A 56,579-nucleotide genomic window follows, 5' to 3' on the forward strand; every position below is an offset into this window, starting at 1 on the left:
GGCAGCGCTGTGGTCACTGGTACTGCGAACCCCCCGGCCAGCTCAGAGCCGATAGCCGGCGGGTGGCCGGTAGCGTTGCCGCGATGAGCGTCGTCGTGATTCCCTCGGCCGAGCGCATCCGGTGGCGCGACGGGTGGCTGGATTCGCGTCAGTCGTTTCCCGTTGCCGGCAACTACGATCTGGCCGCCAACGCGTTCGGCCTCCTCCTCGTCCACAACGACGACACCGTCGACGCCGGAGAAGGGTTCGACAGTCACCAGCACGCGGACGTCGAGATCGTCACGTGGGTTCTCGAGGGAGCGCTCGTCCACCGCGATTCGATGGGCAACGAGGGCGTGATCACCGAAGGTCTGGCGCAACGTATGAGTGCAGGGACGGGAGTCGTGCACTCCGAGCGCAACGCGGCCGGGTACAGCTCGAGGGCTCGCCTGCGGGTGGTCCAGATGTGGTTACCGCCGGATCGCCTCGGATTGGAACCGAGCTACGAGGAGTACGCGGCCGGCGAGGATCTGGCGTCGGGACGGCTGATCACCGTCGCATCCGGGATGGAACGCGACCGCGGTGGCACCGCCGTCGGACTGGGCAACGGCGCTGCGGCGCTGCATGTCTCACGACTCGTGGCGGGAACGCCGGTGCTGCTCCCCCGAGCCCCGTTCGTGCACGTGTTCGTCTCCCGTGGCACCGTCACCGTCGACGGTGTCGGCACGCTGGACGAGGGCGACGCCCTTCGTGTCACCGACTCCGGTGGACACCGCGTCACCGGTGACGGCGCAGAGATCCTGGTGTGGGAGATGCACTCTCACGCGTGATCGGTGTGCTCGCCGACGCTGTCCAACACCTCGGTTGTGTGCTGCCCCAAGGCGGGCCCCGGAGGGCGGACACGGCCCGTCCGCTCCCCCAGCACCGGGACGACCCCGGTGAAGAGGACATCGATCGTCTCGTCGTCACCGGTATCGACCGACACCGTCTCGATCATTCTGCGCGCCACGAACTGCGGATCCACCGAGACGTCGGCCGCGGTGTTGATGGCCCCACACGGCACGTCAGCGGCGCCGAGCAGTCGGAGCGCGTCGTCGCGTGTCCTGGTAGCGGTCCATTCCCCGATGGCGTCGTCGATCTCGTCTCGACGCGCCCAGCGCCCCGGTCCCGTTGCGAGCTCCTCGTCGGACGCCAGATCCGGTCGGTCGATGGCGAGCATGTAGCGCGTGAAGATCGCATCACCGTTGCCGGCCACGACGATCGAGAGGCCGTCGGAACACACGTAGGCGTTGGACGGCGCGATCCCCTCCATCCGGCCTCCGAGCCTGGTCCTCTCGACGCCGTAGGCGGAATAGTCCGGGACGAGCGACTCGAGCATCGACAGCATGGACTCGCCGAGCGCGACGTCGACGGTCCGAGATCCCGTCTGCGGACCGCTGCTGAGCCCTCGCCGGTACAACTCCATGACCGCACCGAACGCGGCGTACAGGCCGGCGATGGTGTCGCCGATGGACACGCCCACTCGCACGGGCGGCCTGTCCGGATCGCCGACCAGTTCCCGGAATCCGCTGTGCGCCTCCGATACTGCGGCAAATCCCGGGCGGGCGGACAACGGTCCGCTCTGTCCGTACGCGGAGACTCGGACGAGGATGATCCCCGGCCTCGTCGCCTCGAGGACGTCCGGACCGATGCCCCACTTCTCGAGCGTTCCGGGGCGGAAGTTCTCGACGACGATGTCGCACGACGCCGCGATACGGAGAACGTCCCGGCGCCCCTCCTCGGTGCGCAGATCCAGCACCACCGATTTCTTGCCGCGGTTGAGGGTGTGGAACAACATCGACGTATCACCCTTGTAGAGACGCCAGGAGCGGGTTTCGTCCCCTGTCCCGGGTCGTTCGATCTTGATCACCTCGGCCCCGAAGTCGGCGAGCAGCCGTGACGCGGTCGGGCCGGCGATGTAATTGCCCAGCTCCAGAACTCGCACCTCCGACAGCGGAAGATCGGGGTGTGTGTCCGGTGTGGATCCCTCGGTCATGACCGTCCTTTTCGATGCTCGTCCGTGCCGATCGTACGATTCTGTCGGACGTTGTGACCGTTACCGAGGAAACAGGAGATATCGGTCGTCTACATACGGTGGAGGCGCTCTCAACCCGAGAGGCAGTGACAATCGCCATGACGACGTGAGCCGGTACTCGCTCTACCGTCGGAATTCATGAATGCCATCGCGGACAAGGAAGCTCGGTTGTCCTGGGTGCTTGCCGGCCTGGCCGGTCTGGTGGGTGCCGCAGCCTTCACCAACACGGCCGGCTACTTCGTTACCTTCATGACAGGCAACTCCGAACGTGCGGCGCTCGGGTTCTTCCGCGGGCAGAACGCCATGGCGGGGGCGGCGATCGCGTTGATCGTCACCTTCGTCGCGGGCGTCGTCGTCGCGTCGATCTGCCGCCGACGGCTGTGGAGCGACCACCCGCACGGCGCCACCGTTCTGACGAGCGTGTTCCTGGCCATCGCCAGCGTCGTGGACGTCATCGAGAGCGGAATCGCCGCATCCCGCGTCGAGTTCCTGCCCATCCTGTTCGTGTCCTTCGCGATGGGCGCGCTCAACACCTCGTTCAGCAAGAACGGCGAGGTCGTCATCCCGCTCAGCTATGTCACCGGCACGCTGGTCAAGATGGGCCAGGGCATCGAGCGGCACATGGCGGGCGGTTCCGCCTCCGACTGGCTGGGCTACGCCCTTCTGTATGCGTCGTTCGTCGGTGGTGCGGTGCTCGGAGGCATCATCAGCCTGGCCATCACGGGACCGCAGATCCTCATCGTGGCGACGGCGGTCTGCATCGTCACCACGTTCTACACCTACCGCCAGAGCGACGAGGAGACCCCGATCCTCGGGTGACACCGGTACCCTGACGGCCATGGCTTCCCTCGATCACGGCGACCCGGGTGACGCTCCCTCGATGCCGGAACCTTCTGCGCCGGTCACCGAGCCACGACGTCCCAGCGCCGCGGAGGAAGCCCGCACCGTGGCAGCGTCGACGAACACCGCGACGCTCGCGAGCCTGTCGTCCGACGGTCACCCGTGGGCGTCCTTCGTCACGTACGGACTGGTCGGGGGTGATCCGGTTCTGTGCGTGTCCCATATGGCCGAGCACGGGCGGAATCTCGCCGCGGATCAGCGGGTCAGCCTGTCCGTCGTAGCTCCCGGTGAGAACGAGGATCCGCTGGCCAGCGGGCGCATCACCCTCGCCGGCATGGTCTTCAGGCCCACGGGAGAGGACGCTGCGGTCGCGCGGGACGCTCATCTCGCCGCCGTGCCCGCCGCGAAGTATTACATCGACTACAGCGATTTCACGGTGTGGCATATGCGAGTGGACCGGGTCCGCTGGGTCGGCGGATACGGCCGCATGGATTCTGCGACCGCACAGGACTACGCGCAGGCGTCGCCGGATCCGGTGCGGCCGGGGTCTGCCTACGCCGTGGACCATCTCAATGCGGACCACGCCGACGCACTCCGCGAGATGACCGCGGCATTCGGCGGATACCCGGACGCTGTCTCGGCGACGTGCACGGGGGCCGATCGGTACGGGCTCGACATCGCCGTCACCACACCGAACGGCGTCGCCTACACGCGAGTCGGCTACCTCTCCCCCATCTCGTCGATCGACGAACTGCGCTCGGCAACAGTCGAACTGACGAAGAACGCCCGCCGCTCCTGACAGGAGCGACGGGCGTCGGACGGTTGTCGCGTATCAGCTCACAGCGTCGGCGTTACGACGCGGGAGCTTCCAGTCGGGGCGTACCCAATGGCACGTGTAACCGTTGGGGATGCGCTGCAGGTAGTCCTGGTGCTCCGGCTCGGCCTCCCAGAAGTCGCCTGCGGCAGTCACCTCGGTGACGACCTTGCCCGGCCAGATTCCCGACGCGTCGACATCGGCGATGGTGTCCAGCGCGACGTTCTTCTGCTCGTCGGACGTGTAGAAGATCGCCGAGCGGTAGCTGACTCCGCGGTCGTTGCCCTGACGGTTCTTCGTCGACGGATCGTGGATCTGGAAGAAGAACTCGAGCACGTTGCGGAACGAGGTACGCGAGGGGTCGAAGACGATCTCGACGGCTTCCGCGTGCGTACCGTGATTGCGATACGTGGCGTTGGGGACGTCGCCACCCGAATAGCCGACGCGTGTGGACAGAACGCCCGGCTGCTTGCGGATCAGTTCTTCGACACCCCAGAAGCAACCGCCCGCCAGGATCGCCGTCTCGGTGGCCGTAGGTGCAGTGCCCGAAGCGTGGTTCTCCGACATCTCTGTCTCCTTACATGAGCATGGCTCGACCTCGATCGGTCGCGTCCTCACCGACAACGCACCCGAGCCCTACATTGTTCCGACCCCGAGGTCAGGCGGCCCCGTCCGAGACGGACAGTGTCGGGTGCGAGTCCTCGATCAACGTCAGCGCCACTTCGCGCAGAGGTGTGTTCTCGGACTGGGAGATCTGCGCGAGCATGGTGAAAGCCTGGACGGCATCGACGTCGAACCGTTCCATCAGGATTCCCTTGGCCTGACCGATGACGTCTCGGCTGGCCAGGCCGTCGCGGAAGTTCTCGTCGTCACGTGCGCTCAGCAGTGCCACCGCACCGTGTGCGGCGAGGGCGGCACCGACGATCTGCTGGTCCGGACCGAACGTGTCACCGGCCCTGCTGAACAGCAGGAGGACGCCGAGGTCCTTGGACGTCGAGTCGATGTAGAGCCGGAACGCCGCCATACTCTCCACACCCCGCTCGTGGGCTGCGGCAGCGAAGGAGGGCCAGCGCCGCTCGTCACGCAGATTCTCCGCAATGACGGTGTCGACCTGCCAGATCTCGTTCTCGGTCGGGCCCTCGCCCAGCTCGTACTGCACTTTGCACAGGTCCGCCGCGACATCGTCCGTCCGCGCATGGATCTTGCGGCGGGACCCGTTCATGACGGTGACGCAGGCATGGTCGACGCCGGGCATCAGGTGTTTGGCCGACTGCACCAGGGCTGCCAACGTCTCGTCCACGGACCGACGAGTGCCGCGCAACGTTCGCGCCATGTCGGCGAGGTCGCTCACCGGCACCGATCCGGTTCGTTCGCCATCCGTCGTCCCGACGACTCGCGCCAGTTCGATCCCATCGCTGGGCGGCAGGGTCATGCGTGCTCCACTCTCGTTCCACCGCGCCGGGGTGAGGGCACGGACGTACAGACACTGTTCCGATGCAGCGTAATGGCGTCGCAAAAGTGCCCGTCCACGGGCGCCCTGCTCATCTGATCGGATCCACCAGCCGCTTGGTGTCGCGCAGGGCTCGCGACACGGCGCCCGGCCTGGGCGAACCGGACATTCCCGGACCCGGGTGCATCTCGACGGCAGACGCCGCCGGCACGACATCGCAGACGGAGCACCGGCCGTGGCCGTCCAGTCGAGTGCCGCACGCCGCGTGCCGGAACAGCCGACGCGGTCCGCCGGGCGCGGGAGCGACTCGCTCACCCCACTCGGTGAGGGCGTGCAGCACCGGCCACAACCCGACGAGCGCGTCCGTCGGCGCGTATTCCTCGCGCCCTCCGACGGGTTCCCGCTGCAGCAGTCCGTTGTCCACCAACATGGAGAGCCGCTGTGTCAGGACGGCTTTGGACATCGACAGATGGTGCTCGAAGTCGGAGAACCGGCGGACGCCGAAGAGCGAATCCCGCACGATCAGCAATGTCCATCGCTCACCGACGATCTCGAGTGCTCGCGCCAACGAGCAGTCCTGCTCCGCATAGCCCTGACCGATCGCCATGCGGCGAGCGTACCCGTCCGGTCTGTTGACCGAACCATGTCGCCGGGCTACGGTTCGGTCACCGAACCGAAGGATCGTCGATGACCGTGCGTACCGCTCCCCCACTCGCCCGACCGCTCCCCGTGGCGGCAGCGGGAACGTTGCTGTCCCTGGCCGCCTTCACCTACCCGTTGGCGACGATCGGGAGCACCGCGATCTCACTGGACAGCGACGCGGCCGGACGGACGTGGATTCTCAGTTCGATGAGCATCGGTCTGAGTGCGGCACTGCTGGTGTCCGGCGCCCTGGCCGACGACGTGGGCCGCCGACGGACCTTCGCCCTCGGTCTCGTGCTCCTCGCGGCGGCCTCCGCAGTGTGCGCCGTGGCGCCCTCGACCCTGGTGTTCGTCCTGGCCAGGGTCGTCCAGGGTGTCGGTGCGGGTGCCGTCGTCGCGTCCAGCCTCGGAGTCATCGCCCACGCCTTCGAACCCGGGCCGCTCCGTGCCCGCGCCGGCGGCATCTGGGGAGCGAGCGTCGGCGCCGGAATCACCCTCGGACCCTTGATCTCCGCCTCGTTCGACCGTCTCGGATCCTGGCGTGGCGCGTACTGGGTCCTGACCGCCGCGACCCTCGTCCTCGCAGTCCTGGCGACCAGGTACGTCACCGAATCTCGCACGGAGACACCGCGAGGACTCGACATCATCGGCGCCGTCGCCCTGTCCGGCGGACTGTCGGCACTTCTCGCCGCGCTCGTCGAAGGGCGTGGCGGTTGGTCGAGGCCCGTCCCCCTCGTCCTGGCAGCGGTGGCGGCCGTCCTGATCGTCGGATTCGTTCTGCACGAGCGTCGCTCGTCGTCGGCGATGCTGGATCTGGCGCTGTTCCGCCAACCCGCCTTCATCGCGGCCACCGTCGCAGCTCTCACCACCGGTGTCGGAGTCATCGCCCTGATGTCGTACATGGCAGGGTTCGTCGGCGCCGCGTTCGGCCTCGACGCGCTGGACAGCGCGCTGCTGCTGTTCGCGTGGGCGGCCACCAGCGTCGTCACCGCCCTTCTCGCACGCCACATTCCGGCGGCCGTGTCGGGACGGACCCAGCTCGCCGTCGGCCTGCTCGGCGTGGCGATCGGGGTCTCGCTGTTCCTCGGACTGTCCGAGTCGTCGTCGCCTCTCCGCCTCGTTCCCGGTCTGATCATCGCGGGCGCGTTCACCGGAATCGTCAACGCAGCCCTGGGACGCGAATCCGTGGCCAGCGTCCCGCCCGGTCGCGCGGCCATGGGAAGCGGCGCCAACAACACCGCCCGCTACCTCGGATCCGCGATCGGGGTCACCGTGGTGTCCGTCGTGGTCCTCTCGGCCGGCACCGCACCGGGCGCTGCCTTCCACGGGTGGAATCAGGCGGTGGCGGTCGTCGTGGGCGTCACGGTCCTCGGGGCGCTGGTGGTGGCGGTCGCCCGCCCGCGGTCCGCGGCCTGACGCAAATACGCGCCTTTCGGCCTCAGAACGAGGTTCGTACGGCCGCCTCGACGCACGCACACGCAGTGGCCTCGGTCTGCTCGAACAACCACTGTCGAACCGTGCGCACTACGTATTCCCGGGTCATAAGTGCTGAGAGTAGGCAGGTGCGGACGCAACCGACATGGTTCGACTCGGCGTGATCGGAACTGTTCGTGCATGCCCGGGGATGGCATCGAGGAGTTCACGCGTGTACTCCTGCTGCGGGTCGTCGAAGATCGCTGCGGTGGTGCCGAACTCGACGATCGAGCCCGACTGCATCACCGCCACGGTGTCGCTGATCTGCCGCACCACCGCGAGATCGTGGGAGATGAAGAGATAACTCAGGGACAGCTCCCGCTGGAGCTCGTCGAGGAGTGCGAGAATCTGCGCCTGCACCGACACGTCGAGCGCGGATACCGGCTCGTCCAGAACCACCAGGTCCGGACGCAGCGCCAACGCCCGCGCGATGGCCACTCGCTGACGCTGTCCACCGGACAGTTCGGCAGGGCGTCGCGCCAGATGGTCCGAGCTCAGAGCTACCTGGTCGATCAGCTCCTCCACTCTCGCAGCGCGCTCGGCGGACGTCCCGATCCTGAACGCATCCAACGGCTCTCGCACGATGTCGCGGATACGCATCGACGGATTCAGCGACGCGTAGGGATTCTGGTAGACGATCTGGATGCGCCGACGCAGCTCCCGCAGCCGAGCTCCGCGCAACGTTCCCACCTCGATACCGTCGAACGTGACCGATCCGGAGGTCGCCGTCTCGAGACCCGTCGCGATCCGAGCGACCGTCGATTTACCCGACCCCGATTCACCGACGATGGACAGGGTCCGACCGCGCTCGACGGTGAAGGAGACGTCGCGGACGGCGTCCAGGTGGACACCGCGGCCGATCCGGAACGTCTTGGACACGCCCGACACGGTGAGGACGGTCGACACTGGGACCGCGGAGTCCGGTCGCAGCGCCGTGTTCAGGGACGGCGCCGCAGCGAGAAGAGATCGCGTGTACGCGTGGCGCGGTGTCGACAGAATCTCCGCGGTGGGGCCCGTCTCGACGATCTCGCCGTCCTTCATGACGATGATGCGGTCGGCTCGGTCGGCCGCCACACCGAGATCGTGCGTGATCAACAGAACGCCGGCTCCGGTCTCGGCGATCCGCGCGTCGAGGTGGTCGAGAATGCGACGCTGCACCGTGACGTCCAGCGCACTCGTGGGTTCGTCGGCTATCACCAATTCCGGTCGGCACGCGAGGGCGATCCCGATCAGCACTCGTTGACGCTGCCCTCCGGACAGGTCCTGCGGATACTGACGGGCGCGTACCTCCGGGTTGTCGAGTCCGGCGTCCGCCAGGATCTGCACGGCTTCGATGCGAGCCGAGCGACGACTGGCGAGACCGTGCACCCGCAGCACTTCGGCCACCTGCTCGCCGACGCGCAGAACAGGGTTCAGCGACGTCGTGGGATCCTGCGGAACCAGGCCGATGTGTCGGCCCCGCAACCGGTCGAGCGCCTTGTCCGACGCAGTGTCGATCCGCTCGCCGTCGAAGGACACCGATCCGCCGGTGATGTGTCCGGTGCCGGCGAGGAGACCGATGATCGCATGCGCGGTCGTCGACTTCCCCGATCCGGATTCTCCGACGATCGCGACCACCTCTCCGCGATCGACGGTGAAGGACACCCCGCGCACCGCCGCAGTGTCGCCGTATCCGACGGCGAGATCGCGGACCTCGAGAACGGCGCTCATCGACGTCCCTCCCTGTCCAGTGCGTGACCGACGCGGTGAGCCGAGAGCACCACCGCCACGATCACCAGACCGGGCAGCGTGGTCATCCACCACGCGGTGGCGAGGAAGTTGCGGCCTTCCGAGATCAACGATCCCCATTCGGGCGTCGGGGGTACAGCTCCGAAACCGAGGAAGCTCAATGAGGACACCGCCAGTACTGCCATGCCGAATTCCACTGCAGCGAGCGCGATCACAGGGCCGTAGGAGTTGCGGAGTATGTGTCGACGGAACACGTCGAACCACCGCACGCCCGACGCGTAGGCAGCTTCGACGTAGAGCGACCGCCGGACCCGGAGCACCTCGGACCGCATCACGCGGGCGAAGTTCGCCACCAGGGTCACCCCGACGGCGATGGCGACGTTGACGGTGCCGAAGCCCAGGGCGGTGACCAACGCCAGTGACAACAGCAGGGTGGGGATGGACAGCAGGACGTCGACGACGCGCATCAGCACCGCGTCCACGACACCGCCGACCGCACCCGCGAGAAGTCCCAGAAGGGACCCGGCGACCAGGGCGATCGCTACGGCGAGTAGTGTTGCCGTCAGGGACAGTCCGGACCCGTGGACGACGCGGGTGAACACGTCGCGACCGATGTTGTCGGTCCCGAACCAGTGGGCGGCACTGGGTGGTTGCAGCTTGTCGGCCGGCACGCCGGTCAACGGATCGCCGCCCGCGAACAGCGACGGGGACACCGCGAAACCCACTGCGAGGAGAAGCACGAGGACCGACAGCGCGAGGCCGGCGCGGCGCAGGACGGCACGCACCCCGACACGTCGTCGGCCCGGCGGGGTGTCGGCGGACTCGGATGCTCGGTCCACGGGGACGAGGTCACGCGTCAAGATGTCAGACATTCGCCTTCTCCTGCGTCGTCGACGGTGTGGTCGAGTGTGTGCGGTGATCGGCGACGATGCGCGGGTCGATCAACGGGTAGAGCAGGTCGACCAGGAGGTTGACGGCCACGAAGACCAGTGACGAGAGCACGACGATGCCCTGCACGACCGGAATGTCCTGGGCCATCACCGATGTCTGCGTCAACCGACCCACACCGGCGCGCGAGAACACTGTCTCCACCACGACGGATCCGGCGAGCAGAGTGCCGACGAGTACCCCCGCGATGGTGAACGCCGGGATCGACGACAACCGGAGTATGTGCCGGGACTGCACCCGTCGGCGCGGCACTCCTTTGGCCCGCGCGACATCGACGAACGGTTGACGCCACGTGGTGCTCATGCTGGTCGCCAGCACCTGAGCGATCACCGCGCCGGTCGGCAGGGCAAGGGTGACCGCCGGGAGCACCAGGCTCGGGACACCCGCATCACCGAACGCCGGGAACCACCGGAGTCGGAACGAGAAGAGCTGCAGCAGGAGCAGACCCACCCAGAACGTCGGAACGGCGACTCCGAGCGGCGGCAGCGAGAGCAAGGCGGTCCGCAGCCACGAGACCTGCGTGTAGGTCGCGACATAGGCGACCGAGCTTCCGAACAGCACCGCCAGGACCAATGCCGTTCCCGCCAACGCCAGAGTGCTGGGCAGGGCGTCGAGAATCGCCGTGGTCACGCTCTGCCCGGTGGAGATCGAGTATCCGAAGTCACCGCGGACGGCAGCACCGAGCGAGTGCAGGTACTGCGTCCAGACCGACTGGTCGAGGCCGTAGCGCGCCTGCAGCTCGGCCACTGCTGCCGCGTCCACCGGAGTCCCCGATCCGGCCGAGTCGACGGCCAGACTCACCGGGTCCGACGGCAGCAGGAACAGCACCACGAACGAGATCGTGAACGCCGCCCACAACACCAGTAGCGCTTGCCCGACACGCTGTGCGAGGTAACGGAGCACGACTACCGCCCACTCAACCAGGTGTCGAAGAACTGGAGCCTGGCCGAGGCCTCGAACTTCAGGTCCTGCACGGCCGACGATGCGCCGATCGCCTGGGACAGCTCGATCGTCGGGATCCACAGGCCGTTGTCCAGCACCTGTTGCTGTGCCTGCGCGACGAGGGCGTTGCGCTCCGCCGTGTCCGTCGCCGACAGTTCGTCCGTCAGCAGAGTGTCCAGCGCCGGGATGGGGCCGCGTGCGTTGAGGTTTCGTCCGTCGACCGCGAACGTGGCGCGAAGGATGTCTCCGTCGGCGCGTGTGCTGTTGTAGTAGGTGGAGTCGTAGTCCTTGGTGCCCTGGCGCGCTGTCGCTTCCTGGTTCGACACCAGCTCGAGCTGCAGGTCGATTCCCACTGTGCGTAGTTGCTGCTGGGTGAGCTCGAGAATCGCCTGATTCCCCGCGAAGACAGGCGCGAACATGACGGAGAAGCTCAGCCTCTGCCCGTTCTTCTCTCGGATCCCGTCCGCACCGGGCACCCACCCGGCCTCGTCCAGGATCGACTGGGCCTTCGCAGCATCGTGGGTGACCTCGGGGAGTGCCACATAGCCCGGCGTCGTGCCGGCCAACGTGCTTGTCGCGGGCTTGAAATCGGGTCCGAGCACCGTGTCGACGAGTTCCTGCCGGTCGATCGCGGGCACCAGTGCGGCGCGGACAGCCGGGTCCTGCAGCACCCCACGCGCGACATTGGGCTGGAAGCCGAACGGCATACCGGGATTGGACGTCGTCAGGACCCGGCCTCCCGTCGCCTCGATCTGCGGGGCATCCTGCGGCAGAGCATCACTGACGGCATCGAGCTGGTCCGACGACAGACTTCCGGTACGGACCCCCGATTCGGGAACGATGGTGAACTCGATCGAGTCGAGGTAGGCCTCGCCGTCGTGCCCGAAGACGTCGGATCCCCACGCGTATCCGGTGCGCTTGGCCAGAGTGACCGAACGGTCCTGCTGGTAGTCGGCGTACGTGAACGGGCCCGACCCGACATTCGTGCCGAGGCACCGGGCCTCCGCCGACTCCGCGGTCGTCACCGGAGCCTGGATACCGAGTTGCGCTGTCGAACTCGCCTGGAGGAACTGCGCATTCGGGGCAGCGAAGTCGACCCGCGCTGTGAGCGGGTCCACCACGGTGGTCCCCTGGTATCCGGTCAGGTAACTCCCGGCGAGTGGCGCTTTCGCCGCACCGACGGTGGTGACGATGGAGTCGAAGGTGCCCTTGACCGCGGCCGCGTCCACCGGTGTGCCGTCACTGAAGGTGGCTCCGTCCTTCAGGTGGAAGGTGAAGGACTTCGCATCCGGGCTCACCTCCCACCTGTCCGCGAGCCAGGGTTCGATCTCTCCGGTATCGGGATCCTGATCGGTCAGTGAGTCGACCACTTGGCGCACCACGTAGATGGTCTGATTGGTGCCCGCCTGCGCCGGGTCCGAGCAGGTGGGTGCGCCCGAGAGCCCGTACCGCAGTGTGCCTCCCGGCTGCGCCGGTCCGGCGTCGGCGGAGGATGTCGTCGCGTTGCCGGCGCAGCCGGCCAGCAGTGACGTGGCCGCGGCGAGTGAGCCGAGGCCGAGTAGGACGGAACGAGTGGACACGGGGGTGTCTCCGATTCTTCGACGATGGTGTGGTGACGGGTGCGGCGCGGGCTAGGCCGCGATGGCTTTCTCGAAGGGGTGGATTCCGATGGACTCGGACGGCAAGCCCTGGTCGTAGAGCGGCCGATAGCCGGCGGCGAGATACAGCGCGACCGCTTCCGGCTGGTTCCAGCCGGTGGTCAGGTAGATCCGTCGGTAGCCCCGGTCGCGTGCACTGCGTTCGAGTTCCGAGACCACCAGACGCCCGAACCCCTTACCGCGATAAGCCCTGGCAGTCCAGATACGTTTCAACTCTGCTGTCCGACAGTCGAATCGACGGTACGCACCGCCGGCGATCGGCACTCCACACAGGACGGCGACGATCAACGCACCGTGCGGAGCCGCGAATTCGTCGCCCGGGTACGACTCGAGTTCTTCGCGCAGTTCGTCCGGACTTCGTCCGTACCGTGACGCGTACTCGCGCGCGAGGTCCTGCAGGAGCGGCGCGGCCAGCGGGTCGTCCTGCGTGATGCTCATGAACTGGATCCCGGAGTCCCCGATGCCGGCGTCGACGGTCACTGCCGCGGAAGTCCGGGCGGGTTGATCTCCGAGGACTGCACGGCTTCGCTCTGCAGACCCCAGCGATCGAGAACCTTCTGGTAGCTGCCGTCCTCGATCGCGTGGTCGATGGCGTCGTGCACGGCCTGGATGAGCCCGTTGTCCTTCTTCGTCAACACAGCGATCTCACCCTGAAGTGCATCACCGGCGCCGGACAGGGTGCCCACCACTTCCGTCTCCCCACCGGTCGCGGCGTGGTAGATCGCGGACGGGTTGGGGCCGAGGTAGCCGTCGATACGCCCCGAGCCCAAGGCGAGGTAGTAGTCCGATGTCTGCTGGTAGTAGGCGATCTCGGCAGGAGCGAGACCCTCCGCCACGTTCTGCGCGTTCCAGTCCACCAGGAGCTGCTCCTGGTTCGTTCCGGAACCGACACCGATCTTCTTCCCGGCGATGTCCTGCCTCTTCGACACTGTCCAGCCGCTGTCCTTCTTCGCCTCGAACGCGATGTTGTCCAGTCGGTAGGTGGCGAAGTCGTACTTGTCCTTCCGTTCCTCGGTCACCGTCACGTTGGAGATGAACACGTCGTTCTCGCCCGAATCGACCTTGACGAAGTTCTGCGACCAGTCGGCGACCTCGATCTGCGGAGTGAGACCGAGGATGTCGGCGATCAGATACGAGAAGTCGACCTCGGAGCCGACGGTCGTGGTGTCGTCGGTGGCGTAGAAGCGCAGCGGCGGCGCCGTGCCGCTGGCTCCGGTGACGACGAGGGTGCCGCGGTCGCGGATGGCCTGCGGGACCTCGGCCGCGATCTCGTCGACCTTCTCCGCGCGGACTCGTCCCGACTGTTCGGGAGTGAGGTCGAAAACCTGGCCTTCGGTCGTGACGACCTCGGACTCGGCGGTCGGCTCAGTGCACGCCGTCGCGGTCAGGGTGACGGCGGCGAATGCGGCGGTGAGCAGGGCGACGGTTCTTCGTGGTGCGGACATGGCTGTTCCTTGTGGGTGAGAAGTACACGACGAGTGGGGGGTGTCAGAGAACGTGTGCGAGGAACGCCTTGGTGCGTTCCTGTGTCGGTGAATCGAGGAGTTCCGCGGGAGTGCCCTGCTCGACGATCACGCCGCCGTCCATGAAGACCACTGTGTCGGCGATCTCCCGAGCGAACGCGACTTCGTGCGTGACGATGACGAGCGTCGCCCCGTCCCTCGCGAGGTCCCGGATGACTTCGAGAACCTCTCCCACCAGTTCGGGATCCAGCGCCGAGGTGGGCTCGTCGAACAGGATCACCTTCGGTCGCAGAGCCAGCGCCCGAGCGATGGCGACGCGTTGCTGTTGACCACCGGACAGGCGACGGGGATAGTCGTGGGCCTTGGATCCGACACCGACACGCTCGAGCAGCGCGAGTGCCTCGGACTCGACCTCGGAACGCGGGCGCTTCTGCGCCGACACCGGCGCCTCGACCACGTTCTCCAGCACGGTCAGGTGCGGGAAGAGGTTGAAGTTCTGGAAGACGAACCCGATCCTCGATCGCTGTCGAAGAATCTCCCGGCCGCTGAGTTCGTGGAGCTTGGCGCCTCTGCGGCGATATCCGACCAGGTCACCGTCGACGCGAACCGTTCCTCGATCGACCTTCTCGAGGTGGTTGAGCACCCGCAGGAGTGTCGATTTCCCGGACCCGGACGGGCCGATGATCGCGGTGACCTCACCCGGACGAACGACGAGGTCCACGCCGTCGAGAACCTTCAGCGCACCGAAGGACTTGTGCACTCCTCGCACCTCGACCGCGTACGTGGAGTCGTCGACGGAATGCGTCATCGTGTTGCTCCTCTCGGGGCGAAGGTGATGTCGGAGAATCGCTTCCGTATCTGCTGCAGTGGTGTCAGCGGGACGGTGCGTACCGCACCCTTCGCGTAGTGGCGCTCCACGTAGAACTGCACGATCGACAGAATCGACGTGAGGATGACGTACCAGACTGTCGCCACCATCAGAAGCGGAACGACGCGGCCGCTGCGGCCGTAGATGACCTGCACTTGATAGAACAGCTCGGCGATCGCCATGACCGACACGATGGACGTGCCTTTGAACAGGCTGATGACTTCGTTCGCCGCATTCGGCAGGATCCCCCGCATCGCCTGCGGGAGAACGATCGTGAAGAATTCACGCCGCTTCGGGATACCGAGCGCCGCAGCTGCTTCCAGCTGACCCTGGTCGACCGAGATGATGCCGGCACGGACGATCTCGGCGGAGTACGCCGCCTGGTGCAGAGCCAGACCGATGATGGCCGCCGTGGAGCCGCTGATCACGTTGTTGACGTCGAACCGGAAGAAGCTGGGACCGAACGGTATTCCGAGCGACAGCGTCTGATAGAGGTACGCGATGTTGAACCAGAACAGCAGCTGGACGATGAGCGGGATGGATCGGAAGGCCCAGATGTAGAACCAGGCGATCACCTGGAGAACCGGATTGGACGACAGTCGCGCCACAGCCAGCGCGATACCGATCGCGAAACCGATCAACGTTCCCCAGAACGTCAATTGGATGGTCAGCCAGAGTGCCGACATGACCGATGCGGCCGTGAAGTACTGGGCGAAGGTCCCCCAGTCCCATCCGGCGTTCGTGGCCAGCCCGTGCCCGAACTGGGCCACCACCACCAGCGTGGCGACGGCGATGATCCACCGCCAGGGATGCCAGGTCCGCGCGACGACGAGGTCCTCGTCACGGACGTCCTCCTCCGCGGCGGCCGCGGAGGGACGTGCGTCGAGTTGCGTCACCGGACGAACCGGGAGAAAGGGTCAGGGGTCGAGACGGCAGGGCACATCGGGGGGCCTTTCGAGGCGGGAGGTGAGGGGCGCGAGTCAGAAGCAGCGCGTACAGACGCAGGTGCTCACTCGGCACAGGTCGACGTGCAGGCGTCGCCGCAGATCGTGGTTCATCGGTGCTCCTCCATCGGTCCTGGCGGTAGCACCCACACCCTCGACAGGAGAGGGGGGTTGCTGCGACGTCGACGAGCCAGGTCTCTCGGTCGCTCCTGATGGTGAGCAGAAATCTAGACCTGGAACATCGAGACGTCAAATCGCGCAACAGATTTCGCGTCGATCTATTGGGATCACGGTGATTCTGACGCGTGACAATGCGGTCGCCGTCCTGTTCCGACGACGAGACCGGTGCCGGGTGCAGCGCCTGTTCGCGCTCGAACGCCCCGGTCAGGCCCGTGAATCGGTACCCTCATCGGAACAGTTGGACTTCCCGCCGGTGGGTCAGGAACCGAGGTACTCGTGTGAGACGACACAGCGATGTCAGTCGTCGCAGTCGGTTCACGTCAGCGTCTCGACACCTGCCCGCCGTGTCGACCTCGCGACGATTCCAGGATCGTCGATCACTGGCGATGGCCACCACCGTGACCATGTCCGCACTCCTGCTCGCAGCCGGATGGGGCATTCCCGGCTTGTTCCATCCCGGTCTCGTTCCCGTGGTGGCCACGGCGCTCGCCATCGTTCTTGCCGTCGTCGTGGTCGGCATCGTGGTCCGGACCGGACGATTGACCGAACGACAATTCGTGACCACGGGTGCGATGGCGGTGGTCGGCACCGCAGTGGCGGCGGTCGGTATCGCGGACCCGGCCGACACGTTGACAGTCAATGCGCTGTTGACGATCGTGCCGGTGTTGGCGGCCTCGGCGTCGCCGCCGCGGACGGCCACCGCGTTCACCACCCTCGCGGCCGGCCTGGGGACCGCCCTGTGTGTGGACTCCGCGTCCAGCCGGGGAGCGGACGCCGTCGCCGCCGGCGCGTCGCTCACCATCGTCGTCGTGCCGGTTCTGCTGGTCTGGAGCCTGCGCATGTCGATGGCGGACGTGAGCCGCCGGTACGACCTGCTGGCGCGAACGGACGTCTTGACGGGGCTACTCAACAGGCGAGGTGTTCTGCCGCTCCTCGACGGGATGCTCCGCACGGCGGTAGGCCTGGACGCGACGATCACCGCCTCGGTCATCGACATCGACAACTTCAAAGCCGTGAACGACACGCACGGACACACGTACGGCGACCGGACCCTGGAGTCGGTCGCCCGAACGATCGTGTCCGCGGTGCCTCGCGGCGCTGTCGTCGCGCGACTCGGCGGAGAGGAATTCCTCGTCGTCGCCCACCACGCTCCCGGAGCCGACGTCGCACAGTCGGTACTGCGGTCCGTCCGCGCCGAATGCGCGGTCACGGTCAGCATCGGAACATCGCGAGCACACCCGTCGACCCTCGACCGGACCGACGACGTCATCGACGTCGACACTGCGCTCGATGCGATGATCGCCCGCGCCGACGAGGCGATGTACGCCGCGAAACACGGCGGCCGCGATCGCATCGCCATAGGTCACGACACCGTGTTCCATCGGCGGACACACTCGGACACCCTCGACGCATCGGCCGCCGTCGCCGCCACCCTGGTCGAACTACACAGCCGTCGGGCACGGTCCGGCAGACCGGCCGAGGCTCTGGCAGCGCTCTCCGAGCGGCTCGACGAGGTCATCGCCGCCGCCTCGTCCAACGACGCGGTGCGGTACGTGACCGCACTGTCCACGGTCGCGTCGCTGGACCAGTGCACAGGAATAGTGATGGAACAGCTCGGTTCGGACCGTGACGACGCGGTACGGGTACTCGTACAGCGCTCGCGTGCCGACGGAGTATCGCTCGCACGGCTCTGCGACACCGTGATGTCCTCCTCGCTCACGCCCTCCTGATTGCGTCTCGACGCCCACGGGTAGCCGGACGGCGGGATCGACACGCGATCCCCAGAGCGGAGGCACTTCGTCCATGGCTTCACCACGTCCGGGCACGGCGCTCGTCGTCGGCGCGACCGGCATCTCGGGGCAGACCATCTGCCGCCAACTCGTCGACGACGGGTGGATTACCTACGGGCTGTCTCGCAAGACCTCGCTTCCGGTGGAAGGGGTGATACCGGTGACCGCGGATCTGATGGACTTCGGCGGTCTCCGCGAGGCTCTGCGAGGAACCGCACCCGATGTGGTCTTCTTCACCGCGTGGATGAAGCAGGACACCGAGGCCGAGAACATCGAGGTGAACACAGCGACCTTGCGCAACACCGTCGACGCACTGGCGGACGAGAATTCGGTTCGCCACGTCGCTCTGATGACGGGACTCAAGCACTACCTGGGACCGTTCGATGCGTACGGCGACGCCGTGACCGCCGAAACGCCGTTCCACGAGTCCGAGGAGCGACTCGACACCCCGAACTTCTACTACGCGCAGGAGGACGAGTTGTTCGCCGGGGCGGAGCGACTCGGCTACACCTGGAGCGTGCATCGAGCGCACACGATCTTCGGCTTCGCGGTGGGCAATGCGATGAACATGGCGCTGACGTTGTCCGTGTACGCGACCATCTGCAAGGAGACCGGGGCGCCGTTCGTCTTCCCCGGTTCGCAGACCCAGTGGGACGGCCTGACAGACGTCACGGACGCCGGGTTGTTGGCCGAACAGATGATCTGGGCATCGACCGCGGAGAACGGCGCGAACGAAGCGTTCAACATTGCCAACGGCGACGTTTTCCGGTGGCGTTGGTTATGGCCGCGCATCGCGACGCATTTCGGGGTGGAGCCGGTCGGCTTCGATTCCGAGCCGCGACCGCTCGAACCGCGGATGTCCGATGCACCTGCCGTGTGGCGGCGTATCGCGGAGAAATACGACCTGGTCGAATCGGACGTCACTCGCTTGGCGTCCTGGTGGCACACCGATGCGGACCTCGGGCGCGACATGGAATGCCTGACGGACATGACGAAGAGTCGACAAGCCGGTTTCCTCGGCTTCCGTTCCACGACAGACAGTTTCGCGGATCAACTCGGGCGATACCGGGATGCGGGCATCATCCCTCGATAGGCACGTCACACGACGATCCGACGGTGGGGCCGTTCGGATCGTCGTGTTCCGCCACAAGCTTCCTACGAGCCGACGTTCAGAGTCTTCAGGATGTTCAGGAAATCCGTGATGGGCAACAGGTCTCCGAACGAGAAGTTGAGAAAGCTGAGGCCGTTGAGAATGCTGAACATGGAGTCTCCTGAATCGAATGGTGTGCGCGATGTCCTCGTGCTGAAGAAATAATGGTCAATCGCGACGTTCGACACTGGAGAACGGCATGGTGACAAATCACCGACTTGGCTGCCGTCACACCGGATACCGCCTACGGGTGTGACGGCAGACCGGTATCCGGCGGGGCGGCACGACGCGCGGGCCTACCGTGCGGTTATCCGGTCCGCGACGAGCCGGCCCACCGCGTCCGTCGACGCCGTTCCGCCCATGTCCGCCGTCAGCGCATCCCCACCGCTCGCCAGCACATCCTCGATGGCTCTCACCACGGCGGCCGCGGCCTCCTGCTCCCCGAGGTGGTCGAGCATCATGGCGCCGCTCCAGATCTGACCGATCGGATTGGCGACGTTCTTCCCTGCGATCGCGGGGGCGGAACCGTGCACCGGTTCGAACAGACTCGGAAACTTGCGCTCCGGGTTGATGTTGCCGCTCGGTGCGATCCCGATGGTCCCGGCGATCGCGGGTCCGAGGTCCGACAGGATGTCCCCGAACAGGTTGCTGGCCACGACCACGTCGAACCAGTCCGGATGCAGAACGAAGTTGGCGGTGAGTATGTCGATGTGGAAACTGTCGACGTCGATCGACGGATAGTTCGCGGCCATCGCGGCCACGCGCTCGTCCCAGTACGGCATCGAGATGGATATTCCGTTGCTCTTGGTGGCCGAGGTCAGACGCCGCCGCGGTCGCGTCTGCGCCAACTCGAAGGCGTACCGCAGGATGCGGTCGACGCCGATGCGCGACATGACCGTTTCCTGGATGACGGTCTCCCTCTCCGTTCCCTCGAACATGCGCCCGCCGAGGTCGGTGTACTCCCCCTCCGTGTTCTCACGGACGACGTAGAAATCGATATCGCCGACTTCCCGTCCCGCGAGGGGACTCGTGACGCCCGGCATCAACCGGATCGGGCGGAGGTTGACGTACTGATCGAAATGACGACGGAACTGCAACAGCGAGCCCCACAGCGAGATGTGGTCGGGAACCACCTCGGGCCACCCGACCGCACCGAAGAAGATGGCGTCGAACGTCTTCAGATCCTCGAACCATCCGTCCGGCAGCATCTTTCCGTGCCGGGTGTAGAACTCGGCGCTGGCATAGTCGAAGTAGTCGTACTCGATCCCGAAACCGAATGCCGACGCCGCCGCGTCGAGAACGGCGATACCTGCAGGCACCACCTCCTTACCGATGCCGTCGCCGGGAATGACCGCGATTCTGTGGGGTGCCATGACTCACGACCCTAGGCGCCGACCGATACCGTTTGTGCCCGGGCATGACGGGTAGGCCGAATCCATGACTACCGACGACACCGGGAGCGCCCACCCCGCTTCGCCCATTCCCGACTACGACCATCTGACGGTGGGCGACCTCACTCACCGCGTTCGGACCCTCACCGTCGATCAGATGCAGGATCTGATCGCCTACGAGCGGGCGACCGCCCACCGTGCACACGTCCTCCAGATCCTCACCACGCGGCTGGACGATCTCCAGGACGGTGCGCAGCCGTCCGGCGGCGATCCGACATCAGTGCCGGAGGTGCACGACACTCCCCATGCTTCGTCCGTCGGGCCGGAACACTCGCCTTCCGACCACACACCGCTGCGCCACGGCGTCGCCTATCAGACACCTGCACGGGGAAAGCCCTGACAGTGTCCTGACTCACTCCGAGTTGCGGTTTGTACCGGCTCCCCGGGGGAAACCGGGGCCGTTCGCACGGGTCGGGGTGACCAGGAGGACTGTCTTGTCGAGGAACGCCGCGACACACCGCGCGAGTGACCGATCCGGAGGTATCCGGTGGGGCCGCTTCACGGTGCTCTGCGCGCTCGGCGCGGTCGGAATGGGCGTCATCGGTGGCGGGATCGCCAGCGGTCAGCTGCCGATGAACTTTGCCGTATCCGGTCAGAGCTTCATCGGAACGTTCGGCGCTGTCGACGGCGACGGGATCACCGTGTATCCGCGGGCGGTCGACACCGCCGCGGGCTCACGGCCGAGTATCGCCGTCAAGGTCGACAGCGCCCGACTGTCCGACGTATGTCTGTCGACAGTGGCCCGAGGGCTCCCCCTCATCGGTGACGTCACGATGTTCGCCCGCGTACCGGGTACCGGGCTGACCGCGGAAACCCTCGTCGTCGACGTCGCGTCGGTGAACGGCTCCGTCGACGTGAACGACGTCCGGCTCGGTGTCGACGCGTCCGCGACCGGGGAAGTACAGGGCAGAGCGACCGCCCCCGCCATGGTCGGCGCGTCGCACGCCTCCGCCACGTCGTCGGAGATCATCGCCCTCACGGCGACGCACGCATCCCTCACCAACCTGATTGTGTCCGCCGAGGCCGTAGACCACTCGTGTTGAGCCGCGGTCGCGGGTGGAGATCTCGACGGCCGTTCTGGGGCGGTGTGCTGATCTGCCTGTCGGCTGCGTTCCTGCTCCTGCCGGCGTTCACCAGCCTCCGGATCGGCGACCTGCTGATCACCGTCACCTCGATCGCCGGGGTGTCCACCCTTCTTCTCGGTGCACTGATGGCGGTGTGCGGTGCGGCCGTCATCGCCCGGCCGGACACGCGAATCCCGGCCGGAGTCAGCGCGATGATCCTCGCGCTCGTCGCGCTCCCCGTAGCGAATTTCGGAGGCTTCGTCCTCGGAACCCTCCTCGGGGTCGTCGGCGCCGCGTCCGTGCTGGCCTGGAGCCGACGTGCCTCACCCGACAGGCACGGTCCGTCCGCCGTCGTTCATGGAGACGACGAGAGCGTCGGCCACCAGGCCCGCACGTAGGCCGTCGTTCGCATCCGCCAACGTCGCCACACGGCCCTCGTCGATCGAGTCCACCCACTCCTGCAGCTGGAGGCGGTATGCCTCCGCGTACCTCGGAATCCAGTCGGCGGGGTACGCGCGCGAGCGACGTCGGTCGCTGTCGGTGACGGTGTGGGCGGGCAGGGCCAACGCGGATGTTCCGGTCTCCCCCACGATCTCGCATCGGGTGTCGTACCCGTACCGCGCGTTGAGGAAGATCTCGACGGTGACGAGGACGTTCGACTCCGTGCGCAGCAACATGATCTGCGGGTCCTGCCGGGTGCCGGAGAACTGCGAGGTACGCCCGGCATGCCAGCTCACCTCCGAGATCGGCGACGACAACAGCCAGGGCATGATGTCGAGTTCGTGGATCGCAGAATTGGTGATGGTCGACGCGGACGTTCCACCCGGGTATGCCTCGACGTTCCTGCTGATGCAATGGGCGACCAGGGCGTCGCCGATGTCTCCGGACGTCACCGCCTGCTTCAATTCGACGTAGGCCGGGTCGAACCGCCGCATGAAGCCCACCGTGATGAGAGTCCGATCCCCCTGCGCCGCAATGATGTCGCGGCATTCCGCGGCGGTGGGAGCCAGCGGCTTCTCGCACAGGACGGGCTTGCCCGCAGCCAACGCCAGGTGGACCAGCTCGGCATGCGTCGAATCGTGGGAGGCGATGATGACGGCGTCGACGGCGTCGTTCTCGATCACTGCTCGCCCGTCGTCGAGCACCGCCGCGTCCCGGAGTGTCGACGCGACCGACGCGGCACGCGCGCCGTCGTAGTCCGCGACCGCGGACACGGTGGCCCCCGAGACCGACCTGTCGATGTTGGTGGCGTGGTCGGCTCCCATGACGCCGACTCCGATGATTCCTACCCGCACAGTCATGCGGAGCAGTATTACATCCTAATGTCCTGACAAACATGGTTTCGTCTGATTGAGTTCTCGCCATGACGTCGACCTACTCCCTGCCGCAGTCGCGAGTGCCCGACCCCCGGGATGCTCCGACACTGCGGTGGGCGATCCTCGGCCCGGGCTGGATAGCAACGCGGTTCGTGGAGTCGTTGCACCGGAACACCTCTCAGCAGGTGGTCGCGGTGGGATCGAGAACAGCGGCGCGCGCCGAGCAATTCGCGCTCGAGCACGGCATCGAGCGCGCCCACGGCACATACGAGGCCGTGTTCACCGACGACGCCGTCGACATCGTCTACATCGCCACACCGCATACCGAACATCGCGCCCACGCTCTCGCCGCCATCGCAGCCGGCAAGCACGTACTGGTCGAGAAGCCGCTGGCAGTCGACGCGGCGGGAGCGGCGGAGATCGCGGCCGCCGCGGGCGCTGCCTGCGTCTTCGCCGGCGAGGCGATGTGGACCAGGTTCCTGCCCAAGTTCGACGTGATCGAGCAGGTTCTCTCCAGCGGAGTGCTGGGCCCGATACACACCGTCCTTGCGGACCACGGCGAGTTCTTCACGCAGGACCATCGCATCTACGACCCGACGTTGGCCGGTGGCCCCCTGCTGGATCTGGGCACCTACGTCGCCTCGTTCGCATACTCGGTCCTGGGTCGACCCGACACGGTGTACGCGACGCGCCGGCCCGCGACCGAGGACATCGACGGCCAGATCTCCGCCGTCCTGTCGGGACCGGACGGCCACGCTGTTCTCAACACGACGATCCTGACCGACACACCCACCACCGCCACCGTGTGCGGGCGTGACGGCACCCTCACCATTCCCGGCCCTTTCTTCATGCCCGGCTCTTTCACCGTCACGGTGCGCGGCGGTAGCACCGTCGAGTACGACGAGCAGCCGGGACTGCAGGTGGACGGCCTTCACTACGCCGCCGTCGACGCCGCTCGGACCATCGATGCCGGACGTCGCGAGTCGTCGATCCACCCCTTGTCCGACGCAGTGGCAACCCTGGACATCATCGACCGGATACGAACGTCGATGTCCACGTAATCCGTGTGCGTCGACGCAGATCGCTGTCAGGAGGTCGTCGACACCAGATCCGCATAGACGACGATATTGTCGTCGTAACTCGATGCCGCACTGTCGAACTCGCCGCCACACGTGATCAAGCGGATGCCCGGACGGTCGATGTCGCCGTACACGGCGTCGGTCGGAAACTCCGACTTCGGGTACTGCTCGACGTCGGTCACTCGGAACGTGGAGGCCGATCCGTCGCTCCGCGTCACCGTGACCACGTCGTCGTCCTCGAGGTCACCGAGCCGGGAGAACACCCCGGGTGCGCCGTCCCAATCGACGTGCCCCGCCACGACTGCGGGTCCGAGTTCCCCCGGGACCGGTGAGCCGGTGAACCACCCGGCCGGAAAGCCGCCGGGCGGCACCTCCATGGTGCCGTCCGCCTGCAGACCCAGACCCATCAGGTCGGACGAGACATCGATCGCCGGAACATCGATACGCGTCGGCACGAGTGCCATGGACGACGAGTCGCTCACTCCCGTGTCGACCGACGTGGGCTCCGCGTTCTGTTGGGTCACAACACTACTGGTGTCGGCGCTCACCGGTTCCTCGGCGGTGGAACATCCCACCACCGAGGCCGCTACCAGCGCTACCGCCAGGACGGTGCTGCGTGCCCGGGACAATCGATGCGTCACATCAGCGCCGACGACGGGTGACGACCGTTGCCACGCCGACGAGGGCGGCCGCGACGATCCCGACCGGAACTGTCGAGGAGACGCCTGCACTGTGGACGGTGCTGCCGTCACCGGTATCGACGGATCCTCTCGGTACCTGCGTGATCTGGCTCCCCGGCGAGTAGGTGCCGGGTGCGTCGGGACCCGTAGGAACGCCGGGCATGGTCGGGGTGCCGGGTGTGTTCGGCATTCCCGGCGTGTTCGGGGTGCCGGGTGTATTAGGCATCCCCGGTGTGTTCGGAGTGCCCGGCGTGTTCGGAGTGCCCGGTCCGACGGGTGTGTTCGGGACGGTGGCACCCGGCGGAACCACCGGTCCACCAGGCGTGTTCGGCGCGGGCGATGTCGGCGGACCACCCGGCAGACCCGGAATGGTGATCACCGGCGGAAGGCCCGGAATAGGCGGCAGACCGGGGATGGACGGCACGGTGATCACGACCGGCGGAACGACCACAGGCGGGACGACGACCGGCGGAACGACGACCGGGCTGTCCTCCGTCGTGGTGGTCGGTGTGCACCCTCCGCGATCGATGACGTTGTTGTCCAACGTGACGGCACCGGTGCGCGCGAGCATCCGCCCGGACACTCGCGCTCCGTTGTTCAAGGTGATCGATTCCTGCGCCATGACGGTGCCGACGAACCTCGTCGACGTACCCAGAGTGGCGGAGCTGCCGACCTGCCAGAAGACGTTGCACGGGTTCACACCGATGAGCGCGACCCTGCTGCTGGAGGCGGTGATGAGAGTGGACGGCGTCTGGAACACGAACACCGCGGCAGGATCTTCCTTCGCATCGAGCGTGACAGTACCCGTCACGTTCATCGGGCCACCCGAGTTGTAGACACCGGGAAGCAAGGTCCGCCCGCCCAGTTCGGCACCGACCTGCTCGGTCACGGCCTCGCCCGCGGCTTGATTGTAGGCCGTGGTGAGATCGATCTTCGCCTGCAGCGCAACGGGTCCCGCGCGAACGATCTCTCCGTTCTGAACGAGACCCGGCGGGAACCCGTCGACAGCCGTTCCCGGACTGACGCCGACGCTGCCCGAGATGACGGACGGGTTCGTGTTGGTCACCGTGCTTCCCGCCAGGATCGCGAACGGATCGGCGGTACCGAGACCGATCGGCGTCGCGGCTCCGGCTGTCGCAGTTCCGACCATCATCACCGCGGCTGTCATGGCGGCGACCGTGCCGACCATGGGCACGGGTGACCGGCGTACCGAAGAGCAGGATGTCGAGCGAGGGTGCGTGGGGTACATGTGCGTCCTAAGGAATGAGCGAAACGTGCGGACCGGGTAGGTCCGTGACACGTGAGAACACATGGCCTGTCCCCGACGACGCAGGCGATGTGGTGAGAGATGACGCGAGGCCGACTCCGTCGAATGCGACGGAGACTTACGGCATAAACGAAGTAGAACAGAGGTCGTACGACAATGTCAACGACATCACGGAAATGCATTTACTCGAATGATCAGCCGGGCAAAATTGCACGAACAGCCTGCTAGCAAGCGTTTACCGCCCACTTTCCGACGTTGTCGTGGTGGCTCACCGATGATAACGGTGGAATAACTTGATTACCGGGCCGGTCGTCCGTCGACTCCCCTGCTCGGCCGCTCGATTCACCGCAGACGCGAGGACAATGCGTGGGCGGCACGCAGAAGATGCTCACCGAGGAGGGGCCGACGGGTGTCGTCGAAGCGCGTTCCCACCCCGGTGAGACTCAGTGCCCACGCCGGCGAGTCCCGTCGGTCGAAGACGGCGGCGCCCATTCCCCAACTGCCCTCGACGAGCAGTCCCGGATTGACCGAGTAGCCCAGGGTCAGGACCTCGTCGACTCGTTCGGCGATCCGCTCGGGCGCGTGGTGATCACCGAGGGCGCCCAGGTCCGCTCGGGCCAGGTAGCGCTCACGTTCCGCTTCCGGAAGGTGCGCGAGGATGACCAGGCCGGCCGACGCGATTCCCAGCGGCATACGCAAACCGATGTGCAGCACATGGGATCGGAGCGGGAAGCTTCCCTCCTCGGCGGCGATACAGACGGTTTCGTCTCCCCGACGCGCGGACAGGAACGCGCTCTCTCCGGTGGCCCGAGCCAGCTCCCGCATGATGTCGCGCGCACTCGACGTGATGTCGTATCGCTCGGCCGCGAGAGCCCCCAGCAGATACATCTCGGGGCCCAGCGACCAGCGCCCGGATTCGTGCCTGTCCAGAATCCCTTCGGTGGCGAGCGCGACCAGCATCCGGTGGGCAGTGGGGCGGGCCAGGCCGGCGCTGCGTGCAATGTCCGAGGTGGACGCCCCGTCCGGCTCGTGGTCACCCACCGCGCGCATCACTGCTGCTGCGCGCCCGATCACCGACGGTCCAGCGTCAATCATGCAATCAGAGTACCTAAAGGTGTCCACTGAGTGAACGCATGAGCCACGCGGCAGTCGGCCGGTGAGCAGATGGACCGAATCGGATGCGGTCGGCTCCCGACGTCTGATCGAATCGTCGGCATACGAGCACCACCGACACAGGAGGAGACACGTGGCTACCGACGTCCTGTCCACCCCGGCCGACGCGGTCCGCGGCGTCCCCGACGGCGCCAGCATCGCCGTCGGGGGCTTCGGACTCTGCGGCATACCCGACGCACTCATCGACGCGCTCGCCGCGACCGATGTCACGGACCTCGAGGTGTTCTCGAACAACTGCGGTGTCGACGGCCACGGCCTCGGCATTCTCCTGGCCGCGCACCGCATCCGACGAGTCACCGCGTCGTATGTCGGCGAGAACAAGGAGTTCGCGCGCCAGTATCTGTCCGGCGAGCTCGAAGTGGAGCTCACCCCTCAGGGCACCCTCGCGGAGCGACTGCGGGCGGGCGGCGCCGGCATTCCCGCGTTCTTCACCCCCGCGGGAGTGGGCAGCCCGATCGCGGACGGCGGATTGCCGTGGCGATACGCCGCCGACGGCTCGATCAGCCTGGCGTCGCCGCCCAAGGAGACCCGGGTGTTCGGTGCGAAGCGCTACGTGATGGAGGAGTCGATCACCGCCGACTACGCGCTGGTCCACGCGCATATCGGTGACACCGACGGCAACCTCGTCTTCGACAAGGCCGCCATGAATTTCAACCCGCTCGCCGCGATGGCTGGGCGCATCACCATCGCGCAGGTCGAGAAGTTGGTCGAACCGGGAGAGATCGATCCGGCCCACGTGCACCTGCCCGGCGTCTTCGTCCAGCGCATTGTCGAGACCGGCCCCCAGACCCCGCGTATCGAGAAGCGCACCACCCGAGAGGCAGGAGCAACACGATGAGCGACTCGACCGGCTGGTCCCGCCAGGACATGGCGCGCCGCGCCGCCGCCGAACTGCGCGACGGCGACTACGTCAATCTGGGAATCGGTCTGCCGACCTTGATTCCCGGTTTCCTCGACCCCGCCGTCCACGTCACCCTGCATTCCGAGAACGGCATTCTCGGGACCGGCCCGTATCCGACCGAGGACGAAGTAGACGCCAACCTCATCAACGCCGGTAAGGAAACGGTGACCGTTCTTCCCGGTGCCGCATTCTTCGACTCGGCACTGTCGTTCGGCATGATCCGCGGCAGCCACATCGACACGGCGGTTCTCGGCGGCATGCAGGTGTCGGCCGGTGGCGATCTGGCCAACTGGATGGTTCCCGGCAAGATGGTCAAGGGCATGGGCGGCGCCATGGATCTGGTGCACGGCGCTGCGCGGGTCATCGTCGTCATGGAGCACACCGACCGCGACGGCAACCCGAAGATCGTCGACGCGTGCACGCTTCCCCTCACGGGTCAGGCCGTCGTGGACCGCATCATCACGAACTACGCGGTCATCGACGTGGTCGGCGACGGCACGCTGGTGTTGCGCGAAACCGCGCCGGGCGTCGGGGTCGACGAGGTGCACCGCGCTACCGGTGCGACGCTCACCGACGCCGACGACCTGGTCACTCACTGACGGACGGACGGGCCTTCTCTCACGGAGTCAGAATGGCCCGTCCGCGGACGACTCCGGCATCGAGATCGTCGATGGCACTCTGGAAGTCGTCCAATGCATATTTCGCGGTGTGCAGTACGACCGCACCGCGAGCGGCCAACGCCATCAGGTCGCAGAGGTCGTTGTAGGAGCCGACCAGGTTGCCGATGATGTTGATCTCCGACGACACGATGTCGATGGTGGGGACGTCGATGTTCTCGCCGTAGCCCACGACGTGATAGTTGCCGGCCTGCCGCAGCATCGCGATGCCCTCCGCGGTTGCGCCGCCCTCGCCGACGAAATCGATCACGGCCTCTCCCCCAGTCCCGCCGGTGAGGTCGAGCACCTGCTCGATATGGGTGCCGTCCGCGACGACACCGTGGTCGGCGCCGATGGACAGGGCGAGTTTCACGGCGTCCGCGTTCCGGTCGACGACGACGATCTCCGCCGCGGTCAGTGCCTTGAGCACTTGGATTCCGATGTGCCCCAACCCACCTGCGCCGATGACGACCACGCGGTCGCGCGGCGTCAGGTGCCGGGCGGCCTTCGCTGCCGCGTGGTACGCGGTCAGGCCCGCGTCGGCCAGTGCTGCGACGTCGGAGGGCTCCAGGGAGTCGTCGAGCTTGACGACGCTGCGCGCCGACGTCCTGAGGTATTCGGCATACCCGCCGTCGGTGTCGATGCCGGGGAACTGATTGATCTCGCAGTGCACGTCGTCGCCGGAGCGGCACGCGCGGCACAGGCCGCACGTGATCAGCGGGTGGACGATGACCTTGTCCCCCTCCGCGACATTGGTGACGGCCGAGCCCACCGCATGAACCCATCCGGCGTTCTCGTGACCGATGGTGTACGGCAGAGGCACATTCGACTTCTCGGCCCACTGTCCCTCCAGGATGTGGAGGTCGGTCCGGCAGACCCCGGCGCCTCCGATCCTGACGATGACGTCGAAAGGTCCCGTGGGAGTGGGTATCGGCAGTTCCGTCATGCGGAGCTTCTCGTGGTAGCCGACGACTTGGACGGCGCGCATGGTGCTCATGGTGGTGTTCCTCGATTCAGGGGAAAGTTTCGACGGTTGGTGTGCTCACGCGGACACGGTCGTCCGGTCCGGGTCGTCGTACCGGGTTCTCAACAGTCCGCGGCAGAAATGTGCGTTCCCGTCGATGGAGATGCGGGTCGATCGTGCCCGACGCAGAGCCAGCGGCACGTCGATCTCCGCGTAGGGCGCGCCCGTGTGGTCGACCATCACGAGGCTGTCGGGAGCTGTGCCCAGTCCGATGGATCTGCGCCGGGACATCAGAGCCCTGGTCGCGTCGTCGTCCGGAAGCTCCTGCAACCGAACAGTTCCCATGTCCTGCATTCTGCGGCCGGGGTCAGCCTTCATGACTCCGGTGAGGCACCGTTCCATCGCGGCGACGTGCGCTTTCCGCAGGAATGTAGTCCGCAGTTCTTCGAGGTCGTCCTGCGCCTCGTGGGCGAAGGTGCCGCGGTACCCGGCATCGGCCGCGAGCCCGGCGTTGATGATCGGAGAGTCGTGGTGGCCGTCGAGTTCGACGGTCACGGTCCTCGTCCACTCGAGTCCGAGAAGAACGTCCTTCGCATCCGACGCCATCAGGTAAGCGAAATTCGGAGCGCAGAACGACGTCGGCAACCTCAGATGGACGACGACATCACGATCGTCGGATACGGTCACCGATTCTACGAAGTCCAGGTCCGTGATGGGTTCGTCCAGTTCCGGATCGATCACCGCCCCGAGCGCGTCGATCGCCGAGTCGACGTAGTCCATCTCTCACGCCCCCACGAGAGCGTCGTCCGCCGCGAGATCGGCGCCGCGTGGGCCCGTGGCGGTCTCGTTCGCGTCGGCGATCTGCAGGTCCGGCGGTACGGGGATGTCGTACATCTTCGCCGCGTTGAGTCCCAGCACCTTCTTCTTCTGATCCAGCGTGATGGGCGGGTACTCGTTCAGTTCCTCGGGGATCTGGAAGTCGACGAACGACTCGACCAACCACCTCGGCGTCCAGATCGCGTAGTCGGAGGAGAACTGGATGCGGTCCTCACCGATCCAGTACAGGAGCTCGCCCATGATCTGACCGAAGTACTTCGGCCGCGAATGGATGAACGGCATGGCAACAGCGAGTCCGGCGTGCACGTTCGGCTCCTGGGTGGCTATCCAGCAGAAGTCCTCGAGGCGCGGCAACCCGCAATGCTCCACGACGAAGTTCAGATCCGTGTATTCGCTGGCCACGTGATCGACGTCGGCGACGTCGAACGCATCGCGGTCCAGCGGGCGGATGGTCGGACCCTTGTGGACGTGGATGTTCTTGATGCCCAGCTCACGGCACGCGTCGAAGTACTTCAGCGCCCACGGGTCGTCGAGCTTGTATCCGCGCGAATCCCCGTGCCATTCGGCGGTGTAGAGCTTCACGCCCTTCAAACCGAACCGCTCCGCGTCGGCACGTAGCTGGTCGAGACCACGCTCACCGTTGCGAGGGTCGAAGTGGTGGTTGTAGGTCAGCTTGTCGGAGTGCTGCTGGGTCAGAGCCCACGCCTCCTCGGTCTGACCGAAACCGTTGTTGTAGAACTCCCCGAGATGCGCCGGCTGGAAGATCGCATGATCGACGTATCCGTCCGCGAACAGGTCCTTCATCAGCCGCTCGCCGCCCTGGTAGAGGTACTCGTCGTACGTCCACAGTTCCGACTCCGGCGACAGGTTGCGGTGGTAGTCGTAGAAGCAGTCGATGAACTGCTTGCCGTGGATGTTGCGCTGGTTCTGCGCCCGCGCGTCCCACAACGCGACATGCGCGTCCACGATGAAGAAGTTGTCCTCGCCCTTGGTGTACATCGTCGGATCCCCTCGTCGTGTGACTGTCGTCACTGCCAATGAGTTCGACGGTAGGGCGCGCACCGCTCGTCCTCGTGGCGTCCGGCGTCTCAATCTGAGACAGGCGTGAACTCCGACGGGATGTAACCTGGATCACAACAGCAGACGACCTGAAGGACATCCGTGCCGCATCAGCTCCCCGACGGAGATCGCCGACCGGTGGCGTCGGTGACGCCGCGACTGCGCGCGTCCTGGCTTCGCAGCGAGCGATACGGCATTCCCCTCGACACTGTCGAACCGGTGTTCGCCGGCACCGAGAAGCACGAGTCGCTGTTCCACGAATGCGGCGACGACGTGCTGGCCGACCTGCTGCGGACCCTGACGTCCGAACCCGTCGGATTGATGCTGACGGACGCGGACGGGCTGGTCCTCACGCGAGTCAGCGGGGATCACGCCTTGCTCCGCGCGCTGGACGCCGTTCACCTCGCACCGGGTTTCGGTTACTCCGAGCGTGAGGTCGGGACCAACGGCCTCGGTCTCGCCCTCGCCGATCTGGCACCCACCCTCGTCAGGGCCGATCAGCACTACTCCCACAGCCTCACGGGATTCACCTGTGCCGCCGCCCCGGTCCTGGATCCGACGTCGGGGCGTCTGCAGGGTGCCGTCAATCTCACGACGTGGTCGGGAACCTCGAGCGACCTGCTTCTGACCCTGGCACGGTCGGCGGCGAGCACCATCTCCACGTCGATGCTCGCACGGTCGTCGGGTCACCGCGCACGACAACCGGTACGCCGCAACCTCTTCCGCGTCCGGCACGGCTCCACTGGAGCGGGTGTCCGACTGGGCGAGAGCTGGGCGCGGACCGAGGCCGATGCCTACGCAGCCATGGCGTCGGGGTCGCCCGTCGCGGCGGTGGGACATCCCGGATCCGGACGGTCCACGGTGCTCACACACGCGGCGCGGCGGGCATTCCCGCGCCATCGCATCCTCTGCGCGTCGGCACCGACACCCGACGACGTCGAGACGTGGCTCGATCTCTGGTCCTTCGAAGCCGACCGCACCGACACCGTCGTCATCCTGCGCGACGTCGACACGCTCCCGGAGTTCGCGGCAGGACGATTGGCCGACCTGATGCTCTCACCCCGCGGACCCCGTATGCCGTTTGCCGTGACAGTGGAACGGCTGCAGGATGTTCCGCGCGCGCTCGCCTCGGTCGTGACATCCGTGGCGCCGCTGGCACCGTTGTCCGATCGGCCCGAGGACATCCTCCCTCTCGCCCGCGAGTTCGCAGTCACCGCACGCGGACGCGAGGTGCGCATGACCGCCGCGGCCGAGCGGGCCTTGCAGAACTATCACTGGCCGGCCGGAGCAGCAGAACTCCGCGCGGTCGTCGCCGAGGCGGTGTCGCGCTCCGACGTGGTCGATGTATCGATCCTCCCGCCGGAGCTGCTGGTCGGCCCGAGCAGAAGACTGACCACCATCGAGGCCTTCGAACACGGCGAGATCGTCCGCGTGCTGTCGTCCGGCAGGACCACGATGAGTGCGGCGGCAGCACGTCTGGGTATGAGCCGAGCAACTCTGTACCGCAAGATCGCGTACTACAAGATCGACATCAAGGACCTCACCTGACGCTCAGTCACCCAGTGCGAACGCAGATTCGAACGCCGACAGCGCCTCGTCGGAGTCTGCTCGCGCCCACCCCTCGAGTCCGATGACTCCGTCGTACCCGATGTTCCGGAGCGCGCGGGCGATCACCGGATAGGCGATCTCACCCGTGCCCGGCTCGCACCGGCCGGGCACGTCGGCAACCTGGATCTCGCCGATGAACGGAAGCGACGTCGTCACTGTCTCGATGAGATTCCCCTCGCCGATCTGGGCATGGTAGAGGTCAAGATTCATGCGAAGGAACGGATTGTCCACCGCACGAACGAGAGTGAGGGTGTCGGCCGCGGTCGCGAACGGGGTTCCGGGATGGTCGACGGCGGTGTTGAGGTTCTCCAACGTGAACACGCGTCCGGCGCGCTCGCCGAGTGCTGCCACCCGTCGCAAGGTGTCGGCTGCCGTGAGCCACATGTCGGGAGTGACGGTGTGCACCGGGTGCACGGGCAGCCCGTTCGGATCCAAGCCGGTGCCGTGGAGATTGAGCCGCGGACAGTCCAGGCGGTCGGCCACCCGCAGCGATTCCTCCGCGGTGTCGATCAACTCCTCGATGCCGTCCGGATCGGTCAGACTGCCTCGGAGGTATCCGGTCATCGACGAGAAGGTCGCCCCGGTCGCCCGCAGGTCGTCGATGTCCTTCGTGGCCCAGTTCCAGATCTCCACAGCGAGACCGCGGTCGGCAATTCTGCGGACACGGTCGACGAACGGCAGTTCCAGATACAGCATTTCGGCGCTCGCGGCCAACGTGTACGTCACCGCGCACCCACGACATCGATGTCGGCCAGGTCGACGGGAGCGCCGGTCTCGACACTCCGGATCGCCGCGAGAGCGATCGACAGCGCGACTCGCGCGTCGTGGCCGCCGACGACCGCCGCAGTGTTCGACCGGATGGCGTCGACGAAGGAGGTGAACTCGCCGATGTACGCCGAGCGGAGCAGGTCGGTGTCGCGCCGCGCCGTGTCGACGGACATGCCGTCGGCCGCGTACAGCACCATGTCCGTCGATGCAGCGCTGCCGGCCGTGATCATGCCTGCCGAGCCGAACACCTCACCGCGGACGTCGTAGCCGTACAGAGCGGAGAAGCTGGCCTCCGCCGTCGCCAACGCTCCTCCCTCGAACGCGATGGTGACGACGGCTGTGTCGAGGAATCCCGAGCTGCGTGCGTCGGGACGAATCAGCGCATCCGCCATGGCGTGCACGCGGATCGGCGCTGCACCGGGGTTGAGGAAGCACAGCGTGTCGAAATCGTGGATCAAGGTCTCGAGGAAGATGGTCCACGGCGGTGTCCGGTCAGGATCGCCGCCGAAGGGGCCCGGATCCCTCGTCAGAGACCGGAGCAGCTGCGGGGTACCGATGCGGCCCTCGTCGACCGCAGCGCGAGCCGCCGCGAACCCCGGGGCGAAGCGACGGTTGAACCCCACCTGCAGGACGACACCCGCCGACTCGGCGGCGGCGATCGCACGATCGGCGTCCTGGAGCGTCACAGCCATCGGCTTCTCGACGAAAATGTTCTTGCCTGCCTCCGCGGCCTCGACCACCAGGTCGGTGTGGCTGCGAGCGGGCGCAGCGATCACGACGGCGTCGATGTCGTCGCGCCGGAGCGTGGCGGAGATGTCGGTCGAGACGACGTCCACGCCGAGCTCGTCCGCCAGTCGCTCGGCGGCTCCGGGCACCGGATCGGCGATGGCGCGGAGTTCCGCACCGGGGACGCGTCGCGCCACGATCTCGGCGTGGTTCGCGCCGATCCTTCCCGCGCCGAGTACTGCCACCCGGACGGGGCCGGGGGTATGGACCGCCATGTCTTCACTCCTACTAGTACGTTCTAGTGTTCCTGTTCGGCGATGCTAGAACGTTCTAGACGACACCGTCAAGACCCCGCTATGATGCGTCCGTGGCACCCCCGAGCTCGCCCGGACCGAATCGCGTCGACCGCCCGGCCACGATGGCCGACGTCGCTCGCGCGGCAGGCGTGTCCACGGCGTTGGTGTCCATCGTCTTCCGCGACGCACCTGGTGCGAGTGCCGCCACCCGGGCACGCATCAAGGACGTCGCGGACAGCCTCGGATACGTGCGGGATCGTCGCGCCAGCAAACTCCGTCAGGCCAGCTCACGATTGCTCGGTGTCGTCTTCGAGCTTCAGCAGCCCTTCCACGGCGATCTCGTCGAGCACGTGTACGCAGCCGCGGCCGAACGAGGTTTCGACGTCATGATCAGCGCGGTCGCACCCAGCCGGGACGAAACGTCCGCCCTGAGTTCACTGCGCCACGAGCGGTGCGAGGCAACCATTCTGATCGGCAGTCGCCTCGACGACGAGGAGTTGGAGCTGATCTCGGCGCGCACTCCCACAGTCGTCGTCGCGAGGCGTGTCGACTCACCGGGGGTGACCACGGTGCGCGCGGACGACACCGCGGGCATGATTCTGGCGGTGGATCACCTGATCGAACTCGGTCACTGCCGCATCGCCTTCGTCGACGGCGACGGCGCACCCGGCAGCGACGACCGATCGACCGGATTCCGGCGCAGTATGTCCCGGCTGGATCAGGGGCCCGCGACGATCGTGCGCGGCGGTCTCAGCGAGGACGACGGCGCGCGCGCCCTGGACTCGCTGATGTCTCGCGCCGATCCACCTACCGCCGTCATCGCGTTCAACGACCGTTGTGCCACAGGCGTATTGAGCGCACTGGTCGCACGGGGACTCACCGTGCCGGGCGACGTCTCCGTGATCGGCTACGACGACTCGCGCGTGGCAGGACTGTCCCACGTCGCCCTGACGACCGTCTCCCAGGATGCGAGACGGCTCGCCGGAGCAGCCGTGGACGCGGCGTTGGCACTGGCGGCGGGTGATCAGGCGTCGAACACGGTCCTCACCCCGACCCTGGTGTCCCGCTCCACCACTGCCCCGCCGTCGCGACTGCGCAGAGACGACGCGGCCGGGTAGTTCAGCGGTTAGGGTCGACGATCGATGGCAACGACACGGCTCGACCCCAAGGACGCAGCGTTCCACTACCAGTCCCGCCCGGGTAGTACGACCGATCACTACATCACCACGGCGCTCGACCACGGCTCCACCGGCCTGCGTACGGAGACGCTGGTGTCCGCGATCGAGGACCGGGCCGACGCGATCGCCGCACTGCGAGTGCGACTGTCGGTTCCGACGCTGAACCTCGACTACCCGTCGTGGACCGCGCGCGAGGCGCCGATGCGCGACGACATCGTGGTGCATGCGAACCGCGGTCTGTCCTGGACCGACGCGCCGAGGGCCCTCGGGGCCGTCCTCGCGACTCCGGTCGACACACAGCGCACGTCCTGGCGTGTCCACGTCCTGCCCGACGTTCTCGATGTGCCGTCGTCGACAGGTCCTGCCACCATCGTGGTCGTACAACTGGCTCATTGCGTGACCGACGGGTCCGGAGCGGTGGCGATCACCCGGGCGCTGCTCGGTGACGACTCCGTCGCGGACGACCTCCCGACGCCGGCGGTTCGGCAGGCCGTCTCACCACACGTCGCCGCAGCGGCCGGGCTGCTCCGCCTACCCGGTCAGATCGTCGGAGCGGCGCGTGCTGTTCGCCGAAGTATCAAATCGAGCCGCGATCTACGCCGCGACGTCGACGCGGGCCTGATCGTCCGTCACCCCGCCCCGCGCAGCGTCACGATGTTCAACGACGACCCGGGACCCGACAGGGTCGGATACGTGCTGGTCCGGTCGCTGTCCCAGGTCACCAGAGTCTCCTCGTCCACGACGACCGGCGCGGACGCACGGGTGTCCGTGACCACCGCCTCGATCAGCGCGATTGCCCGCGCGATGGCCGCCTTTCTCCGCGAACAGGGGCACGACGTTCCCGACGACCTGGGGGCACACGTCTCCGTCGCCCTTCCCGACGACGTCGAATTCTCGGGTGTCAACAGGTTGGCCTCGGCGAACGTCGACCTGTTCCCCGCCTCCGACGACCGGTCGAGCCAGAACCTCGCCATCGCGAAACGCCTGGCCGAGGAGCGTGTGCGGGCGACGCACCAGGCGGTACTCGACTCCGTTCGAGTCGCCGACCACCTCCCCGCTGCCGTTCTGCGACAGGGCATCCGGCGTATGTCGTCGCCGCGGACGCAGGCTGCGGCACACACGGTCGTCTCGAGCGTACGGTGCGGTCCGAACGATCTGACCGTCGCGGGCACGCGGTCGCTCTTCATGACAGCGTTCGCGGGGTTGGGGCCGACCACCGGGCTCACGCATACCGTCTTCGGTCTCGGCGACACTCTCGCCATCGGGATCCTCGCCTCACCGAGATCCGTTCCGGCACATCGCCGTTACGTCGAACTGCTGTCCGATGCCATCGACGGTGGATGATCCACGTAATCGTCCTGTGGCACCGTGACGGCGGCGAGACGTAACTTGGTCTCGTCCTCGCTGTCCGGAGCGGCCGTCATGACGACGATCTTCAGATGAGCGTCGCCGTCGGTGAGCACATCGCAGTCCACCGTGATCGGCCCCACCGACGGGTGGTGAATGACCTTGTGCGCCTCGCGATGTGCACCGACCGCACCGCGCGACCACAACTCGGCGAACTCCGGACTCTCCGTTTCCAACAGACGGATCAGACTTCTCAGTCGCACGTCACCGGGGAATCGACCTGTCGCGAATCGTAGGTCCGACACGACCGCCGCCTTCACACCCTCCGAACCGTCCATCGTCGTGACCGGCCACCGCGACAGATGTAGAGCTGTCGGATCCTGCGAGAAGCTGTCGAGGGCGAAATTGCGTCGTGCCGGTGCGATAGCGGACGGATCCCCGATCGCCGCGGCCCAGGGCTTGTTCCACCAGATCAGACGCCAGTCCGCGGCGAACACCGCGACGGCGGCATCGCCGAGGCGGGACACCACCCGCTGCACACCCGGCGGAATGTGATCCGACACGATGTTGTCGGCGGGCGGGATCTGTCCTGCCAGCCGGAAGAGGTGGTCCCGCTCCCCCGTCGTGAGCCGTAGCGCACGCGCCAGTGATCCCAGGACCTGCGCCGACGGCGTCGTGGCGCGGCCTTGCTCGAGGCGGACGACGTAGTCCACCGAGATACCGGCGAGGTCCGCGAGTTCCTCACGCCGGAGGCCGGACGCGCGACGGACCCGCCCGACGGGAAGACCGACCGACGCCGGTGACAGCCGATCGCGCCAAACCCGCAGAGTGGAAGCAAGGTCGTCCTGGCGGTCGGTCACGGTTCCATTGTGCCGCCGTCGCGATACCGGTGGGTGGTACCGGTAGTCCTACCGTCACGCCGTCCCTGGATGTGCTCGTTCGGAGCACGCACGATGGCGTCATGACAATCACCTTGATCACCGGAGCCAACAAAGGTCTCGGCTTCGAGACCGCACGCCGCCTCGTCGACGCCGGCCACACCGTCCTCCTCGGCGCACGTGACCGCGAACGGGGCACGGCGGCCGCGGAGTCACTCGGAGTCCGTTTCGTACAGATCGACGTCTCCGACGACGATTCGGTCGCTGCAGCAGCCGCCGACATCCTCGAGCACGAGGGTGCGCTGGATGTTCTCGTCAACAACGCCGGCATCATGGGCACGCTCGGCGACGTCGGCTCGCTGGGTGCCGCCGACGCCCGTGACGTCTACGAGGTCAACGTCTTCGGCGTGATCCGCACGACCACCGCGTTCCTTCCGCTTCTGGCTCGCTCGAACGACCCCGTCATCGTCAACGTGAGCAGCGAGATGGGGTCGCTGTCCGCGACCCACGACCCCGACCGCGCGGAATCGCAGGTGCTCGCTCCGCTGTATGCCTCGTCGAAGGCCGCGCTGACCATGCTGACGACGCAATACGCCAAGGCCGTTCCCTCTGTTCGGATCAACGCGGTGGATCCCGGATATACCGGCACCGACCTGAACGGACACCACGGGCCCCAGACCGTGGAGGAGGGAACGGACGCGGTCGTCGCCCTCGCCACGGAAGGACCGGGAAGCCCGACCGGCAGGTTCGTCAACCGCGAAGGCCGGATCGACTGGTGAACCGAGGAGGGCTCGGGATCTACGTGCTCGCGGGCGCCATGTGCACGCGTAGCTTCTGGATCCCGTCCCGCACCCGCGTCTTCACCGTGGCCTTCGGTACCCCGAGGCGTAGTCCGGCCTCGGTGTACGACAGACCGGAGAAGTAGATCAACTCGATCGCGACACGCTGCAACGCCGTCAACTCGACCAGTTCCCGGGCGACGGTGTCGGCATCCAGCGATGTCATGACCGACTCGAAGACCTCGTCGTGGTCACGGTGGTACTGGGCCGCGTGATAGGCGGTGTCACGCTTCGACGACGAGGTGTCCGAGCGGACTCGATCGATCGCGCGTCGTCGAGCCAGGGTGGACATCCAGGCGTGCGGCGACCCCCGATCGGCATCGAAGAGAGCCGCGGTGTCCCAGATCTGGACGTAGGTCTCCTGGACTGCTTCCTCCGAGCGCGCGTGATCGCCGAGTACCCGGACGACTGCCGCGAAAAGGAGATGATGCGTCATCAGGATGAGATCGGCGAGGGCCGCCTCGTCGCGGTGCGCGATCCGTGCCAGCAGAACGGCGTACCGCACGCGTTCGTCCACGTCGGGCACCGCTCTGGACCTCCCCGGAGCATCGGTCACTCGATAATGTCACCACAGTTCGAGCCGTTGTTCGTACTCGATCACGAAATCGAGACCGGATGGCAACGTCGGCGCCGTCAGATAAAGGGCACCGTCGCGAACCACGGCCGCGCCTCCTCGAGGTCACGCGCGAGTTGCAGAAGTGTCGACTCACCGCCCGGAGCCGCCACGAACTGGACTCCGACGGGCAGACCCTCCGGCGTCCATGCCGACGGAACACTCATCGCCGGACGCCCGGTGACGTTGGCCAGCTGCGTGTAGGGCACGGCGGACAGACTGCGCATCACGGCGTCCTGAACGACACCGAGCCGGCCGAGAACAGGACCGAGACGCAGGGCCAGCCCCGCGCGAGCCCCCAGGCGCTCGGCGAACGGAGTGTCGAACGCTCCGATCAGAGGCGCGGGCTCAGCCGTGGTGGGCGTCAGGAACAGGTCGTAGTGCTGATGGAACGTGCCCAGCGCACGGACGTGGTCGTGCCATCGCCCGATCGCCGCGTCGTAGTCCACGGCCGACGTCGCCCGGCCGATCTCTGCAAGCACCAGCGTGTCCAGCTCGAAATCCGACCGCGACGGGCGACCCGTGCGGGTGTGGCGGGCGACCTCCGCCGCGACGTGGACGAACCACGGAGTAAGAAAATCCCGGGCCAGTTGCTCCTCGTCTGAGGCGGGCCGAGCTTCCTCGACGACGTGCCCCATGTCGGTGAGCAGGTCGCGCGTGGCGTTCACGGCCGCGACGACCTCGGGGTTCGGAGTCGAGTTCAGTGCGGACCCCGTGTGCACTCCGATACGCAGGGTTCGGCTCGTCACCGAGAGCGACTCGGCGTACGAGCTGCCGGGGGCGGCGAACTCGTAGGGCGCGCTCGGATCCGAACCGCGCATGACGTCGAGGAAGGCCGCCGAATCTCGCACGGATCGTGTCAGCACACCCGTGACCGCCGCCCCGAACAGCGGTTCACCGGAACGGGGACCCGACGGAACGACTCCTCGCCCGGGCTTCAGTCCGAAGAGTCCGCAGTACGCGGCCGGAATGCGGATGGACCCGCCTCCGTCGCTCGCTCCGGCGACAGGAACGATGCCGGCAGAGACCGCTGCGGCCGCACCACCGGAGGAACCGCCGGGACTGCGGTCCAGCGCCCACGGGTTGCGCGCCGGTCCGTGCAGATCGGGTTCCGTCACGCCTTTCGAGCCGAACTCCGGAACAGTGGTGCGGCCGATCACGACCACACCGGCGTCGAGCCATCGCTGCACGACCGTGTCCGTTTCCGTCGGTACCGACGACGCGAGGGATCGCGACCCGCACGTCTCCACGATCCCGGCCTGCGCTTGGTAGAGGTCCTTGAGCAGGAAAGGAATTCCGGCCATCGGTCCCGCGAGGGTCCCGCGGGCGCGCGCCCGTGCATCGTCGAACTGACGGTTCACCAAGGCGCCGAGCGCAGGGTCGACCTCCTCGGCCCGTGCGATGGCGACGTCGACCAGCTCGGCCGACGTCACCTCGCCCGAACGGACCAGGTCTGCGAGACCGGTCGCATCGTGGCCGCGGTATTCGTCGAATCGCATGCGGTGAGCGTAGACACGGGAGGGGCGTCAGTTGACGGCGCGGCCGTACCCGTCCCAGTACGCCTGACGAAGCTTGAACTTCTGGAGCTTGCCGGTGGCGGTGCGGGCCAACTCTTCTCGGAACTCGACCGTCGTCGGCGCCTTGTATCCGGCCAGCCGTTCCTTGCACCAGGCGATCAGCTCCCCCTCTGTCACCGCCGAGTCGGGCGCCGGCACCACGAGAGCCTTGATCGTCTCCCCCCACTTCTCGCTGGGGACACCGATGACCGCTACTTCCGACACCGCGGGGTGCGAGAACAAGCAGTCCTCCACCTCGATGGACGAGACGTTCTCTCCCCCGGTGATGATGACGTCCTTCTTGCGATCGGCGATGGTCAGATAGCCGTCCTCACCGATGTCGCCGCCGTCACCGGTGTGGAACCAGCCGTCGGCCAGGGCCGCGGCGCTCTCCTCCGGCCGACCCCAGTAACCCTCCATCACCACGTTGGAGCGAGCCAGTACTTCCCCGGCGCCCTCCGCGGCGTCGTCCACCGACAGGCGGACCCCCAGTGCCGGCGCTCCCGCACGCGTCAGCTTGGCGGCCCTGTCCTCGGGATCGAGGTCGTCCCACTCCGCCCGCGTCCGGTTGAAGGTCAGCAACGGGGACGTCTCGGTGAGCCCGTAGATCTGGATGAACTCCCATCCGAGTTCGCGTTCGACTCTCGCCACGGTCTTGGTCGGAGGCGGCGCACCGGCCATGATGATGCGTACGGTGTCCCGTCCGGGGATCTCCCCCTCCCACGTCCGCGCGGCGTCGAGCACCGCCGCAGCCACGGCGGGAGCCGCGCACATCACGGTCACCCCGTGATCGCGGACTCGGCGGAGTATCTCTGCGCCGTCGATCTTGCGCAGCACGATGTGCTGCGCGCCGACACCGGTCATCGCGAACGGTTGGCCCCACCCGTTCGCATGGAACATCGGCAAGGTGTGCAGATAGACGTCACGGTCCCCCGCGGCCGCGTGCAGCCCGAACGTCACGGCGTTGACCCAGATATTGCGATGCGTGATCTGCACACCCTTGGGCCGGGCCGTGGTCCCCGACGTGTAGTTGATGGCTGCCGTCGCGGACTCGTCGGGATCCCAGCTCACCGGAACGGCGCCCGGAGCGGCGTACAGATCCGCGTCGTCTCCGAGCACGAACTTGTGCTCGCACTCGACGTCGGCGAGTTCGTCCGCGAGCTCCGGATCGATGTAGAGCACACGCGCACCCGAGTCCTCGATGATGTACCGGACCTCGTCCGGCCGTAACCGGAAATTGATCGGCACCAGGACGCGGCCCCACCCGCTCACGCCGTAGAAGGACGTGAGGAGTCGGCTCGAGTTGTGGCTGACGACGGCGATGCGTTCCCCGACGCCGATACCGAGCTCGTCCAGCCGGGCGGCCTGCCGGGACGCAAGGTCCGCGACCTGCGAGTACGTCAGGGAACCCTGGCTCGGTGCGGGTTGCGACGGGTCGTCGACGACGCCGATCCGATCGCCGTAGACGGTGGCTGCGCGGTCGAGGAAATCGGTGACGCTGAACGGCACGAACATTCGAAGGACATTAACAACACCGACGGTGGCTCGTCGTGGATCGGGAGCCACGCCGTCCGTTTCCGCTCGGCTCGTCGAGGGTATGAATGGTCGCGACGTTACGATCACCATTGCTGTCGGGCGCCGGAAAAGGCTCGGGATACCAAAAATGGAGTGGGTGACGATGATGCGAGAGGATTCGCGATCGCTCGTCGCCGGTCGGTACCAGCTGGGTTCCGTGCTGGGGCGCGGAGGCGTCGCGGACGTCTACGAGGCCGTCGACCTCATGCTCGGGCGCACTGTCGCCGTCAAGGTCTTCCGCCACGACGACCTGATTCCGCACGACCGGCGCCGCATCGACGCCGAGATGCGCACGCTGGCACGGTTGTCACACCCCGGATTGGTCACCTTGTTCGACGCCGGCGCAGTCGCTGATGTCGACGGATACAGCGGCCCTTTCCTGGTGATGGAACTCGTCGACGGACCTACCCTCGGGACGTTCCGCGCCGGTCAGGCGATCTCGCCCGGTGTGACCGCGCGGATCGGGTACGAACTCGCGGAGGCGCTCGCATACATCCATGACGCGGGTGTCGTTCACCGGGACGTCAAGCCCGCCAACGTCCTCATGACCTACCGTGCCGACCGGGACACTGAGCGGTGGACGAAGCTGACGGACTTCGGGATCGCTCGCGTCATCGAGTCGGACCCACTGACCGAGCACGGAACGGCGGTCGGTACCGCGCAATACCTCAGTCCCGAGCAGGCCACCGGCGCCCAGACGGGTCCGGAATCCGACATCTACTCCCTCGGCCTCGTACTCATCGAGTGCATCACCGGCGTGATGGTGTTCGGCGGCGGGTCCCTCGCGTCGGCCCTGGCACGGCTGCAGAGAGACCCGGTGGTTCCGACACACCTCGGATCCGGCTGGCACTCGATCATGACTCGGATGACGGCACGTCGTCCGGCGGATCGGCCGTCGGCGGTCGAGGTCGCCCGACAGTTCCGGGCCCTTGCCGCCACCACGCAGGACACCTCGATTCTCCGCACCCCTCTTCCGCCACCGGAACCGCTGCCCGGTCTTCCCGAACGACCACGACGTTCGCTGCTCCCGTGGGTGTCCGCCGGCGCCGCTGCGGTGATCATCGCGGCCGCTCTGGTGTGGGGAACGTCCGGCGACGACGTGGAGGTGGGCGACACTGCCGTTCCCGTCGCCGAGTCGACCTCGCCGGCAACCACCGCACCCGTCGAGACACCGGTGCTCGCACCCGTAGTCGAAATCCCTGCACCGGTCGTCGAGGCGCCCACCACGAATGAGACCGTGTTCGACGCTCCCGTCGTCGCACCTCCCGTCGTGGTCGATGTTCCCCCCGTGCCGCCGCGCAACAACGGCAACGGCAACGGCAACTCGGGTGGGAACGGCAACTCCGGCGGTAACGGCAACGGGAACGGCAACTCGGGTGGCAACGGCAATGGGGGCGGCAACGGGAACGGGAACGGCAACGGCCGCTGAGGCCCGCTCTCCCGCAGTGGTCGGGAACACCGATGCCGGTCCAGTAGCGTCACCGCGATGAGCTGGATTCGCATGAACGACGTCACCGCCGGATACGAGCAGAGGGTCATCCTGCGGGACGTGTTCTTCAAGCTCACGGACGGCGACCGGGTCGGACTGATCGGCCGGAACGGGTCCGGCAAGACAACTCTGCTGCAACTCCTTCTGGGCAGAACGTCGGCGGACGCGGGCACCGTCGATGTCACCGAGGGCGCACGGATCGGCTACTTCTCCCAGTTCTCCGAACTCGACGGAGACCGCAGCATCACCGTCGAACTGGAATCACTGTTCGGCGAGATCAGGGCCGTGGAGGCAGAACTGGGCGAGGTCGAGGCCGCACTCGGCGGTGACATCGACGAGAAGGAGATGTACCGACTGGTCGACAGACAGGCCGAGCTGCTCGAGCAGATGGAAACGGGCGGCGGGTGGACGTATCACCAACAGATCGACACCGCACTGTCGATGTTGGGCTTCGACGCCGAGCGTCGGGAACTGCCCGTCGACAAGCTGTCCGGTGGGTGGCGCAATCGTGCGGCACTGGCGCGCATCATCCTCGAGGCGCCCGACGTCCTCCTTCTCGACGAGCCCACCAACTTCCTCGATGCCGAAGGTATCGCCTGGCTCGAGCGCTGGCTCCGCGATTTCCGCGGAGCACTCCTGCTCGTCTCGCACGACCGGCATTTCCTGGAGCAGGTCGTGACCACGATCGTCGAGATCGAGAACAATCGGCTGCAGTCCTACGACGGTAGCTACTCGGATTACGTACAGCAGAAGCAGTTCCGTCTGAAGAACCTCGAGAAGGAATTCTCGAACGAGCAGCAACTTCTCGCGTACGAACAGGATGCCATCACCGATCGCAAGGAAGCGATCAAGAATCCCAGCGGCGTGCTCAAACGCAGACTGGCCAACATCAAGAAGGCGAAGAATCCACGGCCGGTCGATCAGGTCATCACCTCGATCTACGGCAAACTTCACGTCCACGACGACCTGTGCGTCGTGGAGGGTCTGACGAAGCGGTTCGGCGATCGCACATTGTTCGAGGGGCTGTCGTTCGAGATCCATCGCGGCGACCGCATCGCGATCACCGGCCCCAACGGGTGCGGGAAGTCGACGCTCGTCGATGCCCTCACCGGGGTCGAACCGTCCGATTCGGGAACCGTGAAGTGGAAGTCGAAGTCCCACCCCTTCATCCACTACAACAAGGTGCTCGCGGACCTGGACCTCGACGACACCGTGACACACTCCATCAACGCGATGCCGTACAGCCTCGCGCTCACCGCGACCCGCAAGGACGTCGCCAGATTCCTCGCACTGCTGCAGTTCTCCGAGCTCGACCAGAAGCAACGCATCGGCGCGCTGTCCGGTGGCCAACGAGCGCGAGTAGCACTGGCCCAGTGCCTTCTCTACGGCGCCGGCGTCATCGTCCTCGACGAGCCGACGAACCATCTGGACCTTGCCAGTACGCAGGTGCTCGAACGCGCGTTGGCGGCATTCCCCGGTGCCGTGGTGCTTGTCAGCCACGACCGCTTCTTCATCGAGAAGGTCGCGTTCAGTCAGCTCGCGTTCGACGGGCACGGTGCAGTGCGCAGCATCGCCGGAGTCGAGCTATAACGTGCAGGCATGACGCCTCACGTTCGGCGCTGTCAGACCTGAAAGGACCTCACACCGTGTTCGCCGACGTTCTCGAATATCTCGGGATCATCGCCTTCGTCGCCTCGGGCGCCCTCGTCGGTGTCCGCAAAGGCCTCGACCTCCTCGGAGTCTGCGTCGTCGGCGTCACGACAGGCATCGGAGGCGGCCTCATCCGCGACGGGTTGATCGGCGTTCATCCCCCGACGTCGATGACCGAGTGGCCCATCATCGCGGTCGCGCTGACGACCGCCGTCGTGGTGTTCGTGGCGCATGTCGCCGTCGGCCGCCTCTGGCGCGCGGTCGTGCTTCTCGACGCGGTGGGGCTGGGACTGTTCGCCTCCACCGGCGCCGCCGTCACGCTCACCCACGGCGGCGGGGTCGTCGCCGCGTGCATGCTCGGCACCACGACCGCAGTGGCCGGAGGTGTACTCCGAGACATCCTCGTCAACGACGTCCCCTTGATCTTCCGGGGGGAGCTCTACGCCGTGCCGGCCTTGGTGGGCACCGTTGCGGTCGTCGTGATCGATGCCGTCGGCGGTTCGGAGAACGTCGGCCTGACCGTCGCGACGGTGCTGGCGATGGGGCTGCGTTTCGCGTCGCTGCGCTTCGGCTGGTCCCTTCCTGTGGCGAAAGGCGTTCCGCCGCAACCATGACGGTGTCCGTCTCGGTCCCGTGAGCAGCTCAGCGGGTCGGCGATCCACCGAACAGGACACCTGGGTTGAGCAGTCCCGTCGGATCCCACGCGGCTTTGATACTTCTCATCAGATCGACCTGATCGCTGCCGTGTTGCCGCGGAAGCCACCGCGCCTTGGCCCGGCCGATCCCGTGTTCGGCACTGACGGTGCCACCGGCTCGGAGGACGAGTTCGAGCACCAGATCCTCGAGCTGCTCCCCCAGCGACGGTGGAATGCTCCCGCCGCGTGTCGCCACGAGGTTGACGTGGAAGTTGCCCTCAGCGAGATGCCCGAACATCGCGACCGTCACCTCGTCCGAGGCGTGTCGGACGGTGTCCTCGATGGCGTGGAACGAGTCGGCGAACACGTCGAGCGGGACGCCGACGTCGAGCTTGATCGGGACGCCGACGCTGTTGATCGACTCGGTGATGCGTTCACGGAACGACCACAGGTGTCGGCACTCGGCCGGTGTGCTCGCCACGGCGATCCGGTCCTCGGCGATCGACGTTCCGATCACCGTGTCGAGCATGCCGGTCGCCGCACCGAGCAGGTCGATCTCGTCGTCTGCCGCTCGACGTCCCGCGTCACCCAGTTCGGCGAAGACCCAGAAGCCGTCCACCGGGAGCGGCGCTGCCTGTCCCGTGTGGTCGGCCGCGCGCTGCACCTCTGCTCCCGCAGCCCATTCCAACGCCTGCAGCCCGGGGAGCCGGCGGAGAACGGGAAGCGCCGACACCGCGGCGGCCACGTCGGGAAATGCGAAGACCAGGACGATGCGATCGGTCACTCGCGGAGCGAGGCGCCAGGTGACGTCGGTGATGAGCGCCAGCGTTCCCTCGGATCCGACGAGCAGGTCGACGAGGTCGAACCCTGTGTTGTCCTTGGGGAGTGTGCGTCGACGATCGACGACCGTCCCTTCCGCTGTCACCGCCCGCAGTCCTGCGATCCGCGCTCGCGCGGTGCCGTGCCGCAGGACGCGCATTCCTCCGGCGTTGGTGGCTGCCGCGCCGCCGACGGTGGCCGATTCGCCGGAAGCCAGCGTCAGACCGCACGTCAGATCCGACCGGTTGGCGATGGCTTCGAGTGCTGCAAGAGTCGTCCCGGCGCCCACGGTGACCGTTCCGTCGTCCTGCACGTCGCCGGCGTCGACGAGATACTCGGTCGAGATGACGACCGATCCCTCGGGGGGCACTGCGCCGGCGACGAGACCGGTATTTCCGCCCTGCGGGACGACTGCGACCCCGAGTGCGCGACACACCGACATCGCCGCCACAGCAGCGTCGAAAGTCCGGGGGCGGACGACGGCCCGCGGTGCGCCTGTCCAGCGACCCGTCCAGTCGGTGGCGTACTTGACCATGGCGTCGGCGTCCGAGGTCACGCTGCAGTCGGCGATGGCTGCCACCCGGTCGACCACCAGGTCGGGAGCGAGAGGGTCGGACGAGGCCATGGGTTCCCCTCGGGGTTCGACGGCGGACACACGGGCGTGCGCCACCCATCAGGGTTCCACCTGCCCGTTCCCGTCGAGAAGGACGGGTCGATCGACACCGTGGTACTACTTGATCTGTAGTAGTCGAACGTGAGAGGAGAGTCGTGATCGACGGGTCGCTCCCGCTGACGTCCGCCCAGATTGCCGTCTGGTACGCCCAGCAACTCGCACCGGATCTGCCGTTCACGATCGCGTACTGCGTCGACATCACCGGCGACATCGACGTCGACGCGTTGGTCACCAGCGGTTCGACAGCGCACGCGGAGTATCGGACATCGACCCTGCGCATCGCGGACCAGGACGGTCGGCCCTGCCAACGATTCGTCGACGCCACCGCGCACGACATCGACGTCGTCGATCTCCGTCCTGCCGACGATTCCTTCTCGATCGCCCACAGGTCGATGCAGGAACTCTGCGGTCGCGCGGTTCCGCTCGACGGGCCGCTGGTCCTGTCGCGGATCTTCCGCCTGGCCGACGACCGGGTTCTGTGGTTCACCAGGGCGCATCACATCGTCCAGGACGGTCACACCTCGATGCTCGTCCTCGAGCGGACCGCCGCCCTGTACCGGGCACTCGCCGACGGGCGGCCCGCACCGCCCGTGGACGTTCCCACCCCGCAGACTCTGGTGGACGACGACATCACGTACTCGGCGTCGCCCCGTTTGCGCCGCGATACCGAATTCTGGGCCGACCGTTCCGATCGACCTACCGTTCGGTGGGGTGCGGCACGTCGACCGCAGCCGGTGTCCGCACGGACGCACGAGTCGACCGCCGACCGGAGCAACGCCCACGGCAGCCTGGGCGGTTCCGGAACCGCGACGATGATCGCAGCAGTCGCCGTGTTGCTCAGCCGCATGTGCGGCGTGCAGGACGTTCGGCTGTCGCTCCCTGTATCGGCACGCGCCACGGCCACGAGCAAACGGGCGGGTTCGACGATGTCGGCCGTCGTGCCTCTCGACCTCGACGGCATCGGCGACTCCACAGTCGGAGGTGCCGTCTCGTCGACGGAGGTGGCACTGAAGTCCGTGCTGCGACGGGCTCGAAGCGCAGCGACTGCGCGCGCGGCGAGCGGATCTCGACTGTCGAACTCGGACTACTTCGGCCCGACCGTCAACATCATGATGTTCGCCGAGAGCATTCCGATCGGAAACTTGCACGGGCGCCTGGAGATACTGCAGACCGGGCCCGTGTCCGACATCGCGGTCAATATCTATCCCCAGTGGTCGGGCGACGGTGCGCGTGTCGAGTTCGAAGGGAACCCGGCAACACATTCCGCAGCCGACCTCGAGGTTCTACGACGGAGGTACCTGCACGTTCTCGACGCGTTCTCGAATCCCGAGACCGACGTCGCATCGATCGATCTCTCACTCCCCGAGGAATTCCCGCCGACCCCCGCGTCGGTCGGTTCCCCAGCCGACACCTCGTCGACTCTGGCCGAGGTCTTCCGCGACGCGGTGGACACCCACGGTGATTCTCCGGCGCTCACCTCCGGCGGCGTCACCCTCACCTATCGACAGGTGGCGATGCGAGTCGACCGGCTCGCGAACATCCTGCTCGATCACGGTGTCGGACCCGACGATGCCGTCGCAGTGCGTGTTCCACGATCCGTGTCGGCCGTCGTCGCGTTCTGGGCGATCGCCCGGGTCGGCGCCGTGCACGTGCCCGTCGACCCAGCTCTGCCCGATGAACGGGCACGCTTCATCCTCGACGACTGTTCGGCGAGAACGGGACTCGGTGAACCGGGACCGCTGAGGCTCCCGACGTCACGGACGACGTGGATCGCACTGGACGACGTTCGACCGAAGTCTCCGGTCGAACGACGCGACGACTCGTCTCGACGCGATCCTCTCTCGGCCGCCTACATCGTCTACACCTCGGGCTCGACCGGGTCGCCGAAGGGAGTCGTGGTCACGAACAGCGGTATCGGGCCGCTGGTGCAGCACATCCGATCGCACTACGGACTGGGCCCCGCATCACGTATCTCGATGTCGGCAGCGCTCGGCTTCGACACTGCAATCGTCGAACTTGTTGCCGCGGCTGCCACCGGAGCCTCACTGGCCATCTGTCCGCCGGAGGTCATCGGTGGGTCGGAGCTGGCGGAATTCCTCGTCGACCAGGATGTCAGTCATCTCCTCGCCACTCCGTCCGTACTCTCGACGATCGACCCTCGGCAGATCCCCGCTGTCGGAACCGTCATCGTCGGTGGTGAGGAATCGTCGTCGGACCTCCTGGCGTCCTGGTCCCTCGGACGACGACTCCTCGAGGCCTACGGCCCGACCGAGACCACGTGCAGCGTCACGATGACCGACACCATCGAGGCCGACACACGCACGGGCATCGGCACCGCGATGACCGGTGTCCGCATTCACCTGCTCGACGGCCGGTTGAGGCCGGTGGTGCCCGGTGCGGTCGGCGAAATCTACATCGACACTGCCGGTCTCGCTCGGGGTTACCTCGGGAAGCACGGAACCACGTCGACTCGCTTCGTCGCCGATCCGTTCTCCCCCAACGGTTCTCGCCTGTTCCGCAGCGGCGACCGCGCACGGTGCCGCGCCGACGGAACCCTCGAGTTCCACGGCAGGGACGACGATCAGGTACAGATACGCGGCAACCGGGTAGAACTCGGCGAGATCGACAGCACCCTGCGTCGGCACCCGGACGTCGCGGCGGCAGCCGTGTCCCTTCGACGAACCCCCGGTGGCAGTTCACGGATCGACGGTTACATCGTGCCGATGACCGGAACGACGCCCGACGCAGACGATATCCGTCGGTTCGCCGCGGCATCGCTCCCCCCGCACATGGTTCCGTCGTCGATCAGGACTCTCGACGCGATTCCACTCACGGTCAACCGAAAGGTCGATCGACGCGCACTGCCGGAGCCGATCGCTCGTGACGCCGACCCGCACGCGGCACCTCCCCGAGGTGCGACGGAAGAACTGATCGCACAGACATTCCTGGAGGTCCTGGCCGTCGACGGTATCGGCGCCGAGTCGTCGTTCTTCGATCTCGGCGGGGACTCGCTCGCCGCGACCCGCGTGGTGTCGCGGCTTCGCGTCGCGGCCGGCATCGACGTCGGAGTCCGTGACCTCGTCGCATCGCCCACCGTGCGTGCTCTGGCCCTCGTCCTCGACTCCCGAGATGCTCACAGCGAACGGTTCTCTCGCGCAACGCCGGGACTGTCCGACGGCGTGTCAGCCGTTCCCCTCGCGCCACAGCAACGCGATATCGATTTCGACGCCACCCTGCCGCTCTCGAATCTTCCGTTCACCCTCGATATCACCGGTCCGTTCGACCTCGATGCCGCCTCCGCCGCATTCGACGATCTGGCGGCTCGCCACCGCACTCTGCGAACGCGGTTCCCGGACTCACCTGTCGGTCCGCATCAGCTGGTCGACGACACCTCGTCCCCGACCGTGCTTGCGCCGCAGCCGTTCTCCGACCGTGCTGTCGCGGCGTTCCTCTCCGAGCCCATCGACATCCGGCGGGAACTGCCCGTTCGAGTCCGCGTCTTCGTCGACGCGAGTGACCACCATGTCATCGCGTGCGTCGTGCACCACGCCGCCGCAGACGGGTGGGCGCTCGGGATCCTGGGACGCGACTTCGCTGTCGCCTACCGCGCCCGCTCGAGCGGCCACGCTCCGTCGTGGTCGCCGCCGCGTCCCGTGCAGTACTCGGACTACAGCGTCTGGGCGGAGTCGCGCTCGGTGACCGACGATGTCGAGTTCTGGCGCTCCGAGCTCCACGGAGCGAACTTCACATCGACACCCCCGCCGGACCGTCCCCGGCCCGCGACCTGGTCCTTCCACGCGGGGCGCCGCACTCTCCACCTCGATGCCGATGGCGTCCGCGACGTCGATGCCGTCGCGAACCGCCACGGCGTGGGTAGGTTCACCGTGGTTCGGACGGCGCTGATGATTCTGGTGGCGCAGCTGACGGGTTCGGAGGACGTCGTCGTCGGTACGCCTGTCATCGGCCGCGACGATCCGATCCTCGAAGAGATCGTCGGTACCTTCAGCACCACCGTCGCCATACGCACGGATCTGTCCGGTGCCACGACCGTGGCGGAGGCACTCGACTGCGCTCGGGCGAGTGAGACGCGCGCGTTCGATCACACGGCGGTACCGCTGGCAGACATCGCAGATGTGGTCGATCCGGGACCACACCACCAGCGACATCCGCTGTTCCAGGTCGCGTTGTCCTTCGACGTGCTCGAACCCGTAGTCCTCGACGTGCATACCGGGACGGACGGCGATCGGACACGGATCACCGTGACACCGCGCCCCCTCGACATGGCCAAATGCGATCTGCACCTTCACGTCACGGAGCATCGGGACCCGTCCGGAGATCACTGGGAGGTCGGATTCGTGTACCCGACGGCGCTGTACGAGGGATCGACCGTTCAAGAGTTCACTCACATGTTCCGGCGCATCCTCGACACGATCGGCAGCGATTCCGACGCCCCCTGGAGACTTCCGGACCCGGCGCGAACCGCGCCCGAACTACTACACGTTCTGTAGTATCAAATTGGGTGCGCCTCGGCACCGAACGACCCTCCAGGAGTTCACTCGTGTCGACGATCAACGGCCTACCCGCTCACATTCTTCTCGTGCACTTCATCGTCGTGCTGGCTCCGCTGACCGCACTGCTCGCGATCGCCGCAGCCATCTCACGCCCCGTCCGCAACCGACTCGTCTGGCTGATCGCCGCACTGGCGGTGATCACGCTGATTCTGACCCCGCTGACGACCGACGCCGGAGAGTGGCTCGAGAAGCGGGTTCCTCGGTCGGAGGCCGTGCACGAGCACACGGAACTCGGCGACTGGATGCTGTACTTCTCGATCGCTCTGGTCGTCGTGGCAGCGGCGCTCGTCGCCGTGCACCTGCGCGAAAGGCGCGGCACCGCAGTGCCGCGCCGGCTGTCGGTCGTCGTGGTGATCCTCGCGGTCGTCGTCGGTGCTGCGACCATCCTCCAGGTGTATCGCATCGGCGAATCGGGAGCACGCGCGTCCTGGAGCGACGTGTCCGACACACCCTCCGAAGGCGCCGATTCCGAGTAGGCCGTCGGCGCAGCCCTACTCGAGGATCGTGGTCGCCGATTCGCCGGCCTCGGGCACGATGACGTCCTGCGTGACGTCCGCCAGCACCACGACGAGCGATATCAGGGCCGCGGCCACCACAGCGCAGGCGACCACGACGGTCCCCCGCGACGCCACCGGCGGCGGGCCGCTCAACGCTCGGGCACGCGCGACGACGTCCCCTCCCGTCCCGGATACCGTGTAGGACGCCCGATCCCGGGCGACATCTGCCCTGAGCAGCGCCGCCCGCGCCAACGCCGTCATCACGGTGGTGCGATCAGCGGCATCGGCGGCACACTCGTCGGCGTGCCGTTCCGCGGCGTGCCGCACGCGCGCCACCACGGGGCGCGCGAAGGGGTCGAGCAGAGCCGAGACCTCCGCCGCCTGAGTCCAGAAGGCGTGCCGGTAGCGGAGATGCGCACGCTCGTGATCGAGGACAGCACCGATCTCCGCGTCAGAGAGCGCCGACATCAATGCAGTCGTCATGACGATCGCGCCGCCACCGGACGGCACCGCGAAGGCGTCCGGGTCGGACGATTCGACGACCACCACCCCGTCCGTCGCGCGGGCAGTGCGTCCGAACGGAGCCGACCGACGCGCTGTTGCCGCGACTCGTCGAAGATGCATCGCCGACACCGCGACTCGCCACACGAGCCAGATCGCCAGGACGGCTCCGGCCACACGCGGCGGCCACGACGACGCCGACAGGAGCACTGCCGACACTGCGATCGACGACGCGACCACTGCGGCTGCGGACAGCGCGGACAACGCGGACACTCCCACCACCGCCCACCCCGGCGAGAGGTGCCGGTCGAGACGATCACCGAACAGTCGCAACAGAATCGAGAACACCCAGGGCGCAGTGGCGACACCCACGAACGCGATCACGACCCGTTCACGTCGCGTTCGTCCTGGCGGGACAGCAAGTGCCGCAACGTGACCTCGTCGTCCGGATCGAGCGCGGCGACGAAGTTGGCGAGCACGTCGGCACGCGCCTGTCCCGCGTCGAGCTCGGACCGCATACGCATGGCAGCACGCAGGGCAGGCAGGTCCTCGTACGGGGCACTCAGCGCATAGACGAACGAACGACCACGCCGTTCGCGGGCGACGAGCCCTTTCCCGTGCAGCCGCACCAGCGCGGTCATCACCGTCGTGTGGGCGAGGTCCGTTTCGAGAAGGCGCCGCACGTCGGACACCGACAGTTCCTTGTGCCGGCCGAGAAGTTCCAGCACGGACTTCTCCAGTTCACCGGATCCCCTACGCATCTGCGCAGCTCTCGGCGTTCGGCATGCACCGATTCTAGCCGTGTGCCGGACGAGACTCAGGCCTTGTTCGCGCCACGGGTGATGCCGGACAGGATCAGGTCGACGCCGGTCGAGAACTGAGCACGATCGTCGTGGTCCCGTAGCTGCGGCGACACGCGGTGCAGGAATGGGTACGCCTGCGGGTCCAGGCTTTCCCACCGCGTCGCCACCTCGTCCAGGAACGCCTCCCTGCTGATGCCGTCCCGGACGTTCCTGGCGTTGGCAGCGTTCTGGCCGCCGACGCCCAGGATGTAGTTCACCAACGCTGTCGCGGCGTCGAAGAGATCGCGTTCGTCGACGCCCAGTGTCGCGACCCGGCCGCCGATGGCATCGAACAACTGAGCCAGCGCCGCTTGCCGGGGGTCACGGAGGAGGTGTGCGCCGACCCACGGGTGATCGTCGAGTGCGTCGAAGATTCCGAGCGCCAGTGTCCGGAGGCTTTCCGTCGGGCCGTCGTCATCGTCGACGGACGAACGCATCACACGGGATACGACGAGATGCGTGGCCGCGTCCAGTAGCGCGTTCTTGTCGGCGACGTGCCAGTAGATCGCACCGGCTCCGGTGGACAACCGTGCCGCGAGAGCACGGAACGTCAACGCCTTCTCCCCCTCCGTGTCGAGGATGTCGATCGCCGCGTCGACGACGCGCTCTGTCGACAATGCGTCGGTGCGGCGCTGTCCGGTTGCCATGTCGTCCATCTTGACACATTTGGAACAACGTTCCACACTCATGGAACACTGTTCCAAACACGGAAGGATCTCGCATGGCGATCACTGTCGACATCGTCGGCGCAGGCCTCGGCGGCCTGACGCTGGCACGAGTACTCCATCGGCACGGCGCCGCGGTCAGGGTCTTCGAATCGGACATGTCCGCCGATACTCGAACGCAGGGCGGCCAGGTGGACATCCATGAGGAGAACGGCCAGAAGGCACTCGAGGCCGCCGGTCTCACACGCGAGTTCCGGTCGATCGTTCACGAAGGGGCACAGGCACTACGGATTCTCGATCCACACGGAACCGTCCTGCTGGACCAGCCGGACGACGGGGATCAGACTCGGCCGGAGGTTCTTCGCGGCGATCTACGCCGGATTCTTCTTGACGCACTGCCGCAGAACACGGTCAGGTGGGGACACAAGGTCGCCGGCGTGAAGCCTCTGAGCGGCGGCGGGCACCGCCTGACCTTCGCGGACGGGTCGACGACTGTCAGCGAACTGCTCGTGGGAGCCGACGGTGCATGGTCGAGAATTCGCCCACTGGTGTCGCAGTCGACGCCCCACTACACGGGGACGACGTTCGTCGAAACGTATCTGCACGACGTCGACGTACGCTTTCCGGCCACCGCGGACAGTGTCGGCCTCGGCGCGATGTACGCGCTGACACCCGGCCGGGGCATCGTGGCGCACCGCGAGGTAGGCAACGTTCTGCATGCCTACGTCGAACTCACCAGGCCCGCCGAGTGGATCGATACTCTGGACTTCTCGGACGCACCGAGTACGTCGGCACGCATCGCGCAGGAATTCGACGGCTGGGCACCACATCTGACGGACCTGATCACCGGCAGTGACACCACACCCGTGACCCGCAAGATCTTCGCGCTTCCCGACGGTCACCGATGGAGGCCGACGCCGGGCGTGACGTTGCTCGGCGACGCGGCGCACCTCATGCCCCCGTCCGGAGACGGAGCCAACCTCGCCATGTTCGACGGCGCCGAGCTCGGACGGTTCATTCTCGCGCACCCCGACGACCCCGATGCCGCGATCGCTGCGTACGAGGCCGAACTGTTCACGCGCACCGATTCCTTCTACGCGGATGCGCACGACATCGTGGATCTGTGCCTCGGTGAGCGTGCGCCGTACGGGCTGATCGAGATGTTCACCGGGGTGTGAGATCGCGCGTTACTCGTATCAGATATCGCGAGAGCCGTTCGCGCGCATATTTTCCCACGACCGCAACCGCTCCGTGACGGCGTGCTCGTACCCGTTCGTGGTGGGCTCGTAGAAGACCGGCCGGTCCATGCCGTCGGGGAAGTAGTTCGCGCCGGAGAATCCCGTGTCGGTATCGGGATCGTACCGATACCCCTCGCCGTAGCCGAGGTCCTTCATCAGCGACGTGGGTGCATTGAGAATGTGCTGAGGCGGCATCAGCGATCCAGTTCGCTTCGCCGCGGCACG

54 protein-coding genes and 1 riboswitch (2 of these 55 only partly in view) are annotated in these 56,579 nt (G+C 66.8%); of the genes, 23 read left to right on the forward strand and 31 right to left on the reverse strand.

Annotated features, from left to right (window positions below; all coding sequences use genetic code 11):
• Together ASG64_RS02920 and ASG64_RS02925 are read left to right on the forward strand one after the other, a co-directional pair.
• Positions 1-55: the final stretch of an MFS transporter gene (locus ASG64_RS02920; protein ID WP_056072557.1), read on the forward strand. Its footprint begins 1,193 nt before the window's first position; the window shows 55 of its 1,248 coding nt (coding positions 1,194-1,248); the start codon falls outside the window, past its left edge; it ends in the stop codon at positions 53-55.
• Positions 56-83: 28 nt separating this feature from the next.
• Positions 84-809 (forward strand): pirin family protein, encoded by a 726-nt coding sequence (locus ASG64_RS02925; protein WP_056069860.1) that lies wholly within the window; start codon positions 84-86, stop codon positions 807-809.
• On the opposite strand, the gene ASG64_RS02930 is transcribed toward ASG64_RS02925, so the two are convergent.
• Positions 800-2,014 (reverse strand): CaiB/BaiF CoA transferase family protein, encoded by a 1,215-nt coding sequence (locus tag ASG64_RS02930; RefSeq protein ID WP_056069862.1) that lies wholly within the window; start codon positions 2,012-2,014, stop codon positions 800-802. The two genes, ASG64_RS02925 and ASG64_RS02930, sit on opposite strands and share 10 nt — an antisense overlap.
• 177 nt (positions 2,015-2,191) lie before the next feature.
• Here ASG64_RS02930 and ASG64_RS02935 point away from each other — a divergent pair, with 177 nt between their 5' ends.
• Together ASG64_RS02935 and ASG64_RS02940 are read left to right on the forward strand one after the other, a co-directional pair.
• Positions 2,192-2,872: a YoaK family protein gene (locus ASG64_RS02935; protein WP_042573044.1), complete on the forward strand. Its 681-nt coding sequence runs from the start codon at positions 2,192-2,194 to the stop codon at positions 2,870-2,872.
• Between the two features lie 19 nt (positions 2,873-2,891).
• Positions 2,892-3,692, forward strand: a complete 801-nt coding sequence (locus ASG64_RS02940; RefSeq protein WP_042573043.1) for a HugZ family pyridoxamine 5'-phosphate oxidase — start codon at positions 2,892-2,894, stop codon at positions 3,690-3,692.
• 33 nt (positions 3,693-3,725) lie between these two features.
• On the opposite strand, the gene msrA is transcribed toward ASG64_RS02940, so the two are convergent.
• The 3 genes from msrA to ASG64_RS02955 form a co-directional block, all read right to left on the reverse strand.
• On the reverse strand, positions 3,726-4,274 hold the full coding sequence (msrA, locus tag ASG64_RS02945) for a peptide-methionine (S)-S-oxide reductase MsrA (RefSeq protein ID WP_056069865.1): 549 nt from the start codon (positions 4,272-4,274) through the stop codon (positions 3,726-3,728).
• Between the two features lie 91 nt (positions 4,275-4,365).
• Positions 4,366-5,139, reverse strand: a complete 774-nt coding sequence (locus tag ASG64_RS02950; RefSeq protein WP_056069869.1) for an ANTAR domain-containing protein — start codon at positions 5,137-5,139, stop codon at positions 4,366-4,368.
• Positions 5,140-5,248: 109 nt separating this feature from the next.
• Positions 5,249-5,764 carry a winged helix-turn-helix transcriptional regulator gene (locus ASG64_RS02955; RefSeq protein WP_042573041.1) on the reverse strand — a complete coding sequence of 172 codons (516 nt, stop codon included), beginning with the start codon at positions 5,762-5,764 and terminating at the stop codon, positions 5,249-5,251.
• A gap of 80 nt (positions 5,765-5,844) precedes the next feature.
• Here ASG64_RS02955 and ASG64_RS02960 point away from each other — a divergent pair, with 80 nt between their 5' ends.
• The gene (locus ASG64_RS02960) at positions 5,845-7,215 is read left to right on the forward strand and encodes an MFS transporter (protein ID WP_056069871.1); all 1,371 of its coding nucleotides are present in this window, start codon (positions 5,845-5,847) and stop codon (positions 7,213-7,215) included.
• A 123-nt stretch (positions 7,216-7,338) separates the two neighbouring features.
• On the opposite strand, the gene ASG64_RS02965 is transcribed toward ASG64_RS02960, so the two are convergent.
• The 8 genes from ASG64_RS02965 to ASG64_RS03000 form a co-directional block, all read right to left on the reverse strand.
• Positions 7,339-8,982: a dipeptide ABC transporter ATP-binding protein gene (locus ASG64_RS02965; RefSeq protein ID WP_056069874.1), complete on the reverse strand. Its 1,644-nt coding sequence runs from the start codon at positions 8,980-8,982 to the stop codon at positions 7,339-7,341.
• Entirely contained in the window at positions 8,979-9,872 is an 894-nt protein-coding gene (locus tag ASG64_RS02970) for an ABC transporter permease (protein WP_056069877.1), read from the reverse strand. Before ASG64_RS02970 ends, ASG64_RS02965 begins: the two co-directional genes overlap by 4 nt.
• Complete coding sequence (locus ASG64_RS02975; RefSeq protein WP_056069880.1) at positions 9,865-10,851, reverse strand: ABC transporter permease; 987 nt, start codon at positions 10,849-10,851, stop codon at positions 9,865-9,867. Before ASG64_RS02975 ends, ASG64_RS02970 begins: the two co-directional genes overlap by 8 nt.
• Before the next feature lie 2 nt (positions 10,852-10,853).
• Positions 10,854-12,416: an ABC transporter substrate-binding protein gene (locus tag ASG64_RS02980; RefSeq protein WP_235579534.1), complete on the reverse strand. Its 1,563-nt coding sequence runs from the start codon at positions 12,414-12,416 to the stop codon at positions 10,854-10,856.
• 105 nt (positions 12,417-12,521) lie between these two features.
• The gene (locus tag ASG64_RS02985) at positions 12,522-12,986 is read right to left on the reverse strand and encodes a GNAT family N-acetyltransferase (protein WP_056072560.1); all 465 of its coding nucleotides are present in this window, start codon (positions 12,984-12,986) and stop codon (positions 12,522-12,524) included.
• Positions 12,987-13,024: 38 nt separating this feature from the next.
• A complete protein-coding gene (locus ASG64_RS02990; protein WP_056069886.1) occupies positions 13,025-13,993 on the reverse strand; it encodes an ABC transporter substrate-binding protein in 969 nt (322 codons plus the stop codon).
• A gap of 43 nt (positions 13,994-14,036) precedes the next feature.
• Positions 14,037-14,819 (reverse strand): amino acid ABC transporter ATP-binding protein, encoded by a 783-nt coding sequence (locus ASG64_RS02995; RefSeq protein WP_056069890.1) that lies wholly within the window; start codon positions 14,817-14,819, stop codon positions 14,037-14,039.
• Positions 14,816-15,775, reverse strand: coding sequence for an amino acid ABC transporter permease (locus tag ASG64_RS03000; RefSeq protein ID WP_056069893.1), 960 nt, complete (start codon positions 15,773-15,775; stop codon positions 14,816-14,818). Before ASG64_RS03000 ends, ASG64_RS02995 begins: the two co-directional genes overlap by 4 nt.
• Before the next feature lie 169 nt (positions 15,776-15,944).
• Positions 15,945-16,042, reverse strand: a riboswitch (SAM riboswitch).
• 347 nt (positions 16,043-16,389) lie between these two features.
• Between ASG64_RS03000 and ASG64_RS03005 the strand changes: the two genes are divergently transcribed.
• On the forward strand, positions 16,390-17,733 hold the full coding sequence (locus tag ASG64_RS03005) for a diguanylate cyclase domain-containing protein (protein WP_235579678.1): 1,344 nt from the start codon (positions 16,390-16,392) through the stop codon (positions 17,731-17,733).
• Positions 17,734-17,806: 73 nt separating this feature from the next.
• Positions 17,807-18,886: an SDR family oxidoreductase gene (locus ASG64_RS03010; protein WP_056069899.1), complete on the forward strand. Its 1,080-nt coding sequence runs from the start codon at positions 17,807-17,809 to the stop codon at positions 18,884-18,886.
• A gap of 353 nt (positions 18,887-19,239) precedes the next feature.
• Here the strand turns inward: ASG64_RS03010 and ASG64_RS03015 are convergent, their stop codons facing one another.
• A complete protein-coding gene (locus ASG64_RS03015) occupies positions 19,240-20,316 on the reverse strand; it encodes a tartrate dehydrogenase (protein WP_056069902.1) in 1,077 nt (358 codons plus the stop codon).
• Between the two features lie 64 nt (positions 20,317-20,380).
• Between ASG64_RS03015 and ASG64_RS03020 the strand changes: the two genes are divergently transcribed.
• The 3 genes from ASG64_RS03020 (at position 20,381) to ASG64_RS03030 (ending at position 21,856) form a co-directional block, all read left to right on the forward strand.
• On the forward strand, positions 20,381-20,734 hold the full coding sequence (locus ASG64_RS03020) for a hypothetical protein (protein WP_056069905.1): 354 nt from the start codon (positions 20,381-20,383) through the stop codon (positions 20,732-20,734).
• A gap of 94 nt (positions 20,735-20,828) precedes the next feature.
• The gene (locus ASG64_RS03025) at positions 20,829-21,437 is read left to right on the forward strand and encodes a DUF6230 family protein (protein ID WP_156388242.1); all 609 of its coding nucleotides are present in this window, start codon (positions 20,829-20,831) and stop codon (positions 21,435-21,437) included.
• Positions 21,434-21,856, forward strand: coding sequence for a DUF6114 domain-containing protein (locus ASG64_RS03030; protein ID WP_200933411.1), 423 nt, complete (start codon positions 21,434-21,436; stop codon positions 21,854-21,856). Before ASG64_RS03025 ends, ASG64_RS03030 begins: the two co-directional genes overlap by 4 nt.
• Here ASG64_RS03030 and ASG64_RS03035 read toward each other — a convergent pair.
• Entirely contained in the window at positions 21,782-22,759 is a 978-nt protein-coding gene (locus tag ASG64_RS03035) for a Gfo/Idh/MocA family oxidoreductase (protein ID WP_056069911.1), read from the reverse strand. The two genes, ASG64_RS03030 and ASG64_RS03035, sit on opposite strands and share 75 nt — an antisense overlap.
• Before the next feature lie 62 nt (positions 22,760-22,821).
• On the opposite strand from ASG64_RS03035, the gene ASG64_RS03040 reads away from it, so the two are divergent.
• Positions 22,822-23,835 carry a Gfo/Idh/MocA family protein gene (locus ASG64_RS03040; RefSeq protein ID WP_056069913.1) on the forward strand — a complete coding sequence of 338 codons (1,014 nt, stop codon included), beginning with the start codon at positions 22,822-22,824 and terminating at the stop codon, positions 23,833-23,835.
• Positions 23,836-23,861: 26 nt separating this feature from the next.
• On the opposite strand, the gene ASG64_RS03045 is transcribed toward ASG64_RS03040, so the two are convergent.
• The 3 genes from ASG64_RS03045 to ASG64_RS03055 all read right to left on the reverse strand — a co-directional run bounded on the left by ASG64_RS03045 (position 23,862) and on the right by ASG64_RS03055 (position 26,895).
• Complete coding sequence (locus ASG64_RS03045) at positions 23,862-24,377, reverse strand: class F sortase (RefSeq protein ID WP_235579470.1); 516 nt, start codon at positions 24,375-24,377, stop codon at positions 23,862-23,864.
• A gap of 118 nt (positions 24,378-24,495) precedes the next feature.
• Positions 24,496-25,701, reverse strand: coding sequence for an ice-binding family protein (locus tag ASG64_RS03050; protein ID WP_200933412.1), 1,206 nt, complete (start codon positions 25,699-25,701; stop codon positions 24,496-24,498).
• A gap of 441 nt (positions 25,702-26,142) precedes the next feature.
• A complete protein-coding gene (locus ASG64_RS03055; RefSeq protein ID WP_042573026.1) occupies positions 26,143-26,895 on the reverse strand; it encodes an IclR family transcriptional regulator in 753 nt (250 codons plus the stop codon).
• Positions 26,896-27,046: 151 nt separating this feature from the next.
• Between ASG64_RS03055 and ASG64_RS03060 the strand changes: the two genes are divergently transcribed.
• Positions 27,047-27,811, forward strand: coding sequence for a CoA transferase subunit A (locus ASG64_RS03060; RefSeq protein WP_042573025.1), 765 nt, complete (start codon positions 27,047-27,049; stop codon positions 27,809-27,811).
• On the forward strand, positions 27,808-28,473 hold the full coding sequence (locus tag ASG64_RS03065) for a 3-oxoacid CoA-transferase subunit B (RefSeq protein ID WP_056069922.1): 666 nt from the start codon (positions 27,808-27,810) through the stop codon (positions 28,471-28,473). The genes ASG64_RS03060 and ASG64_RS03065 overlap by 4 nt, the downstream gene beginning before the upstream one ends.
• A gap of 19 nt (positions 28,474-28,492) precedes the next feature.
• Here ASG64_RS03065 and ASG64_RS03070 read toward each other — a convergent pair whose 3' ends face one another.
• Genes ASG64_RS03070 through ASG64_RS03080 form a run of 3 tightly spaced genes read right to left on the reverse strand, consistent with a single transcriptional unit; the run spans position 28,493 to position 31,330 of the window.
• Positions 28,493-29,518: an NAD(P)-dependent alcohol dehydrogenase gene (locus ASG64_RS03070; RefSeq protein WP_042573062.1), complete on the reverse strand. Its 1,026-nt coding sequence runs from the start codon at positions 29,516-29,518 to the stop codon at positions 28,493-28,495.
• Between the two features lie 54 nt (positions 29,519-29,572).
• Positions 29,573-30,274, reverse strand: coding sequence for an iron-sulfur cluster assembly protein (locus ASG64_RS03075; RefSeq protein ID WP_056069926.1), 702 nt, complete (start codon positions 30,272-30,274; stop codon positions 29,573-29,575).
• A gap of 3 nt (positions 30,275-30,277) precedes the next feature.
• The gene (locus tag ASG64_RS03080) at positions 30,278-31,330 is read right to left on the reverse strand and encodes an amidohydrolase family protein (protein ID WP_042573022.1); all 1,053 of its coding nucleotides are present in this window, start codon (positions 31,328-31,330) and stop codon (positions 30,278-30,280) included.
• A gap of 162 nt (positions 31,331-31,492) precedes the next feature.
• Between ASG64_RS03080 and ASG64_RS03085 the strand changes: the two genes are divergently transcribed.
• Positions 31,493-32,938, forward strand: coding sequence for a helix-turn-helix domain-containing protein (locus ASG64_RS03085; RefSeq protein WP_056069928.1), 1,446 nt, complete (start codon positions 31,493-31,495; stop codon positions 32,936-32,938).
• 3 nt (positions 32,939-32,941) lie between these two features.
• Here the strand turns inward: ASG64_RS03085 and ASG64_RS03090 are convergent, their stop codons facing one another.
• Positions 32,942-33,694, reverse strand: coding sequence for a TIM barrel protein (locus ASG64_RS03090; RefSeq protein WP_056072563.1), 753 nt, complete (start codon positions 33,692-33,694; stop codon positions 32,942-32,944).
• 26 nt (positions 33,695-33,720) lie between these two features.
• Positions 33,721-34,767 (reverse strand): Gfo/Idh/MocA family oxidoreductase, encoded by a 1,047-nt coding sequence (locus ASG64_RS03095; protein WP_056069932.1) that lies wholly within the window; start codon positions 34,765-34,767, stop codon positions 33,721-33,723.
• A 143-nt stretch (positions 34,768-34,910) separates the two neighbouring features.
• Here ASG64_RS03095 and ASG64_RS03100 point away from each other — a divergent pair, with 143 nt between their 5' ends.
• A complete protein-coding gene (locus ASG64_RS03100; protein WP_056069935.1) occupies positions 34,911-35,906 on the forward strand; it encodes a LacI family DNA-binding transcriptional regulator in 996 nt (331 codons plus the stop codon).
• A gap of 24 nt (positions 35,907-35,930) precedes the next feature.
• Positions 35,931-37,310: a WS/DGAT domain-containing protein gene (locus ASG64_RS03105; RefSeq protein ID WP_056069938.1), complete on the forward strand. Its 1,380-nt coding sequence runs from the start codon at positions 35,931-35,933 to the stop codon at positions 37,308-37,310.
• Here ASG64_RS03105 and ASG64_RS03110 read toward each other — a convergent pair.
• On the reverse strand, positions 37,271-38,173 hold the full coding sequence (locus tag ASG64_RS03110) for a helix-turn-helix transcriptional regulator (protein WP_056069941.1): 903 nt from the start codon (positions 38,171-38,173) through the stop codon (positions 37,271-37,273). The two genes, ASG64_RS03105 and ASG64_RS03110, sit on opposite strands and share 40 nt — an antisense overlap.
• 101 nt (positions 38,174-38,274) lie before the next feature.
• On the opposite strand from ASG64_RS03110, the gene ASG64_RS03115 reads away from it, so the two are divergent.
• Positions 38,275-38,970, forward strand: coding sequence for an SDR family NAD(P)-dependent oxidoreductase (locus ASG64_RS03115; protein WP_056072566.1), 696 nt, complete (start codon positions 38,275-38,277; stop codon positions 38,968-38,970).
• A gap of 19 nt (positions 38,971-38,989) precedes the next feature.
• Here the strand turns inward: ASG64_RS03115 and ASG64_RS03120 are convergent, their stop codons facing one another.
• The 3 genes from ASG64_RS03120 to ASG64_RS03130 form a co-directional block, all read right to left on the reverse strand.
• Positions 38,990-39,556: a sigma-70 family RNA polymerase sigma factor gene (locus ASG64_RS03120; protein WP_056069944.1), complete on the reverse strand. Its 567-nt coding sequence runs from the start codon at positions 39,554-39,556 to the stop codon at positions 38,990-38,992.
• A 107-nt stretch (positions 39,557-39,663) separates the two neighbouring features.
• Positions 39,664-41,142, reverse strand: a complete 1,479-nt coding sequence (locus tag ASG64_RS03125) for an amidase (protein WP_056069947.1) — start codon at positions 41,140-41,142, stop codon at positions 39,664-39,666.
• A gap of 27 nt (positions 41,143-41,169) precedes the next feature.
• Positions 41,170-42,714, reverse strand: a complete 1,545-nt coding sequence (locus ASG64_RS03130; RefSeq protein ID WP_056069951.1) for an AMP-binding protein — start codon at positions 42,712-42,714, stop codon at positions 41,170-41,172.
• A gap of 163 nt (positions 42,715-42,877) precedes the next feature.
• On the opposite strand from ASG64_RS03130, the gene ASG64_RS22190 reads away from it, so the two are divergent.
• The 3 genes from ASG64_RS22190 to ASG64_RS03145 are packed head-to-tail and all read left to right on the forward strand — an operon-like array spanning position 42,878 to position 46,527.
• On the forward strand, positions 42,878-44,203 hold the full coding sequence (locus tag ASG64_RS22190) for a serine/threonine-protein kinase (protein ID WP_268793324.1): 1,326 nt from the start codon (positions 42,878-42,880) through the stop codon (positions 44,201-44,203).
• Between the two features lie 57 nt (positions 44,204-44,260).
• On the forward strand, positions 44,261-45,853 hold the full coding sequence (locus tag ASG64_RS03140; protein WP_056069956.1) for an ABC-F family ATP-binding cassette domain-containing protein: 1,593 nt from the start codon (positions 44,261-44,263) through the stop codon (positions 45,851-45,853).
• A gap of 56 nt (positions 45,854-45,909) precedes the next feature.
• Positions 45,910-46,527, forward strand: coding sequence for a trimeric intracellular cation channel family protein (locus tag ASG64_RS03145; RefSeq protein WP_042573011.1), 618 nt, complete (start codon positions 45,910-45,912; stop codon positions 46,525-46,527).
• Positions 46,528-46,555: 28 nt separating this feature from the next.
• Here the strand turns inward: ASG64_RS03145 and ASG64_RS03150 are convergent, their stop codons facing one another.
• Positions 46,556-47,992, reverse strand: coding sequence for an FAD-binding oxidoreductase (locus ASG64_RS03150; RefSeq protein WP_056069959.1), 1,437 nt, complete (start codon positions 47,990-47,992; stop codon positions 46,556-46,558).
• Between the two features lie 143 nt (positions 47,993-48,135).
• Here ASG64_RS03150 and ASG64_RS03155 point away from each other — a divergent pair, with 143 nt between their 5' ends.
• Positions 48,136-52,548, forward strand: a complete 4,413-nt coding sequence (locus ASG64_RS03155) for a non-ribosomal peptide synthetase (RefSeq protein WP_056069963.1) — start codon at positions 48,136-48,138, stop codon at positions 52,546-52,548.
• A gap of 50 nt (positions 52,549-52,598) precedes the next feature.
• The gene (locus ASG64_RS03160; RefSeq protein WP_056069966.1) at positions 52,599-53,087 is read left to right on the forward strand and encodes a DUF2231 domain-containing protein; all 489 of its coding nucleotides are present in this window, start codon (positions 52,599-52,601) and stop codon (positions 53,085-53,087) included.
• Positions 53,088-53,102: 15 nt separating this feature from the next.
• Here ASG64_RS03160 and ASG64_RS03165 read toward each other — a convergent pair whose 3' ends face one another.
• From ASG64_RS03165 to ASG64_RS03175, 3 genes are read right to left on the reverse strand one after another with little or no spacing between them, the layout of a single operon-like run.
• Entirely contained in the window at positions 53,103-53,993 is an 891-nt protein-coding gene (locus ASG64_RS03165) for a M56 family metallopeptidase (RefSeq protein WP_056069969.1), read from the reverse strand.
• Positions 53,990-54,370 (reverse strand): BlaI/MecI/CopY family transcriptional regulator, encoded by a 381-nt coding sequence (locus ASG64_RS03170; RefSeq protein WP_082042846.1) that lies wholly within the window; start codon positions 54,368-54,370, stop codon positions 53,990-53,992. Before ASG64_RS03170 ends, ASG64_RS03165 begins: the two co-directional genes overlap by 4 nt.
• A 56-nt stretch (positions 54,371-54,426) precedes the next feature.
• Complete coding sequence (locus ASG64_RS03175; protein ID WP_056069972.1) at positions 54,427-55,107, reverse strand: TetR/AcrR family transcriptional regulator; 681 nt, start codon at positions 55,105-55,107, stop codon at positions 54,427-54,429.
• Between the two features lie 65 nt (positions 55,108-55,172).
• On the opposite strand from ASG64_RS03175, the gene ASG64_RS03180 reads away from it, so the two are divergent.
• Positions 55,173-56,294 carry an FAD-dependent oxidoreductase gene (locus ASG64_RS03180; RefSeq protein ID WP_056069975.1) on the forward strand — a complete coding sequence of 374 codons (1,122 nt, stop codon included), beginning with the start codon at positions 55,173-55,175 and terminating at the stop codon, positions 56,292-56,294.
• A gap of 18 nt (positions 56,295-56,312) precedes the next feature.
• Here the strand turns inward: ASG64_RS03180 and ASG64_RS03185 are convergent, their stop codons facing one another.
• Positions 56,313-56,579, reverse strand: partial view of a replication-associated recombination protein A gene (locus ASG64_RS03185; protein ID WP_056069978.1) — the 3' end only. The gene runs 1,035 nt beyond the window's last position; the window shows 267 of its 1,302 coding nt (coding positions 1,036-1,302); its start codon lies beyond the right edge, outside the window; the stop codon is at positions 56,313-56,315.

This window comes from Rhodococcus sp. Leaf247 (genome assembly GCF_001426185.1).
Taxonomy (GTDB): domain Bacteria; phylum Actinomycetota; class Actinomycetes; order Mycobacteriales; family Mycobacteriaceae; genus Rhodococcoides.

What these genes read in the sequence shown, in the direction of transcription:
- ASG64_RS03040 (WP_056069913.1), top strand. Translation starts at nt 22,822, where the DNA reads ATGACGTCGACCTACTCCCTGCCGCAGTCGCGAGTGCCCGACCCCCGG.
- ASG64_RS03130 (WP_056069951.1), bottom strand. Translation starts at nt 42,714, where the DNA reads ATGTTCGTGCCGTTCAGCGTCACCGATTTCCTCGACCGCGCAGCCACC.
- ASG64_RS02940 (WP_042573043.1), top strand. Translation starts at nt 2,892, where the DNA reads ATGGCTTCCCTCGATCACGGCGACCCGGGTGACGCTCCCTCGATGCCG.
- msrA (WP_056069865.1), bottom strand. Translation starts at nt 4,274, where the DNA reads ATGTCGGAGAACCACGCTTCGGGCACTGCACCTACGGCCACCGAGACG.
- ASG64_RS03075 (WP_056069926.1), bottom strand. Translation starts at nt 30,274, where the DNA reads ATGGACTACGTCGACTCGGCGATCGACGCGCTCGGGGCGGTGATCGAT.
- ASG64_RS03170 (WP_082042846.1), bottom strand. Translation starts at nt 54,370, where the DNA reads ATGCGTAGGGGATCCGGTGAACTGGAGAAGTCCGTGCTGGAACTTCTC.
- ASG64_RS03015 (WP_056069902.1), bottom strand. Translation starts at nt 20,316, where the DNA reads ATGGCACCCCACAGAATCGCGGTCATTCCCGGCGACGGCATCGGTAAG.
- ASG64_RS22190 (WP_268793324.1), top strand. Translation starts at nt 42,878, where the DNA reads ATGATGCGAGAGGATTCGCGATCGCTCGTCGCCGGTCGGTACCAGCTG.
- ASG64_RS02995 (WP_056069890.1), bottom strand. Translation starts at nt 14,819, where the DNA reads ATGACGCATTCCGTCGACGACTCCACGTACGCGGTCGAGGTGCGAGGA.
- ASG64_RS03115 (WP_056072566.1), top strand. Translation starts at nt 38,275, where the DNA reads ATGACAATCACCTTGATCACCGGAGCCAACAAAGGTCTCGGCTTCGAG.
- ASG64_RS02965 (WP_056069874.1), bottom strand. Translation starts at nt 8,982, where the DNA reads ATGAGCGCCGTTCTCGAGGTCCGCGATCTCGCCGTCGGATACGGCGAC.
- ASG64_RS02990 (WP_056069886.1), bottom strand. Translation starts at nt 13,993, where the DNA reads ATGTCCGCACCACGAAGAACCGTCGCCCTGCTCACCGCCGCATTCGCC.
- ASG64_RS03035 (WP_056069911.1), bottom strand. Translation starts at nt 22,759, where the DNA reads ATGACTGTGCGGGTAGGAATCATCGGAGTCGGCGTCATGGGAGCCGAC.
- ASG64_RS03180 (WP_056069975.1), top strand. Translation starts at nt 55,173, where the DNA reads ATGGCGATCACTGTCGACATCGTCGGCGCAGGCCTCGGCGGCCTGACG.
- ASG64_RS02925 (WP_056069860.1), top strand. Translation starts at nt 84, where the DNA reads ATGAGCGTCGTCGTGATTCCCTCGGCCGAGCGCATCCGGTGGCGCGAC.
- ASG64_RS03005 (WP_235579678.1), top strand. Translation starts at nt 16,390, where the DNA reads ATGGCCACCACCGTGACCATGTCCGCACTCCTGCTCGCAGCCGGATGG.
- ASG64_RS03070 (WP_042573062.1), bottom strand. Translation starts at nt 29,518, where the DNA reads ATGCGCGCCGTCCAAGTCGTCGGCTACCACGAGAAGCTCCGCATGACG.
- ASG64_RS03100 (WP_056069935.1), top strand. Translation starts at nt 34,911, where the DNA reads ATGGCCGACGTCGCTCGCGCGGCAGGCGTGTCCACGGCGTTGGTGTCC.
- ASG64_RS03095 (WP_056069932.1), bottom strand. Translation starts at nt 34,767, where the DNA reads ATGGCGGTCCATACCCCCGGCCCCGTCCGGGTGGCAGTACTCGGCGCG.
- ASG64_RS03080 (WP_042573022.1), bottom strand. Translation starts at nt 31,330, where the DNA reads ATGTACACCAAGGGCGAGGACAACTTCTTCATCGTGGACGCGCATGTC.
- ASG64_RS02930 (WP_056069862.1), bottom strand. Translation starts at nt 2,014, where the DNA reads ATGACCGAGGGATCCACACCGGACACACACCCCGATCTTCCGCTGTCG.
- ASG64_RS03125 (WP_056069947.1), bottom strand. Translation starts at nt 41,142, where the DNA reads ATGCGATTCGACGAATACCGCGGCCACGATGCGACCGGTCTCGCAGAC.
- ASG64_RS03105 (WP_056069938.1), top strand. Translation starts at nt 35,931, where the DNA reads ATGGCAACGACACGGCTCGACCCCAAGGACGCAGCGTTCCACTACCAG.
- ASG64_RS03055 (WP_042573026.1), bottom strand. Translation starts at nt 26,895, where the DNA reads ATGATTGACGCTGGACCGTCGGTGATCGGGCGCGCAGCAGCAGTGATG.
- ASG64_RS02935 (WP_042573044.1), top strand. Translation starts at nt 2,192, where the DNA reads ATGAATGCCATCGCGGACAAGGAAGCTCGGTTGTCCTGGGTGCTTGCC.
- ASG64_RS03010 (WP_056069899.1), top strand. Translation starts at nt 17,807, where the DNA reads ATGGCTTCACCACGTCCGGGCACGGCGCTCGTCGTCGGCGCGACCGGC.
- ASG64_RS03020 (WP_056069905.1), top strand. Translation starts at nt 20,381, where the DNA reads ATGACTACCGACGACACCGGGAGCGCCCACCCCGCTTCGCCCATTCCC.
- ASG64_RS02985 (WP_056072560.1), bottom strand. Translation starts at nt 12,986, where the DNA reads ATGAGCATCACGCAGGACGACCCGCTGGCCGCGCCGCTCCTGCAGGAC.
- ASG64_RS03140 (WP_056069956.1), top strand. Translation starts at nt 44,261, where the DNA reads ATGAGCTGGATTCGCATGAACGACGTCACCGCCGGATACGAGCAGAGG.
- ASG64_RS02970 (WP_056069877.1), bottom strand. Translation starts at nt 9,872, where the DNA reads ATGTCTGACATCTTGACGCGTGACCTCGTCCCCGTGGACCGAGCATCC.
- ASG64_RS03090 (WP_056072563.1), bottom strand. Translation starts at nt 33,694, where the DNA reads ATGCTGTATCTGGAACTGCCGTTCGTCGACCGTGTCCGCAGAATTGCC.
- ASG64_RS02950 (WP_056069869.1), bottom strand. Translation starts at nt 5,139, where the DNA reads ATGACCCTGCCGCCCAGCGATGGGATCGAACTGGCGCGAGTCGTCGGG.
- ASG64_RS02955 (WP_042573041.1), bottom strand. Translation starts at nt 5,764, where the DNA reads ATGGCGATCGGTCAGGGCTATGCGGAGCAGGACTGCTCGTTGGCGCGA.
- ASG64_RS03050 (WP_200933412.1), bottom strand. Translation starts at nt 25,701, where the DNA reads ATGACAGCCGCGGTGATGATGGTCGGAACTGCGACAGCCGGAGCCGCG.
- ASG64_RS03150 (WP_056069959.1), bottom strand. Translation starts at nt 47,992, where the DNA reads ATGGCCTCGTCCGACCCTCTCGCTCCCGACCTGGTGGTCGACCGGGTG.
- ASG64_RS02960 (WP_056069871.1), top strand. Translation starts at nt 5,845, where the DNA reads ATGACCGTGCGTACCGCTCCCCCACTCGCCCGACCGCTCCCCGTGGCG.
- ASG64_RS03175 (WP_056069972.1), bottom strand. Translation starts at nt 55,107, where the DNA reads ATGGACGACATGGCAACCGGACAGCGCCGCACCGACGCATTGTCGACA.
- ASG64_RS03065 (WP_056069922.1), top strand. Translation starts at nt 27,808, where the DNA reads ATGAGCGACTCGACCGGCTGGTCCCGCCAGGACATGGCGCGCCGCGCC.